The following is a 53,477-nucleotide window of genomic DNA, read 5'->3' as shown; positions in this document are numbered from 1 at the left end:
ACCAGCCGATCAACAGCAGCTACCCCGGCACGGCGCCGACCAGCTACATCGTCCACGCCAACGACACCTTGCCCGGTATCGCCCAGGCGATCTGGGGCGACTCCAGCCTGTGGTGGATGCTGGCCGACGCGAACAACCTGACCCTGGATACAGCGCTGGTACCGAACACGGTGCTGACGGTGCCCAACAAAGTCACCAACATCCACAACAACAGCAGCACGGTGCGGCCGTACGATCCGGGCCGTGCCATCGGTAATACGCAGCCGACGCTGCCCGATGCCCCGCCGCCGCCGGCGCCCAAGCACCAGGGCGGTGGCTGCGGTGGCATCCTGCAGATCGTGGCGATCGTGGTGGCCGTGGTGGCGACGATCTACACCGCAGGTGCTGCCGCAGGCTTGCTTAGCTTCGCGTCGGCCGGCACGGGTGCCTTCGCCGGAGGCTTGGCGGCGCTGGGCGGCGGGTACGGCGTCGGCGCGGCGGTCGGTTTTGGCGCCCTCGGTGGCGCGGTGGGCTCTATCGCGGCGCAGGGCGTGATGATCGCCGGCGGCGAGCAGAGCGGCATCAACTGGAAAGGCGTGGCCCTGGGCGCGGTGGGCGGCGCGGCGGCCGGCGGTGCGGGATTCATTCCGATCGGTGGCGGACAGACCCTCGGCGGCCTGGCGGCGGCCAACAGCGGCGTGACCAGCTTCGGCGCCGCGGTGGGCCAGGGCGCGGCGGCGGCGGCCGGTTCGTCGGTCGCCAGTTCGGTGCTGGGCCTGCAGGCCTTCAGCTGGCGTGATGTCGCGGCCGGCGCGGTGGCGTCCGGTGCAGGTTACGGCGCAGGTCGACTGACCACGGACTGGAGCGCATCGGCGCAGCGGATCGCCGGTGGCGTGGCCTCGGGCGCGGCCAGCGCGGCCGTCCACGGCAATCTGTCGCAAAGCTGGGGCCAGATCGCCACCAACGTGATCGGCAGCACGATCGGCAATACGATCGCCGACCGGCTGGCGGATCTGCCGGCCATCAAATACGACCGCGTCCAGGCCAATACGGTCCAGTTCTCGGCTGACGATCTGAGAATCACCAAGCTAGGTCCGATGGCGCCCCTGATCACACCGATCAGTTTGCAACGCGGCGCAGGCGTTACGTTCGGTGAGACCCAGTTCTGGCTGGCCAGCAACTATGCGCCCTCCGAACAGATCGCGTTTGCCTGGAATTCGGCGAATGAACAAGCGAATGGGCAGGCATCGTTGGAGCGAGATCGAGTCTATGCCGATCGTTTGTCGGCCTTCGAGCATGACAATGCGCAAAACAACGCATTAAGTAGCCTGTTCGACAGGGATGCGACAAAGCTGGCATCGCTTGGGAGTCCGTTGGGTCTTTGGGCGTTCAATACCGATGAGACGATAACGAGCACCCTCAACCCCAAGCTCGCGGGAGCGAAGGAGTCCGCTCAAATGTGGCTCAATGATCTGACGGACTCGGGTCGTGATGACCTGAAGAGCACATCCCTGCTGACGAATATCCGCGGCTATTACAAGCAGCAGGCAGGCTTCACCCTGGGGTTCCTTGATCAGGTCCTCCAGCCTGGCAGCATGGTCGAAGGCGAGCTATTGGCGGCGGGTCCGATCATCGGTAAGGGGGCCGGCCTTGTCCTGAACGCGGCAAGGAAGGTGCCGTACCTGGGTGACGTCCTGTATGCCGATGTGGGTGTCGCGCTCAATTGGGGGCGGCGCCAGGCGGGGGAGCTGATCGATGCCAGCAAGGGCTATGTAAGCAAGTGGCTTTCCCGAGAACCGACGACCGCACCCGGCGTTGGTACTGGTCAAGAGGTGAATATCGCAGGGGTATCTGATACGGTTCCAAAGGCGATAGCCGCGGATGTAGAAACCGTTCAAACTACCTCCGCATCTGGGAAATCAATACAAACTTACTGGCCACCAAACGGTGGTTTCTGGTCAGAGCCGATCGTTGAAACCTTGCAGCCGGGCTATCAATTCAGTCGCTACGGTGGCTTCTTTGATGAAGCTGGTACTTTCCACGATTTCGGTGCATATGGTGCTCCTGCGGATGTTCCTTACGGAATGCGCGCTTTGGCTCCTGGGTCAAATATGAGGCCGCTAAGTGTGTATGAAGTAGTCGAGCCAATGTCAGGGGTACAGAGTGGGAAAGCTTCGCCTTGGTTTGGAGAGTGGGGTCTTGGCCAGCAGCATCAGTTCCCCATGACGATCCAGGACTATTTGGATCAGGGATACATTAAATTGATTAGTCGTGACGTGCCGAAACCTCATTGAATGACGCCACGATGTAGAGGACGAAATGCACAGAAATTATTTGAATGTTGATTTTTCGAAAGGCTACCCGGCCGGAGCAGATATCCGTTATGAGTGTGGCGTTTGTGGCGAAACGCTTCCCTCGATGCCGGAACACTCAGTTGCTTGCAAGTGCAGAAATGTGATCGTTGATATTGATGCAGGACGTGTGGCCATCAAGGACAGCAGTAAGTTGAGAGCTTACGTGGTCGAGACGCAACGCATGCTGTAGTCGAAGAGCGTCCGTCTTGTGAGGGCGCTCCTCTTTGTTATGTTCTCGGATTTATCGACGTAGTAGCGGTGCGTCGATCATCGATGATCCGCTGGTGGAGCGTGCCCGGCAGGTTGCTGAAGTGATATCGGGCGTCAACGAACGAGTGGTTGCGTAGCTGCAGGAACCGTTCACCAAGTTCGTCAGAAGGGCTGAGAAACGAGCCAACGGCGACAGTATCTGCGGAAGAAATATTCAGGGTAAGCTTCCGCTTCAAACTGCCCCATTCCCATGAACGACATCACCCGCACCAGCCGCCTTATCGAACAGCTTCGCTCCCGGATCGGTAACGACCGCGCCGGGCAGGCGCCTGCGCGGGGTTCGGCGAATCCGCCGGCCCCGGCTAGCTTGGTAAGGCATGAAAGAGCCATCGATCGAAATGTGCGAGTTTTGCAAAATTGGGTATCACGCCCCCTTTGAACGTTTCGAGAAAATAGCGGTTACCCCGGACGGCCCCGCATTTTTGATGAGGTGCAACAATTGTGGGACTCTTTGGTATGAGACGCTTCATTCGGTGAGAAGAGTGGAGCACTCCGAAGCTCTCAAGATGTATCCCGAAATTGAGTTGTAGAGGTGCTACATGGAGCTATTAGGTTTTGATCCGAAAAACGAGCTTGAGCGTGATATTGCAAGAGCAAAAGAAGGGGCAATCTCGCTTGAAGATCTGCTGAAAAATATTGCTGAATCTGATGTCTATGTTTCTAGCAGAGAAGAGGTGCGGCAGGATGGCAGCGGCTTTGACCCATTGTTGGTAGGTGAGGTAGGAAGTCCATTGGTAGCTGCATTTTCTTCCTTGTCACGTCCCGGATTGCATAGACAGATGGCTGAGTACGTCCTCCAGATTAAGGGAAGGGACTTTTTTCGCCGCCTTCCACCGGGTTATGGCGTAGCTCTCAACCCTGGATATGTGGCGCAGCTCGTCATATCGGCCGATGTAATCACAGGTCTCAAGAAGGTTTGATGGACCTTGCCGATAACCCTCACGTGAAAGGTGTCGTGCAGGCTGTCGAGGCGATATCGGGCGATCGCGATAAAGCGGTTGCCTGGCTGCAGGAACCGATTGCAACGTTCGGCGGCAAGACTGCGCTAGAGCTTGTCGCCGAGTGCCGCACCGATGACCTGCTGGGCTATATCCAATCCTTCGAGTCTGGTTACGTCGGTTGAACCGATGGCCCACGACGAGCACGTGACATCGATAGCTCGATCATCCGCTACCGATGTCACGCACCGGAGAAAGATGGATGATCTACACCACCGACAATGCGAATATGTTTAGCGCCCGCGTATAACTATGCCGATCATATTGACAACGTCTGGGTGCAGCGGCGAGGCGGTCTCACCAAGGCCGGTCACCTATCGGTCCTGGTGGATCCGGTACGGAAACCCGCAACCGGTGGCGCTCGCCGACGACGATGATTCCGAATATGACATTGGGCCTATCTTGCTTTCATGTGGTAGACGAATCAGCGACGGGAATATCTGCGGAAGAAGTATTCAGAGTAAGCTCGCGTTTCAAAATGACCCTTGCCCATGACCGACATCACTCGCACCCAGCGTCTCATCGAACAGCTTCGCTCCCGGATCGGAACCGATCGCCCCGGGCAGGCGCCGGTGCGCGCTGCGGCCAGTCCGCCTGCGCCGGCGGGTGGCGCCGGTACGGGTACCCGGGCGCCGTCCACGTCCCCGGCGGCCATGGTCAAGCGCCTGCACGAGGCCGGGATCACCGACGAGCGCGTGCTGGTCGGGCGGCTGGTCGAGGGATTGCTGCTGGGTGAACTGGGGGACGGCGCGCAGGGGGCCAACTTCCAGTACGTACTGGGCCAGGTGGTGCAGACGCTGGAGCAGGATCCGGAATCCTGGGCGCTTTGCCAGGCCTGCGTGGCCGAAGCTATCGGCTGAGGGGCGTCATGCCGCCCGGGGGCCGGTCCAGGACACCCCAACTGGCGAGCACACGGCGGATGGCGGTGGCATAGGCCGCGCCCAGGGCGGGCGTTTCGGAATGGTAGGCGGCGACGGCGCGCCAGGTGTTGCCGTACTTGTCGATCTTCCGGCGCAGGTAGTAGGCACCGATGTAGGCGTTGGTGCAGCCATCGCGAAGATGGGCCGGCCGGATGCCATAGCCGGACAACTCCGGCAGGTGCACGGTGTTGATGCCCATGACCCCGATATCGAGCGTTCCATTGGTGTTGCGGCCCACGGTCGCCGGTTGCATGCGCGACTCATGGTAGGCGATGGCCCTGAGCACGAAGGGGTCGACATGCTGGTAGCGCGCGGCATCGTCGATGCAGTCGGCCCGGACCGGGCATGCATTCGCGACGCCCAGGCCGAGGGCCAGCGCGATGGCGCCATGGCGTCGATATCCCCTGTTCAATCCGTTCCCCTGGAGGTCTCCTTCGTCCGCCTATGTTAGCCCACGCCCGGTTCATCCGGTTTCTTCGTGACTTGCGTCACAGGGCAGGCATAGGAGTTGTCTGAAAAATCGGAAAGCGAGACGCATGAAGCGAACGTCGTCGTGTCTCCTACCGATAGTCGCTCGCTTTCAAGGCGAGTATCCGGATGTTCGGTACATCGGAAGACGACAAGGTGTTCCGGCACCTCGGGCAAGGGCATTACGTCAAGCTGTGGTGCGTGCGTGGCATGCATGTCATCGGCATGGTGGACCGCGTGGACTGGGCCTGTCGGCAGCTTGTATTCGACCATCCCCAGCCGTTGCCGTCGCGGGGTATGAACGACGGGACGACGACGTTGGTGCCGTTCGACCACGTCACCGCGATCCGGCATTACGTCAGTGCCAGCGTGGCGGCGCACGAGATCCACCTGGAGACATTGCGTGTCGGCCACCCTGTGGTGATCGGATTTCCGTATCGGGATGGCCGGCGACCCGGTAAGCAACCCGGTGTGCTCCATCACGTGGACTGGTCGCGCCGGGAGTTGGTGCTGCATGGAGGCGGGGAGTCCCGCATCATCGCTTTCGACAGTGTGGCGTCGATCGGCAGGCGATCGGGTCATGTTGTCAGTGGCGATGGTGCGCCGTTGGCGCGACAGACACCTGATTGGGTACGCCGCTACGGTGGTGGATGGTCAAGCGGATCCGCGTGATGCGGGGTTACATCGCACGCATGTTCAGCGATGCCTGTTCATTGCCTTCATGCCGAATATTCATCATCCGTTCCACTCATGATCTATTTCTCACGCATCACGGGTGGGCACATCGGCGCATGAGCGCGGCGACCGTTCCACACAGCATTTTTCAACAAGACGCCATGGCGTGGTGATGTGATTTAGTCTTCCCTTCACCCAGGGGAGGGCGATCAATGAAGGGTGACAATGGGCCGCGGCATGATCGGGGGCGCCGCATGTTAGCTTTTTCCCGCACTCCGGATGGACTGTGAGAGCAGTCACAGTCCATGCGTCGACCGAGCGGGTACGGTGGCGCGGAGGCTTGTGTATTTCGTTTGAAGCATCTGTCGTGTCCCATCGGGACGCGGCGCCTGGCAGCGCGAAAAGGGAGGCTTCCAGACATGATAAGGATCGTTCTACGACGGGCTCTGGCCACGTGCCTCGTATGGCTGGCGATGCCTGCGTATGCGCAGGACACCACGGAAGCAGAGTTGAAGAAGGAGAACGCGCAGCTGCGTGAGGAGGTCGATGCCCTGCGCGATGTCGTGAAACGCATGGGCGCGCGCCTTGATGCGGTCGAGAACGCGCAGGCCCAGTCCGCGAAACCAGCCGGACCTTTCACACCTGCCCTGGCATCGTCATCGGCTACACCCGGCCAGACGATCGTCGCCACGGCGGTGCCCGAAAAAGTATCCACCGCGACGGCCGTGGGCGTGCCGGCCTCGCGCCTTCCGGCGCAGAATTCCGTGGCCGACCAGGGCGCCGGCGCCTCGCGTATCGACAATGCCCCGCCACCGACCGATCCCGACCTGAAAGGGTTCTTCGATGTGCCGGGCACGGAAACGAAGATCCGCATCGGCGGTTACGCGAAGCTGGATGCCATCGCGGACAACCACGGTGCCGGCAACGACGAGCAATTCATTCCCGCGTCGTTTCCGGCCGGCGCCCCCTCGCGCGACCACGAGCATTTCAACATGCACGCGCGACAGACACGCTTCACCTTCGAGGCGCGCCGCCCGACCGACTACGGCAGCCTGCGTTTCTACCTGGAAAACGACTTCTACGGTGGCGACGCCAACAGCTACCAGTTCCACCTTCGCCATGCCTACGGGCAGATCGGCAACACGTATGCCGGCTATGGCTATTCGGCCTTCATGGATGCGGATGCGCTGCCGGACACGCTGGATTTCGCCGGGCCGGGTGGACAGATGTTCGTATTGCAGCCGGGTATCCACCAGGCCTTTCCCTTCGGGGACGGCAACAGCCTGACCCTCTCCGGTGAAAGGCCGCAGTCGGAAATCGCCAACACGGGGTCACGCCCCGAACTGAAGGGTGCCACGCGCGTTCCCGACCTCGTGCTCGCCCTGCGTCGCGAACGGGAGTGGGGGCATGTGCAGGCCGGCGTGGTGTTGCGCCGCCTGGGCTACACCGATGGCAAGGCCGACGGCTACACCACGGGTTGGGGCATGGCCTTGAGCGGCACGTTCGCGCTGCTCGGCAAGGACCTCCTGATGGTCAGTGGCGTCTACGGCAAGGGCATCGCCCGGTACCTGTCCGATACCAGTGGAAGCCGGCTCGATGCCACGGTGGATGACCAGGGGCGCCTGCGCGCCCGCAAGGCCTGGGGCTGGTATGGGGCCTACACGCATTACTGGTCGTCGCAGTGGCGTTCCAACCTGGTCTACGGCCAGGCACGGGTGCCGTCCAGCCATCTCGACGACGGCACGGCCTTCGTCATGACCGACTACGCGGCGGCCAACCTGATCTGGAGCCCGGCGCCCACCTGGACGATGGGCGTGGAGTTGCTTCACGGCAAGCTCGACCAGCGCGATGGCACCCGGGCCAACGACACCCGGGTGCAAGGATCGGTGCAGTACAGCTTCATCAAATGACCCGTGTCGCGGGCCCACGAACAGGAGCATCTCATGGCGGCTGAAGACAAGAAGATAGGTGTGGTCGCGGCCACCTTCCTGGTGGCGGGCAACATGATGGGATCGGGAGCCTTCCTGCTGCCCGGGAATCTCGCCAAGTTGGGATCGGTATCGATGTGGGGGTGGGTGGTTACCACGTTGGGCTCCTTGATGCTGGCCTTCGTGTTCGCCAAGCTCGGCAAGCTCGCGCCCAAGGAGGGCGGCCCTTATGCCTATGCGCGTGACGCCTTCGGTCCCTATATGGGTTTCCAGACGAACACGATCTACTGGTTCGCGAACTGGATCGGCAACGTGGCGCTGCCCATCGCGGCGGTGGGCTACTTCAGTTACTTCATTCCGCAGCTGGCCGAACCCTGGGTGCGTACCCTGGTGGTGGTGGGCCTGATCTGGCTGTTCACCTTCGCCAATATTGCGGGCGCCCACGTGGTGACGCGCATCCAGTCGATCACCACGTCGTTCGCGCTGATCCCGTTGTTCGGGGTGGCGTTGCTGGGCTGGTTTTGGTTCCGCTCCGACGTCTTCACGGCGGCATACAACGTCTCGGGCAAGAGCGATTTCCAGGCGATTTCCAGCTCGGCCTCGCTGACGCTCTGGGCCTTCATCGGCGTGGAATCCGCGTCCGTGTCCGCCGGTGTGGTGCGTAACCCTGAGAAGAACGTCGCCATCGCGACGCTGGCGGGCGTGGCGCTGGCCGCCGTTGTCTACATCGCCAGCTCAGCGGTGATCATGGGCATGGTGCCGAACGACAAGCTGCAGGTGGCCGATGCGCCCTTCACCCTTGCCGCGCAGGTCGCCATCGGCAACGTCGGCGGCGGTATCGTCAGCCTGTGCGCCACGCTGGGTGCGGCGGGTTCGCTGGGTGGCTGGATCCTGCTCACGGCGCTGTCCGCCAAGGCGGCCGGCGACGATGGCCTGTTTCCCGCCGTGTTCAGCTGAACGAACAAGGACGGCACGCCTGTCAAAGGCCTGATCATCGTTGGCGCGCTGATGTCGCTCGTGGTGCTGGCGACGGCCGCGTCGCCGTCGGCCTCCGAGCAGTTCGTCCTGGTGACATCGGCCGCGGTGGTGCTGACCCTGCTGCCATACATCTATTCCTGCGTGGCGTGCTACTTCGTGGTGGAACAAAGCCACAGCACGGCCCATGTGGGCCTGTACTGGGTACTGACCAGCGTGGTCGTCATCTACTGCCTCTGGGCCATCTTCGGCACCGAGGGCCAGTTGGTGACCTGGGCCTTCCTGTTCATGCTGTTCATCACCGTCTTCTACCCGTTCTTCAGCGAGGAGCGCCGCAAGAAGACGCTGTCCCAGAAGATCGCATCCCCGTCCCCCCGGAGCTGAGCCATGTACTTCAATTCGCTGGACTACCCGATCGTCATCATCGACAACGACTTCAATTCGCCGCGCATCAACGGCATCCTCATCCGCGCCCTGGCGGAAGAGATCGCCACACACAACCAGCGCGTGCTGAGCGGGTTGAACATGGCCGACGCCCATGCGGCCGGCCGGACCTACACGGCGGCCTCGGCGGTGCTGATCTCCATCGACGGCACGGAAGAGGGGCCGAGCCAGTTCGACGACCTGTACCAGTTCCTCGACGAGCAGGATGCACGGCGCGGCGACCTGCCCGTGTTCCTCTACGGTGAGCGTCGCACCATCGAACAGGTGCCGACGAAGCTGTTGGGTCGCGTTCATGGTTTCATCTACCTCTACGAAGACACCAAGGCATTCATCGCCCGGCAGGTGATGCGTGCCGCGGACGACTACATGGAGCGCCTGCTGCCGGCCTTCTTCAAGGGCTTGCTCATCCATTCCTCGCGCTCGAACTACAGCTGGCATACGCCGGGCCATGCGGGTGGCATCGCCTTCACCAAGTCGGCCGTGGGTCGCGCCCTTCACCAGTTCTTCGGCGAAAACACGCTGCGCAGCGACCTATCCATCTCCGTGCCCGAACTGGGTTCATTGCTGGACCATAGCGGGCCGATCAAGACGGCCGAGAACGAAGCGGCGAAGAACTTCGGCGCGGACCACACGTTCTTCGTCACCAACGGTACCTCCACGTCGAACAAGATCGTCTGGCATGGGGTCGTGGCACGCGGCGACGTGGTCTTCGTGGATCGCAATTGCCACAAGTCGCTGCTGCACTCGATCATCATGACCGGCGGCGTGCCGGTGTACTTCCGACCCAGCCGAAACGCCCACGGCATCATCGGGCCGATCAGCCTCGATCAGTTCGACCCCGCCGACATGGCCGCGCGCGTGCAGGCGCACCCGTTGGCGAGCAAGGCGCACCTCGATGGCGCCAAGGTACGCATCGCGACGGTCACGAATTCCACCTACGATGGCCTGTGCTACAACGCCGAATCGATCGCCAAGCGTATCGGGTCGGCGGTGGATTTCCTGCATTTCGACGAGGCCTGGTACGGCTATGCGGCCTTCCACGAGCTGTACGACAACCACTATGCGATGGGCAAGGGCAAGGAGCGAACGCAGGACGCAGTGATGTTCGCGACCCAGTCCACGCACAAGCTGCTGGCGGCCTTCTCGCAGGCCTCGATGATCCACGCCCGTGACGGACGCGAACGTGCCCTGGACGCCGAGCGCTTCAACGAGGCGTTCATGATGCATACGTCCACGTCGCCGCACTACGGCATCATCGCCTCCTGCGACGTCGCCTCGAAGATGATGGAAGGTGCCTCCGGTCGCTCGCTGGTGCAGGAGACACATGACGAGGCCATCGCCTTCCGCCGGGCGATGCTGCATATCGAGAGCGAGCTGTCGCGCGACGAATGGTGGTTTCAGGTCTGGCAACCGGATGCGCTGCGCAAGCAGCTGGAGAAGGACCTCGATACGATCGGTCCGGTCACCACCGCGCAGCGTGATTGGAGTCTGGGCTCGGGAGCCTCCTGGCATGGGTTCGGCAACCTACCCGACGACTACGTGATGATCGATCCGATCAAGGTCACGGTGCTGACGCCTGGCCTGGACATGCATGTCAAGTCCACGGAAAAAGGCGGCATCCCCGCCGCGGTCGTGACCAAGTTCCTCTGGGAGCGCGGCATCACGGTCGAGAAGACCAATCTGTATTCCTTCCTCTGCCTGTTCTCCATGGGCGTGACCAAAGGCAAGTGGAGCACGCTGGCGACGGAGCTGCTCGCCTTCAAGCGCCTCTACGATCGCAACGAGCCGTTGCGTAACGCCTTGCCGTCGCTGGTCGACGCCTATCCCGAGGTCTACGAGGACGTCGGCCTTGCCGACCTGTGCGATGCCTTGCATCGCTTCAATGTCACCCACGACGTAGCCCGCATCATGAGCGAGATGTACGTGGAACTGCCCGAGCCGGTGATGACCCCGGCGGAGGCCTACGACCGACTGGTGCAGGGCAAGGTCGAGCGCGTGGCCATCGATGCCCTCGACGGTCGCGTGGCCGCGACGATGATCGTGCCGTATCCGCCCGGCATCCCGACGATCATGCCGGGCGAACGCTATGGCGGCGCCAACCGGGCGATCCTGGATTCATTACGCCTGGCCCGTGACCAGAACGAGCAGTTTCCTGGCTTTGAATCCGACGTGCATGGCCTGATCGTGGAGATCGACGAGGACGGCAAGGATCACTACGTCGTCGAAGTGTTGATGCAAGATCACTAAACGCTGGAAGCCGACCCATCGGCGACGCGCAGCGAAGCGGACATCGTCCTGCTGCGCGTCGTCGATCGACAGGTGGGGCGCGAATCGCCATGCATTCGGCGATTAGCTGAACGGATAACGGCGTCGTATTAATAAAGCCGATATCGATTTTATCGACCTAATGGCATACGACTTTTCGTAGAGCAAAGGCCGTAGCCGTGCTATCGCGGTCATACGCGATGATACGGGATATACCGCAAAGCCTGATGCGCCAACATATTTCGCGAATACGTCCGAATGAAGCCACTTTCAAGATGATTGTCGCGATGTCGACGCTGCGTGATGACGACACTGAACGCATGCAGTCCGTCATGCCACCGTAAATGTGCATACTCCTACGGATTCGGCAACGCAATGGTAATATTGTGATGCGGGTCACAAATATCAGCTAAGAAAGCGCGTTTCGGCGTGCTTCGAGCCAACCCGCCTCCCCATCAACACAGCGAATCGTTGTCCGTGCCATGGCACGGGCACGGGCAGTTGCGCCTGTCCCCAAGGAGTCCATCATGTTGCTCAGCCAGTCGCCGCGCGATGCGCACGGCGCCATCACTACGTCCCTGCTCGTCGGTCTCATCGCGTTCGGCGTGCTTTACGCGCCACAGGGACATGCCACGTGCGTATCTTCAGGAACTGCCACCACGTGTGATACCGCCGCGCCAAACCCTCATGCGTCGCTCATTGGCAACGGCAGGAATACCGCGTCGGGTGCAAGTCTCGTGCTGGTGCCGAATGCGCAGGTCGCCGTGGGCAACAGCAATGCGGTCAGCCTGGGTGACAACGCCACGATCGACGTGGGCACGGGTGCAAGCATCCGGAACAACGCCAGCTCGGGCGCGGGCCTGTGGACCGCCGGCAACAACACGGTGGAGTTCGGTTCCAACGGCACGATCAACATCGCCAGCGGTGCCGAGGTACGCGCCATCGGTACGCAGGCGAATGCCGAGGCGATCAACGTGATGGGGGCGGGCAACCGTATCGAAAACCACGGCCTGATCTCGGCGGAAAAGGCAGCCGCGATCTGGTTCGAGGATCGCACGGTCGGCGCCTCCAACGTGGTGGACAACTACGGCACCATCCGCAGCAACGCATCGGCCAATGCCAACGTGATCGGCAACAGCGGTCGAGGCAACGTCACCTTCATCAATCGTAGCGGTGCTCGCGTAGAAGGCAGCCTGTCCTTCGCGGGCGGCAATGACAACCTCACCCTCGAGGCGAACTCCGTCATCACGGGCAGCTTCGACGGTGGCGGTGGCACCAACACGCTGACGCTCGCGGGCGCCTCGGGATCGAGCGATTCGCTGGCGGGAAACATCCGCAACTTCCAGAGCCTCACCAAGACGGGGCAGGGTACGTGGACGTTGTTCGGCTCCATCGGCAACAACGCCGGTGGCAGCCCGCTGGCGGTGGATGTGAAGGAGGGCACGCTGGCGCTGACAGGCAACAACACCAACTTCAACGGCAGCGTCAATGTCGATGCGGCGGGTATCCTCGAAGCCAGGGCTCAAAGCTTGCCCCAGGCGATCGCCAACGGTGGCCTGGTGCGCTTCGCGCAACCCGACGACGGTACCTACGCGGGTGCGATCGGCGGCGTGGGCGCCGTCGAGAAGACCCAGGGCGGTGTGCTCACGCTCACCGGGATCAACGGATACCGTGGTGGCACGACGATCAAGGCCGGCACGATCGCCATCGGCGCGGATAGCGCCATCGGTGCAAACGGTAGCGCCGTGACACTCGACGGCGGCTCCCTTGGTTTCAACCGAAGCTTTGGCCTGGGCGATACGCGCGCCATCTCGGTCACCGCCAACAACGGCGCCATCGATACATCTCCCGGCGTGAGCACCACGTTGTCGCAGGGCGTGACAGGTGTCGGTCGGTTGGGCAAGACCGGTGACGGCATGCTCGTGCTGACCGGAAGCAACACGTACACGGGCGGTACCTCGGTGACGGGCGGTGTTCTCCAGCTGGGTGCCGGCGGCACCACGGGCAGCGTGCAGGGCGCCATCGCCAACGACGCACAGGTCTGGTTCAACCGGGCCGACACGGTGATGCTGGGCAATGTCATATCGGGAAGCGGCGCGGTGCGCCAGGCCGGTAACGGCACCACGGTGCTGACGGGAAGCAATAGCTATGCCGGGAGCACGACCGTCGATCGTGGCGCGTTGTTCGTCAACGGCGATCAGACGGCGGCAACGGGAGATACGACGGTGGCGAGCGGCGCCACGCTCGGTGGCCGCGGTGTCATCGGCGGTTCGGTCACCGTCGCCGATGGTGCGACGCTGTCGCCTGGCGACAACAACATCACACCGGGAACGCTGACCATCGGACGGAACCTCCAGCTCAACCAGGGATCGTCGCTCGACTACAGCTTCGGTCAGGCCAACGTGGCAGGCGGTCCGTTCAACGACCTCACCCGGGTCGGTGGCGACCTCGTGCTCGATGGCACGCTCAACGTGAAGGTGTCGCCCGGTGGCAGCTTCGATACCGGCATCTATCGCGTTATCGGCTACAAGGGGGCGCTCACCGACAACGGTCTCGATATCGGCACGATTCCTTCGCCCGATTTCTTCGTGCAGACCTCGGTGGACAAGCAGGTCAATCTCGTCAACACCGACGGCCTGACCTTGAACTATTGGGACGGCGCAGCAGGTCCCAGGAACGATGGCCATGTGAACGGTAGCGACGGCATCTGGCAGAACTACAACGGCAACGATAGCTGGACCAATGCCACGGGCGGTATCAACGCTCCGTTTTCCGATCGCTCGTTCGCGGTGTTTTCCGCTGCACCAGGTACGGTGAGGGTCGATAACGGTCTGGGCCAGGTCAACGTAGCTGGCATGCAGTTCGCCAGCGATGGCTACCGGGTGAACGGCGACGCGATCACCCTGGTGGGCAGCAAGGCGAACCCGGGGCAGTCCACCATCCGCGTTGGCGACGGTAGTGAGGATGGCCGAGGCTATACCGCGACGATCGACAGCGTACTGACCGGACAATCGATGTTGCGCAAATCCGATCTCGGTACCCTCGTGCTCGGTGCCGACAACACGTACACGGGGGGAACCACGATCGATGGCGGTACGTTGCAGGTGTCCCGCGACGCCAACCTCGGTGTCGCAAGTGGTGGCGTCGGTTTCGACCAGGGCACGCTGCGTACGACGGCCGATATCCATACCGACAGGACCCTCACGCTGCGCGACGGTGGCGGCACGCTCGCCACCACCGCGGGGTCGACGTTCACCGTGGATGGCGCCATCGTAGGCAACGGAGCGTTGACGAAAAGCGACGACGGCACCGCCGTTCTGACGGCCGCGAACACCTATACGGGTGGCACCGTCATTGGCGGAGGTACCTTGCAGCTTGGTAATGGCGGCACGCGCGGTGGGATCGTGGGTGACATCGCGAACAATGCGATCCTCGCGGTAAATCGTAGCGACACCTACGTCATCGACGGCAACGTGTCGGGAACGGGCGCATTGCGCCAGATCGGTGGCGGAACGACGGTGCTCAACGGCTCGAATACCTATACGGGCCTGACGTCGGTCGAAAACGGTGCCCTGGTCGTGGGCGATGCGGCTCATCCCCTGGCGTCGGTGGCCGGCAACGGCGGCGTACGCATCGCGTCAAATACCACGCTCGGTGGCTATGGCAGCGTATCCGGAGCGGTGACCAACCTCGGCCAGGTCGCGGTGGCCGACGCCATGCCTGCGCTGGCAGGACAAGCGAAAGGCGGGTTCGTCGTGAATGGCACGCTGACCAACGCCGGTGCGGTGAACCTGGCGGGCACGGGTACGGGCAATACGTTGACCACGACGAGCTACGTCGGTCAGAACGGCAGCATCCACCTGAACACGGTGCTGGCCGGCGACAACGCGCCGACCGATCGCGTGGTGATCGATCGCGGCCAGGCGTCGGGTCGTTCCACCCTCAACGTGACCAACGTGGGTGGCCTGGGCCAGGCCACACCGGGCAACGGTATCCTGCTTGTCGACGCGCAGCGGGGTGCCACGACGGCGACCGATGCCTTCGTGCTCGGCGGACGGGCGGTTGCCGGTCCTTACGAGTACGCGCTCTATCGCGGCGGCCGCGATGGCTCGACACCCGATGCATGGTACCTGCGCTCGCAGTACAACGGTCCGGACACGACGCCGGATCCGCAGCCTGATCCCGATACCCATGGCAAGCCCGATCCGACACCGGACCCTCGCCCGGACTATCGCCGGGAAATTTCCGACTACACGGCATTGTCGTCGATGATGGTGAACTACGGTCGTGCCACCCTGGGCACGCTGCACGAGCGCATGGGCGAGCAGGCCGGCCTCATGGGCGATCAACCGAACGGTGTATGGGCCCGTGTGATCGGTCAGAACGGCAAGTGGAATGCCCGGCGTGGCGGCCTGTTCAACCAGGGCCCTTCGTTCGACGACAACTTCGTGGCGTTGCAGGCGGGCGGCGACCTTGTCAACGAACGTTTCGCGGACGGCTCGCGGAATCGCGCGGGTCTCTACGCCACAATCGGTCACAGCAACGGCAGCGTGACACATACCGACGGCAGTCGTGCGGGTACGAACAGGTTCAATGCCTATACCTTTGGCGGTTACTGGACCCATTACGGAGCGAACAACGGGTACATCGATGCCGTGATGCAGGGCACGTGGTACACCGCGCGTTCCGGTTCCGGCCAGATGGCGGACCTGAAGACCGATGCCTTCGGTTTCGCGGCCTCCGTCGAGGCGGGCTATCCGTTCCAGTTGCGCGATCGCTGGATCCTGGAGCCGCAGGCCCAGCTGGTCTACCAGGGTATCAGCGTGGACGCATCGTCCGATGCGGCGGCGGAGGTGCGTTTCGGTAACGTCAACTCGTTGGCCGGCCGCGCTGGTGCGCGTCTCGCGCGGACCTGGGCGCTGGACGAGGGCATGCATCCTCGCCTGCTTACGGCGTGGCTGAGGGGCAATGTGTGGCGGGAGTTCTCCGCGAATCCGCGTACACTGGTTTCGTCCCAGGAAGGATTCGTACCGTTCCACTCCAACCTGCGCGGTACCTGGTACGAAGTGACCGCGGGCGTAAGCGCGCAGGTCAGCCGGAAGACATCCATCTATGCCAACCTGGGCTACCAGAAAGCGTTCGGTAGCGGCATACAGGCCGTCAACGGCACGGTTGGCGTACGCGTCAACTGGTGAGGTGGCGAAGAGCCGGGCGAGCGCCCGGCCCTTCATGGATTCATAGATCCAGGGTCGAGCTGAACATCGCGGTGCGGCCAAGACCGACCGAGAGCTGGTTCGAACCGGCCGCGCTCCAGTACCGCTTGTTGGCAAGGTTTTCCAGGTTGATCTGGAACGTCACGTCCTTGCCCGAGATGCGCGTGCGATAGCGCGAGCCGGCGGTGAACAGCGTGTAGCCGCCGATCCATGCCTGGTTCTGGTCGTTGATGGGACGGCTCGCGGTATAGAAGGCGCCCGCGTTGATATCCAGCCCTGGGAGCGAGGCGATGTCGTAGGCGAGGAACAGGCTGGCGCTGGAGCGTGGCGTGTTCTCCGGCGTCTTGCCTTCGATGGTGGGATCGGTGGCGGCGACCTGACGGGCATGCAGCCAGAGCGCGGAGGCGGACAGCGACAGCTGGGACGTGACGTGGCCCTGTGCCGAGAATTCCATGCCGCGGTAACGGGCGCGTCCGTTCAATGCATACACGTTGTTCGCATCCAGGCCCGCCGACGGCTGGCGTATGTCGAATGCGGCGACCGACACCAGCATCTCGTTCTCGAAGCGGTGGCGGTAGCCGACTTCGCTTTGCCTGCTGACGGCGGCAGGTAGCACCTGGTAAGGGTTCGCCGCCGTGCCCGGGGCGCTGCCGGCCGACTCCAGTCCTTCGATATAGCTCGCGTAGAGGCTGCTTCGGCTGTCCAGCCGATAGACGACGCTGGCCGACGGCGTGTTCTTCGTTATGTCGCTCGATGGCGTGCCGGCCTGGTGGCTCTGGTAGGTGGAACGACGCAGGCCACCGGTGACTTCCCAGTTCTCGCCAAGAGAGACGCGATCGAACACGTAGGTACCTGTGTTCCATACGGTCTGCGCATAGAACGGCTTCGGTGCGCCGGAGGCCTTGAGCACCAGGTTCTGCGTGGGGTCGTAGAGGAACTGGTTGGCGACGAAGAAGTAGGTGGTGAAGTCGGGCTGGTACAGGCGGTTGCGCGAAAAGCCCAGCGTCACGTTATGGGTGACCGGACCGGTATCGAAGGCGCCGTTGATCTCGGCACGACCATTGGTGTTCTGGTAACGCTGGCCATTCTGCTCACTGGCCTGCAACTGGCCCTTGCCCGTGGCGAGGTTGTAGTTGCGGAAGATCCAGGCCCAGCGGTCGCGCTCCGTGGTGGAGCGACCGAACGACACCATGCCTGCCCAGTTCTCACCCAGGGCGAAGTCGGCACGCAGCAGATGGGTGTCCGCGCGGGCACGGGTGCCATGCTGGTCGGAGGCGAGCATGCGGTCCGGATCGGGGATCCGCGGCAGCGTCACATGGCCGTTCACAGCGGCAAGAGGCACGATGCCGGCCTGCTCGGGCAGGTTCTGCTCGACATGCTCATAGTCGTACTTCAGCGTCATCCCGTCGGACACTTTCCAATCCGCGGCGACACTGGCCATGTGGCGGTTGCCGTGGACATCGTCGATCGGCGCGTGGATGCTCTGGGTAGCGGCATTCACTCGCACGCCGAACTGCTGGTGGTCGCCGAAGCGACGACCGACATCGATGGTTCCCTTGACCGAGCCGTTGCTGTCCACCGACGTACCGATCTGCGTCACCGGCGTATCGCCAGCACGCTTGGTCGTCATGTTCACGATGCCGGCAGGTACGGCGAAGCCGTAGTAGAGCGCCGAAGCACCCTTGAGTACTTCGAAGCCTTCCTTGTCTTCCATCGGTATCGCGATGTTGTTGTCGAAGGGAAGCACGCCGTTGAAGTAGTAGCTGGACCGGTTGTCCAACGCGATGCCGCGCAGCGACAGGTTGTCGTAGGCCAGTCCATTGAGCTGGAGTCGTGTGACGCCGGCGACGTTGCGCAATGCATCGTAGAGGCCGGACGGCTGCTGGAGATCCAGCAGGTCGCGGGTCACCACATTGACCGTGGCGGGGATGTCGAGGATGTCCTGTCCCTGGTAGGGGCCCACCTCGACGCGCTTCGCCGCGAAGCCCTGGGTACGGGTCGCCGTGACGCTGATGTCCTTCAGCGTGGTGGGATGGGTGTCGGTGGCGGTGTCGTCGGCGAAAGCCAGCGGGATCGCCAGGCACGAAAGAGCCACGGCGAGGGGGCGCCGTGCGAAGGACAGGGACATGGGAGAACCGGGGAATGCGAAAAGTCTGGCAAATGATAACCGTTATCATTTGCCCGTCAATGCGCAGGTTTGTACGTATTCGCCAAGGCAAGCGGCTCCCGACGCGCTATCGTATCCCGGCTACGTCCAGCCATCGCCACGCGTGCACGAGACCGCTCCGACCCATGACCATCCATTTCTCCTGCACGATGTGCGGCCGCTGCTGCCACGACCTGCGCCTGCCCCTGAGCGTCGACGAGGCTATCGACTGGCTGGGTCGCAACGGTCGGATCCAGGTGTTCTGCGATGCCATTCCCTGGCCGGAGGATCCGCCGGCCAGCAATCTTCAGGCGGCTTACAAGCGGGATCGCTCCTTCCCCGCGATCAGTGGGGCGTTGCCGGTGCGGGTGACCGTGACCCTCGTCGCCGCGTTCCAGGGCGCCTGCCCGAATCTCCAGCCCGACCTGCGCTGCGGTATCTACGAGAGCCGGCCGCGCACCTGCCGGATCTATCCCGCGGAAATGAATCCCTTCGTGGCGCTGTCGCCCGAGGCGAAGCTGTGTCCGCCGGAAGCATGGGAAGCACGCTGGCCGGCATTCCAGAACGGCGATGGCAGCTGGACCGATCCCTCCCTGACGGCCACGATCGACCAGGCACGCGACGCGGCGGTGCATGACGCCCGGATGAAGGGCGCGCTATGCCGCCTTCTTGGCCTGGATACCGCCGCGCTGGCGAATGAAGGCCTCATGGTGCATACGCCTTCGCGTGAGGTCACGCGCGATGCGCTGCTGGAGGCGAAGGCCCTGGCAAGCCATGACGGTGACCATGTCCTCGCCGAATGGACACTGGTCTCCAACCGAAAGGCGACGGGCGATGCGCTTGCATCGATCGGCGCACGATGGGAGCGTCACGGCGCCGAAGAATGCGCTTCCGAGGAATACGTCGGATTCTTCCCGGCGGATCAGTAGGCCCGTTGTCGCGGCCGCGCGGCGATGCGTTCGTCGCGCAGGGCGATGCCACTACGGCGGTAGCGCTCCACGATATCGCGACAGAACGCCGCTTCGACCCCGAGGTTGCGCAGCGAAGGCAGAAGATGCCGTAAGTCGGGTTCGGCGGCCGCGCGCATGCTCCACTGGCGGCGACTCAACTCCAGGTCGAGGAAACACACGCGCGGTTCGGCATGGCGGTCGTCGATGAAGATCTCCTTCGGGTAGAGATGGCCGTGGCGCCGACGCGCGCGATGCAGGGTTTCCGTGGCATCCACCAGGGCACGCAGGATGCGCTCCTTGCGTTCGTGGCGCCATCGCGCGGCGAGCAAGCCATCCTGCAGACTGATGAAGCCATCGAGTGCGCGCGTGACGAGCACGGCTTCCCATGCGCCATCGCGATGACGCAGATCGAAGTGAACCAGTTCGGGCGTGGCGATGCCGATGCGCCGGAACGCGCGCATCGCGAACATTTCTCGCAGGGCGGTGGGGCGACCGAACGGATGGCGCAGGCTGCGATAGCTGTAGCCACGCTGGCGCTTGACGTAGAACGTGCCGACACCGTCGATGACGCGCCGCTTTACACAACTCATGCCGCCGCGGCCTTCATTGGCGGGCTCCACCAGGTCGCCCACGTCTTCCCACCAGGTCTCCCCTGGCACACCTTCGATCATCTTCCTGTCCTGCCAACGGCTGTCGTGCGCGTACCGCATGCGATGCACGCATCTCGACTCTCCGTACCGAAATGGGTGCCAACACAGCTGGATCAAGGGTGGAACGACGGGCGTATACTTCGACAAAGTCGCGCAGCGCATCCCCATGCCTGCGTCCACCGATAAAGAATGGGAGTTGCCATGACCGCCTGGCCGGACCGTCGCGTGCTCGACTTGCTTCATATCTCCCAGCCGATCCTGCTGGCACCCATGGCGGGATCGGGGCTCGCCAGCCTCGCGATCGCCGTCGCCCGGGCGGGTGGCCTGGGTTCGATTCCGTGTTCGTCCATCACAGTGGAAAAAGCCACGGCCGAGGTCGAGACCTTCCGTTCGGCGATCAATGCGCCCCTCAATCTCAACTTCTTCGCGCATACGCCCATCAAGGCGACCGATGAAGCGCTGAATCGATGGCTATCGCGACTGGCACCGTATTTCGACGAGTACGGCGTGGATCCTCATTCGTTGCCGGCGGCCGGTGGTCGCGCACCGTTCGACGACGCCATGTGCGCGATGGTGGAACGACTGCGTCCCGAGGTGGTGAGCTTCCACTTCGGCCTGCCCGACGAGACCTTGCTTCGACGCGTGAAGGCCACGGGCGCGAAGGTGCTCGGCTGCGCTACCACGGTAAAGGAAGGTCGCTATCTTCGGGAACATGGCTGCGATGCCGTGATCGCCCAGGGATACGAAGCCGGCGGTCATCGCGGCAACTTCCTCACCGACGACATGGCGACTCAGCCCACCACCATGGCCCTGGTGCCCCAGCTCGTCGACGCGCTGGATGTGCCGGTCATTGCCGCCGGCGGCATCGGTGACGGTCGCGGGATGGCCGCCGCGCTGTGTCTCGGCGCATCTGCCGTGCAAGTGGGGACCGCGTTCCTGCTCTGCGACGAGTCGCTGAGCGTGCCGGTGCATCGCGCCGCGCTGCGTAACGCACGCGACGACAATACGACGGTGACCAACGTGTTGACGGGACGCCCTGCTCGCGGGGTCATCAATCGCGTCATGCGCGAAGTGGGCCCGTTGTCATCGGATGCATTGCCGTTTCCCCTGGCCGGTGGTCCGCTGTCGCCGTTGCGCGCGGCGACCGAACCGCAGGGCAACGGCGATTTCCAGCCGCTGTGGTCGGGTCAGGCGGGGATCTACGCGAAAGAGGAGTCGGCGACCGCTACGGCGCGACGGATGATCGAGAGAACGGTGCAAGTCCTTGGTTTGTAATTAATTTTCCGATTTTGTGTAGGCCAATCACCACATGGAATGTCGGTTGAGATGTAAGGCAGGATCGTGGCAGTGTGCGGTGTCCGCCGATGCAAGGGGAGCGCGGACCACGGGGAAGCATGTCGTTGGACAGGCCAGGTGCGTCGCACCCGGTCACGCGTCCCTGTGCCCAAGTCGAAGCACTTTCACGCAACACCCAACCAAGGGAGTACGTCATGAAAGCATTCGTTTCCGCAGCGGCCGTCGCCGTGATCGGTGCCCTGTCCTCCGTCAGCTACGCGCCGCCGGCCCACGCCGCCCGCGCGTGCTATCTCATCCTGCAGAACTGCGCGCCTGGTCATCAGGACAAGTGTCAAGACGACTACGACAACTGCGTCGCCCACGGCGGCCAGCCGGTGGCGTCAGGCATGCCGTTGAAAAACAACGAAGACTGAGCCTCTGGAAGCCGCCGAAAGGCGGCTTTCTTCATGGCAAAGCCTCTGTAGGAGCGCGTTTGCGCGCGATCCGGGGTTGCCGAGACACCCATCGCGCGCAAGCGCGCTCCTACCAAGGCACTCGACATCCTGTTTATTTCACGGTGGATGATTGGATATTGAAATGACATACATAATGAGTAAAAGTATATACATCATTTAATCGATGGATCACGTCGTGTCCGCTACTTCCGAAGCCGTCGCCCCCGTCACCCCAGGCCGCCGGAAGCCGATCAGAATCGGCGTGATGTTCTTGCTGCTGTTGGCCGTACTGGGTTACGTGGCATGGTGGTGGAGTCACGGTCGGTTCGTCGAAGACACCGACGACGCCTATGTCGGCGGTGATATCACGGTCATCGGCTCCAAGGTGGCGGGCTACGTGCAGCAGCTCGCCGTCACCGATAACCAGCACGTGCATCGGGGCGACCTGCTGGTGAAGATCGATGATCGCGATTACCGTGCCGCGCTGGACAAGGCCGTGGCCGCCGTCGCCGCACAAGAGGCCTCGCTGGCCCACCTCGATGCCATGGAGCGCCTGCAGCAAAGCGTCATCGCGCAGGCGAGGGCCGGTGTCAGTGGCGCGCAGGCCGAAGCCTTGCGTTCGAAGCTGGACGACGAACGCTATCGCCAACTGGTGGGCCACGGTGCCGTGTCCCAGGAAAGCGCTCAGCGTGCCCGCGCCGATTTCCAGACGGCGCGCGCGGCGACCGATCGCGCGACCGCAGTCGTAAACGAAGCCGAGCGGCAGATCGATGTCATCGATTCGCAGCGTGCCCAGGTACGCGCCGCACTCGCGCAGGCCCATGCCGATGCAGAACAGGCAAGACTCAACCTGTCGTACACGGAGCTGCGCGCCCCGGTGGATGGCGTGATCGGCAACCGCCGGGCGCGGGTGGGCAGCTATGTGACGGCGGGTAGCCAGATGCTCGTGGTGGTGCCGGCACGTGGCCTTTGGGTAGATGCCAATTTCAAGGAAGACCAGTTGTCGCGGATGAAGGTGGGGCAGGCAGTCGACATCCGCGCGGATATCCTTCCCGGCCGGGTATTCCGGGGCCACCTGGCGAGCCTGGCGCCAGCGACCGGCGCGCAGTTCAGTGTGTTGCCACCCGAGAACGCGACGGGCAACTTCACGAAGATCGTCCAGCGTGTGCCGGTCAGGGTCACGCTCGATGGCGAAGACGGCGTGCTGGGTCTGCTGCGCCCCGGGTTGTCCGTCACGGCGCGGATCGATACGCGCTCATGACCACGTCCGTCGCGGATCTCTCGCCGGGACAAAAGATCTTCGCCTTTGCCACGATGTGCCTGGGCATGTTCATCGCATTGCTGGATATCCAGATCGTCTCGGCATCCCTGCGCGACATCGGCGGCGGCCTTTCGGCGGGAGCGGACGATACCGCCTGGGTGCAGACCAGTTACCTCATCGCCGAGATCGTGGTGATCCCGTTGTCCGGTTGGCTGAGCCGCGTGTTCTCGACACGTTGGCTGTTCGCCGCGTCGGCGGCGGGTTTCACGGTGACCAGCCTGCTGTGTGGCTTGGCCTGGGATATCCAGAGCATGATCTGGTTCCGCGCGGCACAGGGATTTCTCGGTGGCTCGATGATCCCGCTGGTCTTCACCACGGCCTTCGTGTTCTTCGAAGGGAAGAATCGCGTGGTGGCCGCGGCGACGATCGGTGCGCTGGCCTCGCTGGCGCCGACGTTCGGCCCGACGCTGGGTGGATGGATCACCGACAGCTATTCCTGGCACTGGCTGTTTCTCATCAACCTGCTACCCGGCACCTTCGTCGCGGTGGCGGTGCCGATGTTCGTGAAGATCGACGAACCCGATCTCTCGTTGCTGAAGGTCGGCGACTGGCTCGGCATCGCGCTGATCGCGGTTTTCCTGGCTTGTCTGGAATACACGCTGGAAGAAGGGCCTCGCTGGAACTGGATGGAGGATCCGACGATCCGCACGACGGCATGGACGAGCGCGATCGCGGGTGTCCTGTTCGTTTGGCGTGGACTGACGGCGGCCCATCCCGTGGTGGACCTGCGCGCGTTGCGCGATCGCAACTTCGCCCTGGGGTGCTTCTTTTCATTCATGACAGGCGTGGGGCTCTTCGCCACGATCTACCTGACACCCCTTTTCCTCGGTCGTGTCGAAGGCTATAGCGCCTTGCAGATCGGCAAGGCGGTGTTTTCCACCGGCGTGTTCCAGATCCTGACCATTCCCTTCTACGCCATGCTCGCCAATCGCGTGGACCTGCGCTGGCTATTGATGCTGGGGCTTGGCCTGTTCGCGCTTTCGATGTTCGAGTTCACGCCGATCACGCATGACTGGAGTTCGCGCGAGCTCATGTTCCCGCAGGCGTTGCGCGGCATCGCGCAGCAGCTGGCTGTCCCGCCGGTGGTGACCCTGACGCTCGGTGGCCTGCCGCCGGCGCGGCTACGCCAGGCCTCTGGTTTGTTCAACCTGATGCGCAACCTCGGCGGCGCGATTGGCATTGCCGCTTGCGCGACGATCCTCAATGATCGCACCAACCTGCATTTCCTGCGGATGGCCGAGCACCTGAATCCCGCGAATGAAGCCATGAACAACTTTCTCGCGCAGGTTCCCGATCCCCAGCAGGCCTTGCGTCTTCTCTGGCAGATCACATATCGCGAAGCACAGACGCTGACGTACGCCGACGCATTCCGTTGCATTGCGCTGTGCCTGCTCGTTGCGACGTTGATGGTGCCGTTGATGCGGAAGGTCCGACCACCGTTGGCGCCATCGGCCGACGCGCACTAGTCGTCCGACCGCGCAAAGCCGATGCCGCGCCCTCGCGATGCTGGCGAACCGGGGCGCTGGGTTCCTGTTTTCACAGGAACGACGAGGCGGGTAGTCCGTCGTTCCAGCGCACGCTGGAACCCAGCGCGAGGCAATCGGTTGTCGCGCCGTCATCAGTGGCGGCGGATAATGGGTGTCCTCGCTACCCAAGGATCCGCCCCATGGTCGTCGCCACCGCCGAGAACGTAGGCACCTCCTATTCGTATGACCGCATGCTTCAGGCGCGTGAGAAAGCCTGGGGCGCCTTGCGCGACATCGCCTCGCGCATCGAGCCGGGCATGGCCGAGGTCGATGCCGCCGCAATGGCGGGCGAACGGCTCCAGGCGGCAGGCATGCAGCGCATCTGGCATCCGAGCATCGTCCGCTTCGGTCCCAATACCCTGAAGACCTTCCGTCAGCGTTCCGAACCGGGCGCCGTCCTGGCGGAGAACGACATCTTCTTCATCGACCTGGGGCCGGTCTTCGACGGCCACGAAGGCGACGTCGGCGACACCTTCGTCGTGGGCGACGACAAGGACATGCACGACTGCGCGGCCGCGGCCCGCGAACTCTTCGAGCGATCCGCTGCCCGTTGGCGCGAAGGCATCGACGGCGTGGCCTTGTACGAGCACGCACGTCAGGAGGCCGAGGCGATGGGCTGGCGCCTCAACCACGAGATCAAGGGCCATCGCGTGGGTGACTTTCCCCATGCCGTGCACAAGGCGGGGTCGCTCGGCGACCACGATGCGGTGCCGGTGCCCGGGCTGTGGATCCTCGAGATTCAGATCGCTCATCCTCAGCGCCCCATCGGTGCGTTCTACGAGGACTTGCTCGTTCGCGACTGACGGCACTGGCGACCCCGCGAGGGCGCTGGCAGGATCGGCGCTCCCGTTCCGTCGGAAGCGATCCATGCGTAAGGGACTGTTGTGCCTGGGCATTATGTTCGGTCTGGTGTTTCCTGCCCTGCCGGCATGGGCGGTGGACGATCCGCTGCCCTGGAGCGTGCCCCATGGCACGGACAGCGGCGAAGCCCTGCGTAAGCTGGCCGGTGACCTTATCCCTCGATACCGTGACGCGGACCGGGCCACCTACCTGGACACGTTCGCCCAGTTGCAGATGGTGGCCGGCCGCTACGACGATGCCCTGAAGAGCCTCGCCGAACTGCTCCCGCTGCGTCAGCACGGACCGCGTCCGCTCGACGCGGCCGGGGTGGTCCGCTGGCAGCTTTATGTACGGGCACGCCAGCTCGCCGCCAAGGGAACCCTCTCTTTCGGCGACGCCTATGCGAAGGCCTTCCACGAGATTGTCCCGCCGCTCGATGACATCCTCTCGTCCCAGGTGATGGCCAGCTTCGGCACCGACAACGATCCCTACACCTGGCAGCCGGTCGCCCTGCGTCACGACTTCGGCGAAGCGCTCAAGGCCCAGGTCGGCAAGGACCGCATCGACACCGACAAGGCGATCGCGCTGGTGAAGGCCTACCTCATGGCCGAGGCATACACGGCGTTCCGCCCGTATACCGACAAGCTGGTGGCCGAAGACGACGCGCGTCGCTATGAGGTCCATGCGCCGATGCTGGTGCGGACGCCAGATGGCGCGCAGATCACGGTTCTGACGATGCTGCCGAAGAAGCACGACAAACCGTTGCCGACGCTGTTCGGTTTCACGATCTACGCCAACCCCGCCTGGTCCGAACTGGAGCTTCGCCTCACCGCCGCGCACGGCTATGCCGCCGTGGTGGGCTACACGCGCGGCAAGGGCCTCAGTCCCGATCAGCCGGTACCGTACGAGCACGACGGCGCCGATGCGGATGCGGTGATCGAGTGGATCGCGAAGCAACCCTGGAGCGACGGCCGCGTGGGCATGTATGGCGGCAGCTATAACGGATTCACCCAGTGGGCCGCCGCCAAGCATCGGCCGAAGGCGCTACGTGCGCTGATGCCGTCGGTGACGGCGGCACCGGGTGTCGACGTGCCGATGGAAGGAAACGTCTTCCTGAGCTTCGTCTATTCGTGGGTGCCGTACGTGACGGACTCGAAGTCGCTGGCGCAAACGGCCTACGACGACAGCGCCCATTGGCATGGCCTGTACCGGCGCTGGTACGAGAGCGGCAAGGCGTATCGCGACCTCGATGTGGTGGACGGTCGGCCGAACCCCGTGTTTCGGCGCTGGCTGGACCACCCCTCCTACGACGCCTATTGGCAGGCGATGATTCCGTACAAGGAGGACTTCGCCAACATCGACATCCCGGTACTCACCACGACTGGCTATTTCGATGGTGGCCAGATCGGTGCGCTGTACTACCTCACCCAGCACTATCGCTACGCACCTCGCGCGGAACACTACCTGCTGATCGGTCCTTGGGACCATATCGGCGCACAACGCAGCGCACGTCCCGTGGTGGATGGTTACCGCATCGACGAGGTCGCGAAGCAGGACATCGGGCGTGTCATTCGCTACCAGTGGTTCGATTACGTGTTCCGTGGCGCGCCGAAACCCGCGCTGCTCGTTGATCGGATCAACTACGAGGTGATGGGCGCGAACGCCTGGAAGCATGCCCCGACCCTGGCCGCGATGGCGCCAGGTCATCGTCGTCTCTATCTCTCGCACGGCACCGGTGGAAACACGCTGGCGCCGGTCAAGGGCGACGAGCCAAGCGTACTCACCGTGGATCTCGGCAAGCGCGACGATCTTCCTGCGCCGGACACGCCATCGCCTCCGTTCGATGACAGCAACGCGCTGGTCTTTACCAGCGAGCCGCTCGCCGACGGTAGTGAACTGAGCGGATTGTTCTCCGGCCACCTGGACGTGGTGACCAACAAGCGCGACTTCGACGTGATGATCACGTTGTACGAAAAGAAGGTCGACGGCAGTTACTTCCAACTGTCGTGGTACGAGGCCCGGGCCAGCTACATCGGCGATCGTTCGCAGCGGAAGCTGCTGACGCCAGGCAAACCGGTCTCGCTGGACTTCACCAACGGTCGCACCACGAGCCGTCGTTTCGAGCCCGGCAGCCGGCTCGTGATGACCGTGGCGGTGGTCAAGGGATCGGGCCAGCAGGTAAACATGGGCACCGGGGGCGACGTCAGCGGCGAGACTGTCGAAAACGCTGGAAATCCCTTGGAGATCAAATTCTTGCCTGGAAGCTTCCTGGATCTGCCTATCGGTTCCTACAGCCACTGAGCGTCGCCGTCGCTAGGATGCGGACACTGGGGACAAGGAGGCGAACGGTGATGGTCGACAGGGTATTGCGCACGTTGGTCGCCGATGTGCTTGGCGTGTCCGAATCGCGAGTGGTCGAGTACGCGTCGCTGACGTGCGACCTTGGTATGTATGCGCTGACGGAGGCCGAGCTCGGGTTCGCCATCGAATCGGCCTACAACCTCAGGAGTGGCTGGTGGCGTGACGATAGCGACACCTTCGGTGACCTGGTCCACGACGTGCAGCGTGCGCTGGCGGTCACACGGCTCCATCAGCTGGAAAGCACGTGGACGGGTAGGGAAACGGGCAGCCTACCTCAGCGCGACCTGTACGTGACGCCCAGCGCAACGATCGCCGCACACATCGTGTCGATACCGAAGGCATAGACCGCGCCCAACGCCGCACCCTCGGCACGCATCGCGCAGGCCGCTGATGCCACCAGCGCGACCCAGCCGATGACCCTGGCCGTTCGCGACACAGCCGGTGACAGAGTGCGGCCGAGCAGGTCGCGCTGATGCCGTGACATCGCCAGGCAAAGCGCCGCAAAACCCGCCAGCCCGAACAGGATGGACAACCCGATCATGCGGCGACCTCCCGGCTGGCGCGTGGCTTGCGCACGGGCACGGCAGGACGCCTGTGCACCTTCCAGGCGATGTAACCGAACGTCGCCGACAGAGCGAGCATCGCCAGGTCGAACCCGACGAAGACGAGATCGCCCTCGCGAAGGCTCGACCACAGTCCACGATCCGTGGTGATCGCATTGACGATGGGTACCGCAAGGAAGGCCGCGGCGGCGAGCGTCAGGGTCTCAACCCAGGCGCGCCGCACCCTGCGCAGGCAACCGTAGAGCAGCACGGCGCCCCAGGCGATGAACAGGCAGTGCACCTCCCAATCCGCGCGATCCGCCATGGTCGACGGCAGCAGCCGATTGGCGAGGAAATGCGTGGCGATACCCACGGGCAGGCCGGCGATCGTCGCGATGTTCAGGCGTTCGACCAGGCGGAATCCGATATGCGGGCGTTCGGGGTCGGGCAGTTGCAGGCGTCGTTTCGAGGTCCACAGCACCAGGCCCGTCGCCACCATCGCGGTGCCACCCAGTCCGCAGAGGAAGTAGAACCAGCGAAGCGCGATCGGTGCGTAGCGTCCCGCATGCAGGCCGACCATGACGCTCTCGGTCTCGAAGGCCGCACCCTTCTCGGCCGGCGGTGTATGCAGGTGACCGGTGGCGGCGTCGAAGATCAGCGTCTGCCCTCGGGCGCCCATGGCCTCCCCGCCGCCGCGCATCATGCGCACGGTCGCGTTCGCATCACCGGGGATGGAGATATCGATATAGCCCGGGTCCGCACCGTGCCATTGTTCGCGCGCCTTGCGGATCATCTCGCCGATGGGGGCCATCGACGCGGCGACGCCCGAACGTTCCGGCGTCGTCTCGATGCCGAACGCGTCGGCGAAGTATTCCGCGCGATCCTTGTACACCGCCGCCACACCCCAGGGCATGTACATCGATGCCAGGGTAACCAACCCCGTATAGGTGATCATGGCGTGGAACGGCAGGGCCAGCACGGCGGAGAGATTGTGCGCGTCGAGCCACGAGCGCTGCCCCTTGCCCAGACGCAGAGTGAAGAAGTCGGTGAAGATCTTCTTGTGCGTGATCACGCCGCTGATGATCGCCACCAGCATGAACATCGCGCAGAAGCCGACAATCCAGCGCGCCCACATCACGGGCAGGTAATGCAGGTCGAAATGCATGCGGTACAGGAAGAACCCGCCGAGCGTCCCGCGCGCTTCCACCCGATGTCCCGTGCCATCGACCGTGAAGCTGTTGTCGCGCCAGCTACCGCGTCCGCTGTCGGCGTCCTGCCAGTACGCGGTGGTGGCGATGGCGCGCTTGCCCGGCAGCATCATCGACCAGCTGGCGGCACCCGGTTCGTGTTCGCCCAGCCGGGCGACGATGCCCTCGGCCGCTGCGACCGGATCGCGTTCGCCATGGATCTCCGGCTGCATCCAGCGCGTGATCTCGTCCTGGAAGTAGGCGCTGGTGCCGGTCATGAAGATCGCCAACAGCAGCCAGCCGACCAGCAGGCCGGTCCAGGTATGCAGCCATGCCATCGATTGACGGAGTCCTCCCTTCACGACGCCACCCTCCGGCCGATGAAAGCCAGTGCCAGTCCCAGCGGCACGCCGACGATCGCCAGGTAAAGCCAGATCCGCCACCATCGCGATACCGCGAAGGCGACGATCGCCACCGTCGCGTAGATCGCGAACGAGGACAGCATCGCCGTCATCACCGCCTCGACGCGCGACAGGGGCAGCCAGCGGGCGAGTGCCGCCGTCGTCATCGCAGCCAACGCGTAGCCGCCGAAGATGGCAGCGGCGGCGCGGGCCGCGACCTGCATCGCGTACCGTGAGTCGAAAGAGGTGTCGCGCTTGCCCATGTCAGAAACGTCGCTCGAGGTTGAGCATCAGGCTGCGCGGCGTACCCCAGTTGGTACGGCTGCTCGATGTGGTGACGAAGTAACGCCGGTCGAAGGCGTTCTTGAGGTTGAGGCGAACGCTCCACGGACCGTCGTCGTAGTAAAGCGCGGCATCCACCAGCACATAGGCTTTCATGACGAAGGGACGACCGTAGACCGGATCGAGCGGCTCATAGTTCGAGGCAAGACGTTCGCTCTGGTAGTTCAGTCCCAGTCCCGCGCCAAAGCCCGCCAACACGCCGCCCTGAACGGTGTAGCGCCCCCATAGGTTGAGGTTGTGGCGGGGAATGCCGGCCAGCCGCGCACCTACGGGTAGCGTGTTGTCGTGGGTGATTTTTGCCTGGGTGTATGCGTAGGCGGCGGAGAAGGTGAAGGCCTCCACCGGCTGCCAGGCCAGTTCCGCCTCGACGCCGCGGCTGCGTTGTTCGCCGGTGACCACGTAGAAGTTCGGATGCAGGAAATCCTCGGTGGCCATGTTCTGGCGGGTGAGCTGGAACACGGTGAACATGCCGCGCAGGCTGCCATCCGGTCGCGCGAGCTTGATGCCCGCCTCGATGTCCTCGCCCCGTTCGGGCGGCAGGTTGCCGCCATCGAATCGCTGGTAGTTGCCTTGCGGATTGAACGACTTCGACCAGTTGGCATACAGCGCCGCGCCATCGGACAGCGCATAGGTAACGCCGGCCCTGGGGCTGAAGGCGCTGGTCTTTACCTGCGTCGCGCCATGTCCGTCGCGGGCGCGGTCGAAGCGTCCGCCCAGCGTCATCGTCCAGTGATCGCCCCATTGCAGGTGGTCCTGCAGGTAGAGGCCGCTCTGTCGTGAATCGGTGAGCGAGCGCGTGACCGCCAGGACGCGTGGCGCGGGTACGATGCCGTACTGTGGTGCGTAGATGTCGTAAGGATACGGACCGAAGTCGAAATTGTTGGTGTTGGTGGACTGGCGGTGACCGTAGTCGAGGCCGGCGAGCACCAGATGGCGCAACTCGCCCGTGGCGAAATCCGCCGACAGGCTCGTATCCACGCGCAGGTTGTGGCCATGTTCGTCGTACGGGCCGTAGTAGAAACGATCCACCGTGCGCATGTCGTCGCGAATGCCGCTGGCGAATAGCCAGTGGTCCCACGTATTGTGGAAATCCTCGTAGCGCACGCCCTGGTGGATGGCGAAGACATCGTTGAAGCGATGGTCGAACATCCATCCGCCCATGCGCAGGTCACGCATCTGGGTGGCGGGATAGTCGCGGTCGTTGATGGCCCGGTGTCGCGGTATGCGGCCGTTTGGGTTGTACAGGATCGAACCGTAGGCGACGGTGGGTGACCAGGGCCGCAGGCGGTCGTGTTGCCAGGTGCCGAGCAGGGTCAGCGTAGTGTCGGCGTCGGGCTTCCACGACAGTGACGGCGCCAGGTAGGTGCGGCGGGCACCGGAGCTGTCCACGAAGAAGTCCTGGTCGCGCCAGACCAGGTTCGCCCGGCCCAGCCAGTGGCCGGCGGCATCCAGCGGCGTATTGGCGTCCAGGCGCGCCTCGCGGTAGGCGTCCGTGCCGAGGCCGAGGTCCAGCGTGGCGAAGCGCTGGGCCGTCGGACGCTTGCTCACCATGTTGACCAGGCCGGACAACGGGCCCTGGCCATACAGCCCGGATGCTGGGCCCTTCACTACTTCCAGTCGCTCTAGCCCGGATAGCTCTGAGGTCGCCATGGTGTCCGAGGTGCGCAGGCCGTCGAGATAGGTGGCCCCGGAGGACGCATCGAAACCGCGGATATTGAAGCCGTCGAAGAACCCATAGACATCGCTGCGCGATACGCCGGCCACGTTGCGCAAGGCCTCGCCGATGCGTAGCGCGCCCTGTTCCTGGATCAGCTCGCGCGGCACCACGGAGATCGCCTGGGCGGTCTGCAACACGGGCAGCTCGATCTTGGTTCCCGTGGTGGCTTCGTCGAGCAGATGTGCCGTGACGGCCACCTTTTCCAGATCGGTGCGGTTCTTCTTCGTGGCGTCGCTGTCCTCGGCGCGGGTACCCAAGGGGAGGGCGGCCAGCAGGCAGGCGGCGAGTGGCGCGACGCGTCGGACCCGCGGTCGCGGGGTGGTGGGATGGATCGACATGGGTAGGCCCTGAGCGTGAGGCGCGGCTGGCTACCCGTAAGGGGCGGGATGGCGAAAGCGCGAAAGTTGAAAGCGCAAGGAGTGTACGCAAATGCGATTCGTTCGCAATATTGCACGAAACGGGCGAATTAGGCATCATGTAATGCGATTCATTCGCAATTGTAGCCGGCCACGGGTAGAAGGGTTTCGTGGCCCGCCCCGGGAAAGTCCATGATTCTGCGTAAAAATTCGCTGGCCCTGCTGATCGCGGGGGCCCTGGTTCCGTTTGCCTTGCAGGCACAGACCGTCCCGGACGGCGAGACAAAGAAACACGAGGACAAGCTGGTTCAGCTGGCCCCGGTGGCCGTGAGCAGCACCCGCCTGGACGACGGCTATGCCAGCTCCAACGCCGCCAGCGCGACCAAGACCGACACCCCGCTGATCGAGACGCCGCAGGCCATCTCGGTGGTTTCCGCCGCGCAGATGCTCGACCAGGGCGTGCTCACCGTGCAGGACGCGTTGCGCTATTCGGCCGGTGTTCGCTCCGACTCCTACGGCGTGGACAGCCGTGGCGACGATGCGATGCTGCGTGGCACGTCCTTCGTGCAATACCTCGATGGCCTGCGCCAGTCGTTCGGCGGCACCTACGCCCGCACCGAGCCGTACTTCATCGATCACCTGGAGATCGTGCGCGGTCCGTCGTCGGTGCTGTACGGGCAGGGCACCACGGGTGGCCTGATTGCGCTGGCCTCCAAGCGTCCGCAGTTCACCGCATCGCACGAAGTGGTGGCGCAGCTGGGCAACAACGCGCGCAAGCAGCTCGCGTTCGATTTCACCGGTCCGCTGGATACGGCCGGGCATTGGGCGTATCGCCTCATCGGCGTCTATCGCGATTCGGATTCGCAAATCGACTATGTGCCGGACGACCGCAAGGCGATCTCGCCGTCGATCACCTGGATGCCGGACGACAGCACGCGCTGGACGTTGCTGGCCAATCTCCAGTTCGACCGCAACGGCAGCACGCTGAACTTCGTACCGCACGCGGGAACGATCTACCCCAACCCGAACGGTCGCATCCGCACCAACCGCTTCACCAGCGAGCCGGATTTCGACCGCTACGATACGAACCAGCGCTCGATCTCGTCGTTCTTCGAGCATCGCTTCAACGACACCTGGAAGATCGTGCAGAACACGCGGTTCTCGCACGATGACGTGGATTACCGTTCGATCTACCCGAACGTGTACGGCAATCCGGCCTATCCGTTCCTGGACGCGAACGAGCGCACCGTGGGCCGCAATGTCTGGGCCACCAGGAGCAACTACCGCCGATTGACCTCGGACACGCACGCCGAGGCGGATTTCGACGCGGGCCCGACGCATCATCGCGTGATCGTCGGTCTCGACCTGGGCTATTCGCGCACCAACACGAAGCAGATCGACAGCTCGCAGTCCGGTCTGCTGATCGACGTGCCGTTCGACCTGTTCACGCCGACCTACGGTCGTTTCTCGCTCGATCCCACCTTGAATGCCTTGCCGGCTTCACGCACGCGCCAGACCGGTGCCTACGTGCAGGACCAGGTCAACTGGGGCGAGCACCTGATCGGCACCGTGGGTTTCCGCCATGATCGCGCCACGCAGACGACGGCCGACCAGCGCCTGGTGAACAACGCGACGACCGCACGCTATGGCCTCATGTACCGTTTCGACAACGGCATCGTCCCGTATGTCAGCTACAGCGAATCGTTCCAGCCGCTGGACCAGCCGGACCGCAACAACTGGCCGTTCGCACCGCAACGCGGCAAGCAGTACGAAGCCGGCGTGAAGTACCAGCCGGTCGGTAGCGCCACGCTGGTGACCGCGACGTACTTCGATCTTCGCGAGGCGAACAGGCTCGCGCCCGATCCCGAGCAGCCGCAGTTCCAGATCCAGTCGGGTCGCTACCGTGTGCGTGGCGTCGAACTGGAAGCGTCGACGCGCGTGGCTAGCCATGTCGACCTGATCGGCACCTATACCTGGACCAAGGCGCGTCCCAGCGACGGCACGACGGTAGCCGGCCTTCCGGAAAACCAGGCCTCGGCCTGGGCCGTGTACCACGTCAACGATGCCGACAGCGACGGCCTCAGCTTTGGTGCCGGTGCCCGCTACATCGGGGTGAACTACGACGAGACCCATACTATTCGCGTGCCGAAGAAGGTGCTGTTCGATGCGATGGTGGCGTACACCCAGGGACCGTGGCGCTTCTCGGTCAACGCCGCGAATCTCACCAACCAGATCTACACCGCCACCTGCCTGCAACGCGGCGATTGCTTCTACGGCCCGCGTCGCAGTGTGATGGGTATGGCACGGTATCGGTTCTGATGCCATCGCGGACACGGTCCGCTCCCACACCTTCGGTAGTGACGTCGCTACCAGCGGCGTGGGAGCGGACCGTGTCCGCGATTGGGCACACCGCCATATTCGGTTTACGATCCTTGCTTTCATGGGGAGGATCGCAATGCTTCGAAAGCTCTTCCTGGCGACAGCGCTCACGCTGACCGCCGCTGGCGCCCATGCCGGCAATCCGGTGTTCCCGGGCTGGTACGCCGATCCCGAGGCGGCGGTCTTCGCTGGTCGCTACTGGATCTATCCCACCACCTCCGAACGCTACGAGGAGCAGACCCGCTTCGATGCGTTCTCGTCGAACGATCTTGTCCACTGGACCAAGCACGCCGACGTGCTCGATGCGAAGGATGTCCCCTGGGCCAAGAAAGCCATGTGGGCACCCGCGCTGGTGGAGAAGGGTGGGCGCTATTACTTCTTCTTCGCCGCCAACGATATCCAGAGCGACAAGGAACTGGGTGGCATCGGCGTGGCGGTGGCGGACCATCCGGAAGGCCCGTTCCGCGACCTCATCGGCAAGCCCTTGATCGGCAGCTTCCAGAACGGCGCGCAGCCGATCGACCAGTTCGTGTTCCACGACGATGACGGCAGCTGGTACATGATCTACGGCGGGTGGAAGCACGCCAACATCGTGAAGCTCAAGGATGATTTCACGGCGCTGCAGCCCTTCGCGGACGGCAGCACCTACAAAGAGATCACGCCGGAGAAATACGTCGAAGGCCCGCTGATGTTCAAGCGTGGCGGTCGTTACTACCTGATGTGGTCAGAGGGTGGCTGGACTGGTCCCGATTACTCCGTGGCCTACGCCATCGCGGACAAACCCACCAGTCCGTTCCATCGCCTGGGCAAGATACTGCAGCAGGACCCGGCGATCGCCACTGGCGCAGGTCATCATTCGCTGTTCCATGTCGCCAAGGATGACAGCTGGTACATCGTCTATCACCGACATCCGCTCGGCGATACGAACGGCAATCATCGCCAGGTGGCGATCGACCGCATGGTCTTCGACAAGGAGGGACACATTCTCCCGGTGAAGATCACCAACGAAGGCGTGAAGCCCCAGCCGCTGTGAACGCGTGAAAAGCGTTGTCTCGTGATCGTCATGTCGCCCATGACGATCACGACATTGCACCGCATCATTGTGTGATCATTATCATAATGTCATCGCGACGTGTGTTTGAAAGCACAAAAACATCACGCTGCGCAAGGGTCATGCTGCCCAACATTTCAATGCGCAAGGAGGCGCTACAATGGAGAAAGGGCCGGGGAACGAACCCTAGGAGTAGCAGCATGCGTTATGAGAAAGGCCACAAGGAGCAAACCCGCCAGAAGATCATCGAGGCGGCCTCCGAACGGTTCCGCGCCGACGGCATCGATGCGGTCGGTGTCGTCAGCCTGATGAACGACGTGGGCCTGACGCAGGGCGGCTTCTACAACCACTTCGGTTCGAAGGAAGACCTGGTCCGCGAATGCGTCACCAACGGCGCCAATGCCGCCGCCGAACGTCTCGCGGCGAAAGTCGCGGCCTCGCGTGGCGAGGGTTACCGCACGCTGGTCAACAACTATCTCTCCGTCGACCATCGCGACCACCCCGAGACGGGCTGCGTGGCGGCGACGCTGTCGTCGGAAGTGTCGCGTCGTCCCGATGAGACGCGCGCCGCCTTCACCGAAGGCTACGGCGGCATGGTGGAGCTGATCGTCTCGACGTTGCCTGATACGGTGCGCGGCAAGCGTCGTCGCACGTTGGCGATGTCGGTGTTCGCATCGCTCGTCGGCACGCTGTCGCTGTCGCGTGCGGTCGACGACACGGATCTCTCCGACGAGATCCTCTCGCTGGGCCGGCAGTCGGCCCTGGAACTGATCGAAGCCGCCTGATCAGTGCGCCGGGACGGGCGGCTTGCCCATGGCGGCCGTCTTCTCGGCGATTTTCGCCTTGATGGCGGGTATCGCGGCCAGCGCGGCGCGTTCGCCTTCCAGGATCGCGACGTTCTTCTGGTCGAAATCCGTAGGACCGATCTGACCGACCTTCGGGCGGATCACGATGTCGGCGCGGGCCAGTTCCTGGTCCGCCAGCTTGCGACCCATGATGGTGATCGACTGGCCGACGATGCCGACCATGTTGCCGGGGTTGCTGCCATCGGGGCGCGCGGAGATGTCCACCGCGATGACGATGTCGGCGCCAAGCTGGCGCGCGGCGTCCACGGGCACGGGGCTGACGACGCCTCCGTCAACGAAATGCTTGCCGTTGATCTCCACGGGCTCGAACACGCCCGGGATACTGCTCGACGCGCGTACCGCCTGGCCGGCGTTGCCCTTGATGAAGATGGCGCGTTCGCCGGTCTCCAATTGGGTGGCCACTGCGGCGAACGGCATGCGCAGCTTCTCGATCGGCTGCTGCTTGATCAGCTCGTTCACGTAATCCTGCAGCTTCTGGCCCTGCACCATACCGCCGGAGAAAAAGCGCACGTCGCGGATCTTGCCCTCGTCCAGCGAAAAGGCGGTCTGCTGTAGCGCGAACCCGTCCATGCCGCTGGCGTAAAGCACGCCCACGACGCTGCCGGCGCTGGTGCCGGAGACCACGTCCGGATGGATGCCGCTGGCTTCCAGCATCTTGATCACGCCGATATGCGCGAAGCCCTTGGCCGCGCCGCCGCCCAGCGCTAGGCCGATGCGCGGCTTGGCCGCGAGCACGGGCACGGCCGTGTCCAGGCGGGTGTCGGCCTTGTGGCCGCCGCAACCGGCAAGCAGGGACGTCAGGAGCAGCGGAAGCCAGGTGCGGGCGCGGCGCAGGGACATGGACGGTGACCGTGGAAGGGGCAGGCGGATGATCGGGCCACGCGGCGACAGGCCGGTGGCGGAAGGATGGCGCGTTCCGGGCGGCGTGGGCCGCCCGGAACGGTCGTGGCTCAGACGCGGGTCTGGTCGGCCTCGAGGTGGTAGCGGGTGGCCACTTCCACTTCGTTCTTCGAGCCCAGGAACACCGGCACGCGCTGGTGCAGCCCGCTGGGCTGGATGTCCATGATGCGCGTGCGGCCTGTGGTGGCGGCGCCGCCGGCCTGTTCGACGATGAAGGCCATCGGGTTGGCCTCGTACATCAGGCGCAGCTTGCCGGTGCCGCCCTTGCCGGTGATCTTCGCGTCCAGCGGATAGAAGAACACGCCACCGCGGGTGATGATGCGATGCACGTCGGCCACCATGGAAGCGACCCAGCGCATGTTGAAATCGCGACCGCGCGGACCGGTGGTGCCGGCCAGCAGTTCGCCGATGTAGCGCTGCATCGGGGCTTCCCAGTGACGCTGGTTCGACATGTTGATGGCGAACTCGGCGGTCTCGGCGGGGATCGTGATGTCGCGCTTGGTCAGCACGAAGCTGCCGTGCTCGCGATCCAGGGTGAACTCGTGCACGCCGTGGCCGAAGGTCAGCACCAGCAGGGTGCTCGGGCCGTAGACCACGTAGCCGGCGGCGACCTGCTCGGTGCCCGGCTGGAGGAAGTCCTCCGTGGTGGGCTCGGTGACACCGTCCGGGCAGCGCAGCACCGAGAAGATGGTGCCCACCGAAACGTTCACGTCGATGTTCGAGGAGCCATCGAGCGGATCGAACAGGAGCAGGTGGTGGCCCTTCGGGTAGGCGTCGGGAATGGGCTGCGGATCTTCCATTTCCTCCGACGCGCAGGCCGCTAGGTGACCGCCCCAGGCGTTCGCTTCCAGCAGGATCTCGTTGGAGATCACGTCGAGCTTCTTCTGGGCCTCGCCCTGCACGTTGTCCGAGCCGGCGTTGCCCAGCACGCCGCCCAGGGCGCCCTTGCCGGTGGCGACAGAGATGCGCTTGCAGGCGCGGGCCACCACCTCGATCAGCAGGCTCAGCTCGCTGTAGACATGGCCGGCGCGCTTCTCTTCGATCAGGAACTGGATCAGTGAAATCGGTTTCGACATCGGGACGGACTCTGGCGCGAAAGCCCGCATTGTCCGGGTGCGGCGTGAACGGCGCCAGAGGCTGCTGACAGAACGTTGTCAGTAGCCCCCGCGCAGACTTCTCCCATCGAGCCACCGGGAGGGGACCCAGATGAACCGTTTTCTCGAGCGTCTTGCCGCCGCCTATGCGCCTTTGGGCCATCGCGGCCGGCTCATGGACGGCCGTTTCCGCTTCGCACCCGACCGTCCCGTCGGTCGCCGGGTTGTCCTGCCCCGGCCGGCCGCACCGATCACGAACCACCGCTTGAGGGAGATACAGGCATGAACTCGCATCGCATCCTTTTCCACCACGCCCCCCACAGCCGCTCGACCAGCACGCTGATGCTGCTCGAAGAGCTGGGCGCGCAATACGACATGCACGTGATGAACCTTGCCGCGGGGGAAAACCGGCAGCCGGCCTATCTGAAGGTCAATCCGATGGGCAAGGTGCCGGCGATCGAGCACCGGGGTGGACTGGTCACCGAGCGTCCGGCGATCTTCGCCTACCTCGCTGACCTCTTTCCCGAGGCGGGTCTCGCGCCGGGGCTCGGCGACCCGCTACGTGGTCCGTACCTGCGTTGGCTGGCCTTCTGCGGCACCTGCTTCGAACCCGCGCTACTCGATCATCTCGCCAAGCGTCCGGGCATGCCGGTGGGCCAGTGTCCCTACGGCGACTTCGACATGACCATGGCGACGGTGATCAAGCAACTCTCGGAAGGCCCGTGGCTGCTGGGTGACCGGTTCAGTGCCCTCGATATCCTCTGGGGCAACGCGCTGGCATGGGCGATGAGCCTGGGCATCGTGCCTCGCCACGACGTGTTCGAGGCCTATGTCGCCCGTCTGATGGCCCGCCCGGCGATCCAGCGCGCGGCGGACCAGGACGCCGCCCTGTCACGCGCCCAGATGCTGGCCGCCGCGTGAGGCCGGGACGATGCGCGGCCGTGACCTTCATCGCTTCCCGCACCCCACGCGTCGGGCGATGATGTGTCGATGCGCCGCGCCGATCGTTTTTTCCTCATCATCAACGCCCTGCGCGGGCGTCGCACGGCACTGCCCGCGCGACAGCTCGCCGACATGCTCGAGGTCTCGCCGCGCACGGTCTATCGCGACGTGGCGGACCTCCAGCTTTCCGGTGTGCCCATCGAGGGCGAGGCCGGTGTCGGCTATGTCCTGCGCAAGGGCTCGGACATCCCTCCGCTGATGTTCTCCGCCGACGAACTCGAAGCCCTGGTCGCCGGCACGCGCTTTGTCCGCGCGTTTGCCGGCGAGCGACTGGCGCGCGAGGCGCAGTCGGCGCTGATCAAGATCGAGGCGGTGTTGCCGCCCGACCTGCGCGAGCGGTCGGCGCAGGCGAAGATCTTCGCGCCGATCTGGCGCGATCCCGAGCAGAACCATATCGCCCGGATGCTGGATCGCCTGCACGAGGCCGTGCTGCATCGGCAGGTGCTGTGCCTGGAGTACCGCGACGTGGAAGGCCGGGCGAGCACGCGCGAGGTGCAGCCGTTGTGCCTGTCGTTCTGGGGTGGCTCGTGGACCCTGGGCACCTGGTGCCGGCACCGCCAGGCGTTCCGTAATTTCCGCCCGGATCGCATCGAGGGCTGCCGCGACTCGGGCGAAGTGTTCGATGACCTGCCCGGGCGCGACCTCCAGGCGTATCTGGACACGATGCGCGGCTACTACGCCGGCCTCGAATGACGTCATCCTTGTAGGAGCGCGCTTGCGCGCGATCGCGCGCAAGCGCGCTCCTACAACCCAGGCGGTCGAACGATCGCCAGGCAAGCCATGACCCCTGGCGGTGGAGCTGACCGGTGGCCGGTGCCATGATCGGGGTTTCCCTCGCCATCCCCGGAACCCGCATGTCCCCCTGGATCCGCGCCATCGCCTTCGCCGGCCTCTTCGCCGGTGCCGTCCACGCCGCCACGCCCGACGACGCCTTCCGTTCCATCTATGAAAAGGAATGGACCTGGCGCAATGGCCAGGCGGGCATCCTCACTTCGGGTGAAGCGCAGCCGGGCGACGGGCGACTGGACAGCGTCGACGCGGCCAGCCAGGACAAGCGCCTGGCCTACTGGAACGACGTGCTGGCGCAGCTCGATCGCATCGATCCGAAGACATTGAGCGACGTCGAGCGGGTGAATTACGAGGTGTACCACGAGCAGATCTACAACCTCGCCGCCGCGCAGCGGTTCCGTCAGTGGGAGATGCCGTTTAACAGCGACTCGGCGTTCTGGTCCGATGTCGTCTACGTGATGCACGGCAACGACCTGCGCACGCGCGACGACTACCGCAACTACATCGCGCGCATGAAGCAGATCCCAGCCTGGATGGACCAGGAAATCGCCAACATGAAGCTCGGCCTCGCCCGGGGCTTCACCGTGCCGCGCGAAGTGCTCAACGGTCGCGACGTCTCCATCGCCGCCGTGGCCGATCTGAAAAAGCCGGAGGACAGCGACCTCTACAAGCCCTTCCTTACCATGCCCAAGACGATGCCCGCCGCCGATGCGGAGGCGCTGCGCACGGAAGCACGCAAGGTGATCGCCCAGGGCGTGATTCCGGCCTACGGCAAGCTGCTGCGGTTCTTCCGCGACGATTACGTGCCCAAGGCGCGCCCGACGCTGGCCGCCGAATCGCTGCCCGACGGCAAGGACTATTACCGCCAGCAGATCCGCGAATACACCACGCTGGACCTCTCGCCGGACCAGATCCACGCCATCGGCCTGCGCGAGGTGGCGCGGATCCATGCCGACATGCTGGAGACGATGAAGCAGACCGGCTTCAAGGGCGATTTCCCGGCCTTCCTGCAATTCCTGCGCACCGATCCGCAGTTCTACGCGAAGACGCCCGACGAGCTGCTGATGCGCACCGCGTGGGTCGCCAAGCAGGTCGACGCCAAGCTCGACAAATACTTCGGCCTGCTGCCGCGCCAGCGCTTCGCCATCAAGCCGGTGCCGGCCGATATCGCGCCGTACTACACCTCGGGTCGCGGCGGTCCGGACACGTACCTGGTGAACACCTACGACTTGCCGTCGCGTCCGCTGTTCAACATGCCGGCGCTGACATTGCACGAATCGATGCCGGGCCACGCGCTGCAGCTGGCGCTGTCGGACGAGCAGCAGGGCCTGCCGCCGTTCCGTCGTGACGGCTACATCTCGGCCTATGGCGAGGGCTGGGCGCTGTACTCGGAGTACCTGGGCGAAGAGATGGGCATCTATCACACGCCCTACGAGCACTTCGGCTACCTCACCTACCAGATGTGGCGCGCATGCCGCCTCGTGGTCGACACCGGCATCCACCACCTCGGCTGGACCCGCCAGCAGGCGATCGACTACCTCACCCAGAACACCGCGCTCAGCCAGCGCGAGATCGCCAACGAGGTGGATCGCTACATCAGCTGGCCGGGCCAGGCGCTGTCCTACGAGCTGGGTTATCTCAAGATCCGCGAGCTGCGCGAGCGTGCCGAGAAGCAGCTGGGCGAGAAGTTCGACCTGCGCGCCTTCCACGACACCATCCTGGCCCAGGGCTCGGTGCCGCTGCCGGTGCTGGAAGAGCGCATCGACGCCTGGATCAAGGCCCGCAAGGGGTAACACAAAAACTTCACCTGTGGTGTATAGTGCATCATAACTCCACAGGTGAAGTCATGATGCAGCCCGCACACCATGCCGAACCGATCCAGGCCGGGGAACTCGGCGGCCCCGCGCTCCGGGCCTTCTTCGCCCTGGCGGATCACTGGAAGCTCAAGGCCGCCGAGCAGCGCACCCTGCTCGGCGATCCGCCGGAGTCCACGTACTTCAAGTGGAAGAAACAGCAGGACGGCGCCCCCTCGCGCGACGTGATCGAGCGCATCAGCTACCTGCTGGGCATCTGGAAGGACCTGCAGATCCTCTTTCCCGACATCGCCCAGGCCGACGCCTGGGTTCGCAAGCCGAACACCGCGCCCCTGTTCGGCGGCCGCTCGGCGCTGGAGCGCATGCTCTCCGGCAACGTCGCCGACCTCTACGTCGTCCGCCAGTACCTGGACGCCCAGCGCGGCTGGAACGGATGAGCGCCGCCGCGCCGCCGGTCCGGCGCATCCGCTGGAGCCAGGCCTACCGCATCGTGCCGAGCCGGTTTCCCCCCGTGGGCCTGTTCGACCGCATCGCCGACCCGAAGGACATTGACGCCGTGATGGCGATCGAGTCGTTGACCAACCCGCGCCTGCGCGACAAGATCGGTGCGCTGAGCCTGGTGCCGCCCGACCGGCGTGTGTCCGGGCCGGGCACCACGCCGATCATGGCCGCGTTCGCGCACATCCCGCCCGAGGGCAGCCGTTTCTCGGATGGCCACTGGGGCGTGTTCTACGCCGCGCACAGCATTCCCACGGCCATCGAGGAAACGGTGTTCCACCGCGAGGCCTTCCTCGCCGCCACCCAGGAGCCTCCGTGCGACGTGCAGGTGCGCTGCTACAAGACGAGCATCGCCGGCAACTTCCACGATATCCGCGGCGGCTGGGCCAACGAGCACGATCCGGACTCCTACGCGGCCAGCGTGGTCCTGGCGCGCCAGCTGCGCGACGCGGGTTCCAACGGCATCGTCTACGACAGCGCCCGGCACGCCGGGGGCGAGTGCGTGGCGACGTTCTATCCCGACCTCGTGGCGCCCTGCGTGCAGGCGGGGCACTTCATCTATCGCTGGAACGGCAAGCGTATCGAAGCGGTGCTCAAGGTCACCGCGGTGGAGCGCGGCCATTTGCCTTGAGAGGCCGTAAACGTTTACGGTCGTCCGGATGAAACGCCTGACGATCCTCCTCACCCTGCTGTTCCTGTCCTTCGGCGCGATCGCGAAGGATGCCGACCACGCCAAGTGGGAAACCGATATCCAGGCCTTCGAGGCCTCGGACAAGGCCAACCCGCCGCCGGCCCACGCGGTGCTCTTCATTGGCAGTTCGTCGATCCGCATGTGGACGAGCCTGGCGTCGGACTTCCCGAACTACCGCGTCATCAACCGCGGCTTCGGCGGCTCGGACCTGGACGACTCCACCGCGTTCGCCGACCGCATCGTGAAGCCCTATCGCCCGGTGGCGATCGTGCTGTACGCCGGCGACAACGATCTTCAGGGCGGCGATACGCCCGAGCAGGTACGCGACGACTTCGCCGCTTTCGTGGCGAAGGTGCGCCAGGACCAGCCGGCGGTGCCCATCGCCTTCATTTCCATCAAGCCCAGCGTGGCCCGTGAGAACTTGCTGCCGAAGATCGAAGAGGCCAACAAGCTCATCCGCGACTGGTCGATGCAGCAGAAGGGCGTGGCGTTTCTCGATGTCGCGCCCGCGATGCTCGATAAAAACGGTCAACCCAAGCGTGAATTGTTCATCGAAGACGGCCTGCACATGAACCCGAGCGGCTATGCGCTGTGGATCGCGCAAGTACGTCCGTGGCTGGCCGATCATGCGACGGCGGCCGAAGTTAAACAGAACCCGAACACGACCTCGAAGTGATACGGGAACTTCACGGCTTCGGCCCTATCTAAGTATTCGATCGCCGAGAGGCGACCCGTTGGCAACCGAACGGAATATTCGACGGTTGTCCCGGGTCCCGCTATTTCCCCTGATAGCCTGGACCCGACGCGACCCCGGTAGCTCCTCCCCTGGCTACCGGGGTTTTATTTTGCCCGGATTCCGGAAAGCTCGTCGTTCCTGTGAAAACAGGAGCCCAGCGCCCCGGTTCGCCAGCATGGCGAGGGCGTCGCATCGGCTTTTGCGTAGGAAGCCGCGACGCGCCAACCGGCCGCCCCGCGCTGGGTTCCAGCGTTCGCTAGAACGACGGATCGCCAGCTCGTCGTTCCTGTGAAAACAGGAACCCAGCGCCCCGGTTCACCAGCATGGCGAGGGCGCTGCATCGGCTTTTGCGTAGGAAGCCGCGACGCGCCAACCGGCCGCCTCGCGCTGGGTTCCAGCGTTCGCTGGAACGACGGATCGCCAGCTCGTCGTTCCTGTGAAAACAGGAACCCAGCGCCCCGGTTCACCAGCATGGCGAGGGCGCTGCATCGGCTTTTGCGTAGGAGGCCGCGACGCGACAACCGATCGCCCCGCGCTGGGTTCCAGCGTTCGCTGGAACGACGATTAGCTCGCGAACGGCTTGATCGACGTATCGAACGCCCGCCAGTGGCCGTCGTTGCCCTCGATGTTCAACACCACCCGCGACTGGCAGCGACCGGCCTCGATGCGGCGGCCCTCGGCGAGGGCGTGGGCGAGCGCGTCGTCGCGCGAGCAGAACTCGGCGTATTCGGTCTCGTTCTTCTGAAGGAGCCAAAGCCCCGGCGCGACGGAATCGTATGGGATATCGAAAACGACCACGATGGATCCACCCTGTTTGGTACAACGTGGATCCATCGTAGGGGGCCGTTCGTTAGGCCGCCGTTGAGTTTCAGTTGTCTCCGCCGATAGCGAAGCCTTCACGCGTGCCGCGCTGGAACACCTTGTCGGTGTCCAGCACCTCCGCGGCAGGCGTGGCGACGCCGTTGGCCAGTTTCGCGTAGATCGGCGTGAAGTCCGGACGCGTCGCGTCGAACAGCTGCTCGAAATCGTCGATCACGAAGTACGTCTGCTGGAAGGTGTCGATACGGTATTTCGTGTTCATCACCCGCTCCAGGTCGAAACCGATGCGATTGGGCGCTTCGGAATCGATGGAGTAGATCGACTCGCCCTTCGAGCTGACGATGCCGGCGCCGTAGATGCGCAGGCCTTCGTCCGTGCGAATGAGACCGAATTCCACCGTGTACCAGTACAGGCGCGTCAGGTTCATCAGCGCGTCCGGACCGATCGCGTGCGCCTTCATGCCGCCCTTGCCGTAGGCCTGCATGTAGTCGGCGAACACCGGGTTCAGCAGCAGCGGCACGTGGCCGAACAGGTCATGGAACAGATCCGGCTCGGACAGGTAGTCCAACTGGTCCGGCTTGCGGATCCACCAGCTGACCGGGAAGCGGCGATTGGCCAGGTGGTCGAAGAACACCTCGTCGGGCAGCAGGCCTTCCACGGCCACGATCTGCCAGCCGGTGGCCTTGCCCAGCACGGCGTTCAGGTCGTCGAAGCGCGGAATGCCGCCCTCGCCGAAGCCAAAACGCTCCACGCCTTCCAGGAACTCCTTGCAGGCGTAGGCCGGCAGTAGCTCCTTCTGGCGGCGGTACAGGGTGTCCCAGACCTCATGATCGGTCTTCGAATAGCTCGCCCACGGCTGCTCCACGGTGCCGGTCGCGTAGACGGGCACGTATCCGCGGTCGGTCTGCTGATGCTCGACGCGGCGGGGGGTGTCCATGGCGGGCCTCCTTCGGGGCTGTGGGGTGATGGAACAACAGCTTAGCGACGAAGGCACGCAATAGGGTTGTTTTGTTGCGCACTATGACTTTCTATATGCAATGATCCACCCATCTGAATCGATATGAAGAAATAATCGTGCAGACGACGCTCGATCGCACCGACCTCCGCATCCTCGCTACCCTCCAAGCCAATGGCCGGATCACCAACGCGGAACTGGCCACCGAGGTGAACCTCTCGCCCTCGGCCTGCCTGCGCCGCGTGCAGCGGCTGGAAGCCGATGGCGTCATCGCAAGCTATGGCGCCCGGCTGGAGCCCCGCGCACTGGGCCTGGGCCTGCAAGCCTTCGTCCGCGTGCAACTGCGCCAGCACGAGTCCGAGGCCATCGACACCTTCACCGAGCGGGTCTCGGCTTGGGAGGAGGTGGTGGCCTGCTATGCCCTCACGGGCGACATGGACTACCTGCTCCAGGTCTACGTGGCCGATCTGGACGATTTTTCCCGCTTCCTGCTCGACCGGCTGCTCAACGCGGCGGGCGTGGCGGACGTCAACACCAGCTTCGTCCTGCGCACCGTGAAGGCCTCGGCGGCCCTGCCACTGGGGAACGTTGCCGGGTAGGCGCACGCAACTGCCTTATAGATAAAGACAATAGGTGTTTCCCCTAGCGGGCGAGGCCGCCCATCGCTAATCTTGTGTGCTCGATGGAAGCCGCCACCGCCAACCCGACCCCACGTGACCGTCTGCGTCCGCTGCGCTATGTGTGGCGGGTGCCGCTGTTGCTGCTCCACGTCCTGTTCGGGATCGTGGTCTGCACGTTCATCCTGAGCTGGGCCGGCGGGGTGATGAAGAACGGTCGCGAGCCGCTCGCCCACCGCACCATCCGCCTGTGGTCGACCATGCTCCTGCGCGTGTTCGGCTTCCGCAGCCGTCGCTTCGGCACGCCGCTGCCCGATCCCGTGCTCTTCGTCGCCAACCACACCTCGTGGCTGGACATCGAGCTGCTGCATTCCCAGCGCGCCGCCTGTTTCGTCGCCAAGGCCGAGATCGCCCGCTGGCCGCTGGTCGGCTGGATGGCCGCGCGCGGCGGCACGATCTTCCACCGTCGCGGCAATAACCATTCGCTGGCCTCGGTCATGGCCGTGATGGTGGAGCGCCTGCGCGAAGGCCGCTCGGTGGCCGTGTTCCCCGAGGGCGGCACCGGCCACAACGGCGTGCTGCGCGTCTTCCACGCCCGTATCTTCCAGGCCGCGCTCGACGCGGAGGTGCCGGTGCAGCCGGTGGCCCTGCGCTTCACCCGCAACGGCGAGCGCTTGATCGATGCGGGCTTCCGCGACGGCGAGAGCTTCCTCGGCAATTTCCTGCGCCTGCTGGGCGAGGCGCCGCTCGACGTCGAAGTGCACTTCCTCGAACCCGTGCCGGTGTCGCCCGATGGCCGTCGCCGCATGGCCGAGGCCTCGCGTGAGCGCATCGCCGCCGCGTTGGAACACGGCACGCGCGCATGAGCCTGCCCAAGGGCTCGGACTTCATGCCGCCCTGGCCGCTGCGTAGCGGCCACATTCAGACCATGCTCTCCTCCAGCGGCATCCGCCGCCGCCTGCTGCCGCGTCGCGCGCAAAAGGTGCAGGAGGAAGCCCGCGAGGTGCTGATCGACGTCGGCCACGGCGACCGCCTCAGTGGCCGCTTCACCCCGCAGACCACCGGCAACGCATCCCGCGGCCTGGCGATCCTGTTCCACGGCTGGGAAGGCAGCGTCGATTCCACCTATGTCCTGCAGACCGGCAGCCGCCTGCTGGAAGACGGCTGGGACATCTTCCGCCTGAACTTCCGCGACCACGGTGACAGCCACGGCCTCAACGAGGCGCTGTTCCATTCCTGCCGCATCGACGAGGTGGTGGTCGCGCTGGGCGAGATCGTGAAGATGTTCCCCTCGCAGGCCGTCGGCGTCGCCGGCTTCTCGCTCGGTGGCAACTTCGCGCTGCGCGCCGGCATGCTGGCGCCGTCGCTGGGCGTGCCGATCGACTACGTGCTCGCGGTCTGCCCCATCATCGATCCGTCGGAAGGCCTGTTCTCGCTGGAGAAGGACGCGCCCTGGTTCTACCAGGCCTACTTCATGCAGAAGTGGCGCCGTTCGCTGCGCCTGAAGCAGGAGGCCTTCCCGCAGCAGACGTACTTCGAACTGGCCGAACTCAAGCAGAACATGCGCGACCTCACGCGCTCACTGGTCCTGCGCCATACCGATTTCGATTCGCTCGAGGCCTACCTCGACGGCTACTCGGTGGCGGGCAATCGCCTGAAGGGCCTGCACCTGCCGGCCACCATCCTCACCGCGTGCGACGATCCCGTCATTCCCGTCGGCGCGTTCGACCAGCTCGACCTGCCGCCGAACATCGAGTTGGATATCGCGCCGCATGGCGGCCATTGCGGGTTCATCCGCGACTTCGGCATGACCAGCTTCACCGACGACTACATCGCTGCCCGATTCGACGCGATCCGGCGCTGACGCCGCTTTCGCGCGATAGGGTCCATCGTGATCCATCCATCCGGGAGTTCGTCACATGCGCAGTGCCCTCGTCCTCGGTCTATCCCTGCTCTTCACCGGTTCGGCGCTCGCCGCACCCCCGCCCATGGATGCGCTGAAGCTTCCACCCGGGTTCTCCATTTCCGTATGGACCGACAAGGTACCCGATGCGCGCGAGATGGCGCTCGGCACGAAAGACATCGTCTTCGTCGGCTCGCGCGATTCGGGCAAGGTCTACGCCGTCAGCTACGAAGGCGACAAAGTGACCAAGGTGCGCACCATTGCCACCGGCCTGGAAATGCCCGTGGGCGTCGCCTTCCGCAAGGGTGATCTCTACGTATCGGCCGTGAGCCGCATCGTGGTGTTGCGCGATATCGAGAACCACCTGGACGATCCGCCGAAACCGGAAGTGGTGAACGACAAGCTGCATCCGGAAACACACCATGGCTGGAAGTTCATCGCCTTTGGTCCCGACGACAAGCTGTACGTACCTACCGGCGCACCGTGCAACATCTGCGATCGCAACACCGAAGGCTTCGCGCAGATCGTCCGCATGAATCCGGATGGCACCGGCTCGCAGGTGGTGGCGCGTGGCGTGCGTAACACGGTGGGCTTCGACTGGCGTCCCACCGACAAGACGATGTGGTTCACCGAGAACGGCCGCGACATGATGGGCGACGACATGCCCAGCGATGAGCTTAACCATGTCACGAAGCCGAACGAACACTTCGGCTACCCCTATTGCCACCAGGGCGACACGCTCGACCCCGAGTTCGGCAAGGGCAAGAGCTGCAAGGACTACACGCCGCCGGTACTCAAGCTAGGCGCACACGTCGCATCGCTCGGCATGCGTTTCTACCAGGGCAAGCAGTTCCCGGCGCCTTACCAGGGCGCGATCATCATCGCCGAACACGGTTCGTGGAACCGCACGAAGAAATCCGGCTACCGCGTGATGACCGTACGCCTCAACGGCAACAAGGTCGCCAGCTACGAGCCGCTGGTGGACGGCTTCGTCGCCGACGAGAAAGCGCTGGGCCGCCCGGCCGACGTGCAGGCGCTGCCCGATGGCAGCCTGCTGGTCAGCGACGATCTGAACGGCGTCATCTACCGCGTGACCTACAAAAAATAAGAAGGAGACAAGCATGCGTCTTAAGAGCGACAACTTCGAACACGGCAAGCCGATTCCGGCGGATAACGCCTTCATGGAACTCGGCGAGCCGGCCAAGATGGCGGCCAACAAGACGCCGCACCTGGCCTGGACCGAAGTACCCGCCACCGCGAAGTCGTTCGCCATTGCCGTGATCGACACTGACGTGCCCTCCAAGCCCGACGACGTGAACGTCGAAGGCCGCGAAGTGCGCTACGACCTGCCGCGCGTGGAATTCGTGCACTGGCTCATGGCCAACATTCCGGTCGAGTGCCGCGAGCTGGGCGAAGGCGCCTGCGGCGAAGGCATCGTGCCGCGCGGCAAGGGCAACGGAAAGCTCAAGGACGATCTTCACGGCCCGGGCGAGGCGGTGCAGGGCCTGAACGACTACACGGGCTGGTTCAAGGGCGACAAGGATATGGACGGCCATTACCACGGCTACGATGGCCCGTGCCCGCCGTGGAACGACACCCGCATCCACCACTACCACTTCCACGTGTACGCGCTGGACGTGGAGAAAGTGGAACTGGAAAACGGCTTCACCCTCGCCGAGCTGCGGGACGTGATCAAGGGGCACGTGGTGGACGAAGCAACGCTCACCGGTACCTACACGCTCAACCCGAAGGCGAGGGTGTGACGGCGTCGTGAACGCCCAGCCTGAACGCCGCGCGAGCGGCGTCGGGCAGATTCACATGGCATGCGCGGGGCGCGGGACTAAATGGTCCCGCGCCAACTACAGGAGAGCCGCCATGCTTCACTACGCCCTAGTCTTTCTGGTCATCGCGATCATCGCCGCGATCTTCGGCTTCGCCGGTATCGCCGGCACGGCGGCAGGCATCGCGAAAGTCCTGTTCGTGATCTTCCTGATCCTGGCCATCATCTCGTTCTTCCGCGGCCGCAGCGTGTAGGCTGCGTTCACGACGATGACCTTCGCGTCACTTATGCTCATCTAACCTGATTTGCCCAGCCTTCGACGGAGATACCTGTCATGACTAAGTCCGCCGACCATGTCGCCAACGCAGCCACCGCCGCCGCGAATACCGTCTCGGCCGCCGAGCGCATCGAGGAGCGCGCCGAAAAGGTGAAGCAGGCGACCTCCGACGCCGTGGACCGCACCCGCGAAGCGGTCGACCGCGCCGCCGACAAGGTGGAAAGCAGCCTGCATTCGGCCACCGACAAGGCCGCCCATGGCGCCACCCGCGCGGCGGAAAAGGCGGAAGAAGCCAAGCTCCGCAGCAAGGAGGCCTATGACGACGCGCTCGACAAGGCCAACGACTGGCTCGACGTCGCCCGCGATTACGTGCGCGAAAAGCCGGTACAGTCGATCGCGCTGGCCGTCGCCGCCGGCTGGCTGGCGGGCCGTATCCTCCGCCGTTGATTCCATCCACCCGGGGGTGAGGCATGCTGGAAAACGATCCCTCGGGGCGTAGCGAAGGCGAGGAAAACGTAGGCGGAGGCGCGGATCGCGCCGCCCGTCCGAAGTTGGCGATGCCGGACTGGATCGACGATGTCCGTCGCCTGGGCGTCGGGTTGAAGAACCTGTTCGGTGCCCAGCTGAAGCTGGCGCTGGCCGAGATCGGCCTGGCGCGCAGCGGCATCGTCATGATGCTGTTCATGGGTCTGGCCGCCATCGTGTTCGCCGTGGCCCTGGGTTTCACGTTGCTGGCGCTGGCCGGCTGGGGCCTGGCGCAGTGGTTCGGTTCCTGGGCCTGGGCGCTCACTGCCCTGGCCGGTATCCAGTTGCTGTTGTTGGTGCTGTCGATCCTGGTATTCCGCCGTGGCATGCATTGGCTGACCCTTCCCGCCACCCGGGCCGAGCTGGCCACGCTGGCGAAGGAAGCGGCGAAACGGGGCAAGGCGGAAGGCGAACGCGCCGAAGGCGAGGGGTAAGCACGATGGGCATCTTCAGCAGCATGGCGAAAGTCACCGAGGCACGCGCCCGCGTCGTCGCCGCGCGCGAGGAAACCGTGGCACCTGCCGCGGCCTTGATCGCAAGAGGCTACGAGCACCCGCTTACCGTGCTCGGGCTGGCCGCCGGTTCCGGCTTCCTGCTGAGCAACGTCAACATCAATCCGCTGGCGGTACCGGGCGTGAGCGGCCTGGTCGCGGGCGGTGGCGCGGACCTCGTCGGTAAGGTTATTTCCATCGCGGCCAGCAGTATCCTTGGCGACTTCGCCGGCGACGGCGCCGACGCCGCCCCCGACTCGCCGTGAACGACCCGCTCAGTACCCACTCGCCGCTCGCGTCCGCGGCGGCCCCCGGCGTCGCCGTCTCGACGTTGACCGTGCGTCCCCGGCGCAAATCCGGTGCCAGCAGAAGCACGCGGCGTGTTTCGCGCCACCTGAAGTCCATCCGCATTTCCCTCACCGGCATCATCCTGCTGGCGACGATCTACACCGTCGCCATTGCCAAGTCGTTGCTGGTGCCCCTGGTGCTCGCAGGCTTCATCGGCCTGGCGCTGAATCCCATCGTCGCCTCCGCTGCGCGCTGGCGCATTCCGCGCTGGCTGGCCGCGGTCACGGTGATGTTGCTGTTGGGCACTGGCGTGGTGACGGCGTCGGCGACGCTATCCGGTCCCGCACTCAACTGGTTGCACCAAGCGCCGACTGCGATGCGTTCGATCGCACCGCGCATCAAGCCGATGACGCAACAGATCGAGGCGGCCAGCCGCGCGACGCAGACCCTGGTCGGTGGTACGGTGGCGCGCAATTTGCCGCAGGCGAACAACGACTTCGCGTTTACCGCGTGGGACATCGTGGCGGGCACGCCGAAGGTCGTGGCGAGCGTGCTGACGGTGGCCCTGCTCGTGTTCTTCTTTCTCGTGTACGGCGACGAGATCCTGCGACGTGCCGTGGAGATATCGCCGACATTCGCCTACAAGCGACATACCGTCAGCATCGTGCGCAGCATCCAGGTCGAGGTGTCGAGCTACCTGCTGCTCACGGTGGCGATCAACGTCACGCTGGGTCTCGTGACCGCCGGCATGCTGTATCTCTACAACGTGCCCGATCCGTTGCTGTGGGGCTCGTTCGCGGCAATCGCGAATTTCATTCCATACGTCGGCGCGATCACCACCACGACGGTGCTGGCCGTGGTGGGTGCGTTGCACTTCCAGGACTTGGGCACGGCCTTGTTGCCGGCCGTGACCTTCGCCTGCATCACCGCCGTCGAAGGCAACATGCTCACGCCGCTGTTGCAGGGCCGCCGCTCGCGACTGAGCCCTGTCGCCATCCTGCTATGGCTGCTGGTGTGGGGATGGCTATGGGGTATCCCCGGCGCGATCATGGCTGTGCCGATGCTGACCTGCGTGAAGCTGATCACCGCGAAGCTGCGTGGGTGGCAGTGGTTCGCGCATATGATTTCTCGCTGAGGTTGGTTGCTTCGCAACCCATGTTTTGAACGGCTTGCGCCGTAACGCTGCTTCGTAGGTTGGGCTCGCCTGCGGCATTGCTCGCGGCGCTCGGGCGTGGCGGGCGGAGCCGTCGGGCCGCCGCCGGGGCGCGCCGGCTCCGCCGTCCCTCGGGAAAGGAGGGCCGCTGCGCGGCCGGTGTCTTATGGCTTCGCCCCTTCGGGCTCGGGCAGGTGGTCGAGGTTCCTCGACTCGGCATCCTGCCTCGGCGAGGAATGGCGGTCTTCCTGACCGCCACCGCTGCGCGGCCTTCTTCGACCACCTACCCTC

The 53,477-nt window shown here is 64.3% G+C and carries 46 protein-coding genes and 1 pseudogene; 37 read left to right on the top strand and 10 right to left on the bottom strand.

Annotated elements, in window-relative coordinates:
• The 4 genes from GAK28_RS22830 to GAK28_RS22815 all read left to right on the top strand — a co-directional run.
• Positions 1-2,273, top strand: a 2,273-nt coding sequence (locus GAK28_RS22830; RefSeq protein WP_291784763.1) for a glycohydrolase toxin TNT-related protein, incomplete at its 5' end; no start/stop codon positions are given.
• An 869-nt stretch (positions 2,274-3,142) separates the two neighbouring features.
• The gene (locus tag GAK28_RS22825; RefSeq protein WP_291784761.1) at positions 3,143-3,523 is read left to right on the top strand and encodes a hypothetical protein; all 381 of its coding nucleotides are present in this window, start codon (positions 3,143-3,145) and stop codon (positions 3,521-3,523) included.
• Positions 3,523-3,726, top strand: coding sequence for an MbcA/ParS/Xre antitoxin family protein (locus GAK28_RS22820; protein WP_291784759.1), 204 nt, complete (start codon positions 3,523-3,525; stop codon positions 3,724-3,726). The genes GAK28_RS22825 and GAK28_RS22820 overlap by 1 nt, the downstream gene beginning before the upstream one ends.
• A gap of 366 nt (positions 3,727-4,092) precedes the next feature.
• The gene (locus GAK28_RS22815; RefSeq protein WP_291784757.1) at positions 4,093-4,461 is read left to right on the top strand and encodes a hypothetical protein; all 369 of its coding nucleotides are present in this window, start codon (positions 4,093-4,095) and stop codon (positions 4,459-4,461) included.
• Here GAK28_RS22815 and GAK28_RS22810 read toward each other — a convergent pair.
• Positions 4,451-4,933 carry a lytic transglycosylase domain-containing protein gene (locus GAK28_RS22810; protein WP_291784755.1) on the bottom strand — a complete coding sequence of 161 codons (483 nt, stop codon included), beginning with the start codon at positions 4,931-4,933 and terminating at the stop codon, positions 4,451-4,453. The two genes, GAK28_RS22815 and GAK28_RS22810, sit on opposite strands and share 11 nt — an antisense overlap.
• 185 nt (positions 4,934-5,118) lie before the next feature.
• Between GAK28_RS22810 and GAK28_RS22805 the strand changes: the two genes are divergently transcribed.
• From GAK28_RS22805 to GAK28_RS22785, 5 genes and pseudogenes are all read left to right on the top strand, one after another.
• Complete coding sequence (locus GAK28_RS22805; protein ID WP_291784753.1) at positions 5,119-5,661, top strand: hypothetical protein; 543 nt, start codon at positions 5,119-5,121, stop codon at positions 5,659-5,661.
• Between the two features lie 422 nt (positions 5,662-6,083).
• On the top strand, positions 6,084-7,574 hold the full coding sequence (locus GAK28_RS22800) for a DcaP family trimeric outer membrane transporter (protein ID WP_291784751.1): 1,491 nt from the start codon (positions 6,084-6,086) through the stop codon (positions 7,572-7,574).
• 33 nt (positions 7,575-7,607) lie between these two features.
• A pseudogene (adiC, locus tag GAK28_RS22795) lies at positions 7,608-8,951 on the top strand (arginine/agmatine antiporter).
• 3 nt (positions 8,952-8,954) lie between these two features.
• The gene (locus GAK28_RS22790) at positions 8,955-11,258 is read left to right on the top strand and encodes an Orn/Lys/Arg decarboxylase N-terminal domain-containing protein (RefSeq protein ID WP_291784749.1); all 2,304 of its coding nucleotides are present in this window, start codon (positions 8,955-8,957) and stop codon (positions 11,256-11,258) included.
• Between the two features lie 545 nt (positions 11,259-11,803).
• Positions 11,804-16,471, top strand: a complete 4,668-nt coding sequence (locus GAK28_RS22785) for an autotransporter outer membrane beta-barrel domain-containing protein (RefSeq protein WP_291784747.1) — start codon at positions 11,804-11,806, stop codon at positions 16,469-16,471.
• A gap of 40 nt (positions 16,472-16,511) precedes the next feature.
• Here GAK28_RS22785 and GAK28_RS22780 read toward each other — a convergent pair whose 3' ends face one another.
• Positions 16,512-18,617: a TonB-dependent siderophore receptor gene (locus GAK28_RS22780; RefSeq protein WP_291784745.1), complete on the bottom strand. Its 2,106-nt coding sequence runs from the start codon at positions 18,615-18,617 to the stop codon at positions 16,512-16,514.
• A gap of 164 nt (positions 18,618-18,781) precedes the next feature.
• Between GAK28_RS22780 and GAK28_RS22775 the strand changes: the two genes are divergently transcribed.
• The gene (locus tag GAK28_RS22775; RefSeq protein WP_291784743.1) at positions 18,782-19,564 is read left to right on the top strand and encodes a YkgJ family cysteine cluster protein; all 783 of its coding nucleotides are present in this window, start codon (positions 18,782-18,784) and stop codon (positions 19,562-19,564) included.
• On the opposite strand, the gene GAK28_RS22770 is transcribed toward GAK28_RS22775, so the two are convergent.
• A complete protein-coding gene (locus tag GAK28_RS22770) occupies positions 19,558-20,295 on the bottom strand; it encodes a lipopolysaccharide kinase InaA family protein (protein ID WP_291784768.1) in 738 nt (245 codons plus the stop codon). The two genes, GAK28_RS22775 and GAK28_RS22770, sit on opposite strands and share 7 nt — an antisense overlap.
• 141 nt (positions 20,296-20,436) lie before the next feature.
• On the opposite strand from GAK28_RS22770, the gene GAK28_RS22765 reads away from it, so the two are divergent.
• The 7 genes from GAK28_RS22765 to GAK28_RS22735 all read left to right on the top strand — a co-directional run bounded on the left by GAK28_RS22765 (position 20,437) and on the right by GAK28_RS22735 (position 28,357).
• Positions 20,437-21,510, top strand: coding sequence for a nitronate monooxygenase family protein (locus tag GAK28_RS22765; protein WP_291784741.1), 1,074 nt, complete (start codon positions 20,437-20,439; stop codon positions 21,508-21,510).
• A 215-nt stretch (positions 21,511-21,725) separates the two neighbouring features.
• Entirely contained in the window at positions 21,726-21,944 is a 219-nt protein-coding gene (locus tag GAK28_RS22760; RefSeq protein WP_291784739.1) for a hypothetical protein, read from the top strand.
• 217 nt (positions 21,945-22,161) lie between these two features.
• Positions 22,162-23,226, top strand: coding sequence for an HlyD family secretion protein (locus tag GAK28_RS22755; RefSeq protein ID WP_291784737.1), 1,065 nt, complete (start codon positions 22,162-22,164; stop codon positions 23,224-23,226).
• Complete coding sequence (locus GAK28_RS22750; protein WP_291784735.1) at positions 23,223-24,752, top strand: DHA2 family efflux MFS transporter permease subunit; 1,530 nt, start codon at positions 23,223-23,225, stop codon at positions 24,750-24,752. Before GAK28_RS22755 ends, GAK28_RS22750 begins: the two co-directional genes overlap by 4 nt.
• A 200-nt stretch (positions 24,753-24,952) precedes the next feature.
• Positions 24,953-25,615, top strand: a complete 663-nt coding sequence (locus tag GAK28_RS22745; protein WP_291784733.1) for a M24 family metallopeptidase — start codon at positions 24,953-24,955, stop codon at positions 25,613-25,615.
• A gap of 64 nt (positions 25,616-25,679) precedes the next feature.
• Positions 25,680-27,953, top strand: a complete 2,274-nt coding sequence (locus GAK28_RS22740) for a CocE/NonD family hydrolase (RefSeq protein ID WP_291784731.1) — start codon at positions 25,680-25,682, stop codon at positions 27,951-27,953.
• A 47-nt stretch (positions 27,954-28,000) separates the two neighbouring features.
• Positions 28,001-28,357 (top strand): hypothetical protein, encoded by a 357-nt coding sequence (locus GAK28_RS22735; protein WP_291784729.1) that lies wholly within the window; start codon positions 28,001-28,003, stop codon positions 28,355-28,357.
• A gap of 193 nt (positions 28,358-28,550) precedes the next feature.
• On the opposite strand, the gene GAK28_RS22730 is transcribed toward GAK28_RS22735, so the two are convergent.
• From GAK28_RS22730 to GAK28_RS22720, 3 genes are read right to left on the bottom strand one after another with little or no spacing between them, the layout of a single operon-like run.
• Positions 28,551-30,104 (bottom strand): PepSY-associated TM helix domain-containing protein, encoded by a 1,554-nt coding sequence (locus GAK28_RS22730; RefSeq protein WP_291784727.1) that lies wholly within the window; start codon positions 30,102-30,104, stop codon positions 28,551-28,553.
• A complete protein-coding gene (locus GAK28_RS22725) occupies positions 30,101-30,406 on the bottom strand; it encodes a DUF3649 domain-containing protein (protein WP_291784725.1) in 306 nt (101 codons plus the stop codon). The genes GAK28_RS22730 and GAK28_RS22725 overlap by 4 nt, the downstream gene beginning before the upstream one ends.
• 1 nt (position 30,407) lies before the next feature.
• Positions 30,408-32,540: a TonB-dependent siderophore receptor gene (locus tag GAK28_RS22720; RefSeq protein ID WP_291784723.1), complete on the bottom strand. Its 2,133-nt coding sequence runs from the start codon at positions 32,538-32,540 to the stop codon at positions 30,408-30,410.
• A 210-nt stretch (positions 32,541-32,750) separates the two neighbouring features.
• Here GAK28_RS22720 and GAK28_RS22715 point away from each other — a divergent pair, with 210 nt between their 5' ends.
• From GAK28_RS22715 to GAK28_RS22705, 3 genes are all read left to right on the top strand, one after another.
• Positions 32,751-34,877: a TonB-dependent siderophore receptor gene (locus GAK28_RS22715; RefSeq protein ID WP_291784721.1), complete on the top strand. Its 2,127-nt coding sequence runs from the start codon at positions 32,751-32,753 to the stop codon at positions 34,875-34,877.
• 136 nt (positions 34,878-35,013) lie between these two features.
• Positions 35,014-35,970: a glycoside hydrolase family 43 protein gene (locus tag GAK28_RS22710; RefSeq protein WP_291784719.1), complete on the top strand. Its 957-nt coding sequence runs from the start codon at positions 35,014-35,016 to the stop codon at positions 35,968-35,970.
• 218 nt (positions 35,971-36,188) lie between these two features.
• A complete protein-coding gene (locus tag GAK28_RS22705) occupies positions 36,189-36,773 on the top strand; it encodes a TetR/AcrR family transcriptional regulator (RefSeq protein WP_291784717.1) in 585 nt (194 codons plus the stop codon).
• Here GAK28_RS22705 and GAK28_RS22700 read toward each other — a convergent pair whose 3' ends face one another.
• Together GAK28_RS22700 and GAK28_RS22695 are read right to left on the bottom strand one after the other, a co-directional pair.
• Positions 36,774-37,694, bottom strand: a complete 921-nt coding sequence (locus GAK28_RS22700; protein WP_291784715.1) for a patatin-like phospholipase family protein — start codon at positions 37,692-37,694, stop codon at positions 36,774-36,776.
• A gap of 110 nt (positions 37,695-37,804) precedes the next feature.
• Entirely contained in the window at positions 37,805-38,830 is a 1,026-nt protein-coding gene (locus GAK28_RS22695; protein ID WP_291784713.1) for a class 1 fructose-bisphosphatase, read from the bottom strand.
• Positions 38,831-38,960: 130 nt separating this feature from the next.
• On the opposite strand from GAK28_RS22695, the gene GAK28_RS22690 reads away from it, so the two are divergent.
• From GAK28_RS22690 to GAK28_RS22660, 7 genes are all read left to right on the top strand, one after another.
• A complete protein-coding gene (locus GAK28_RS22690; RefSeq protein ID WP_291784711.1) occupies positions 38,961-39,134 on the top strand; it encodes a hypothetical protein in 174 nt (57 codons plus the stop codon).
• Complete coding sequence (locus GAK28_RS22685) at positions 39,131-39,769, top strand: glutathione S-transferase family protein (protein ID WP_291784709.1); 639 nt, start codon at positions 39,131-39,133, stop codon at positions 39,767-39,769. Before GAK28_RS22690 ends, GAK28_RS22685 begins: the two co-directional genes overlap by 4 nt.
• A 69-nt stretch (positions 39,770-39,838) precedes the next feature.
• The gene (locus GAK28_RS22680; protein ID WP_291784707.1) at positions 39,839-40,543 is read left to right on the top strand and encodes a YafY family protein; all 705 of its coding nucleotides are present in this window, start codon (positions 39,839-39,841) and stop codon (positions 40,541-40,543) included.
• 161 nt (positions 40,544-40,704) lie between these two features.
• Positions 40,705-42,432, top strand: a complete 1,728-nt coding sequence (locus GAK28_RS22675; protein WP_291784706.1) for a DUF885 family protein — start codon at positions 40,705-40,707, stop codon at positions 42,430-42,432.
• 56 nt (positions 42,433-42,488) lie between these two features.
• Positions 42,489-42,890 carry an MbcA/ParS/Xre antitoxin family protein gene (locus tag GAK28_RS22670; RefSeq protein ID WP_291784766.1) on the top strand — a complete coding sequence of 134 codons (402 nt, stop codon included), beginning with the start codon at positions 42,489-42,491 and terminating at the stop codon, positions 42,888-42,890.
• A complete protein-coding gene (locus tag GAK28_RS22665; RefSeq protein WP_291784703.1) occupies positions 42,887-43,582 on the top strand; it encodes an RES family NAD+ phosphorylase in 696 nt (231 codons plus the stop codon). The genes GAK28_RS22670 and GAK28_RS22665 overlap by 4 nt, the downstream gene beginning before the upstream one ends.
• A gap of 28 nt (positions 43,583-43,610) precedes the next feature.
• The gene (locus GAK28_RS22660) at positions 43,611-44,318 is read left to right on the top strand and encodes an SGNH/GDSL hydrolase family protein (protein WP_291784701.1); all 708 of its coding nucleotides are present in this window, start codon (positions 43,611-43,613) and stop codon (positions 44,316-44,318) included.
• A gap of 624 nt (positions 44,319-44,942) precedes the next feature.
• On the opposite strand, the gene GAK28_RS22655 is transcribed toward GAK28_RS22660, so the two are convergent.
• Together GAK28_RS22655 and phhA are read right to left on the bottom strand one after the other, a co-directional pair.
• Positions 44,943-45,176, bottom strand: coding sequence for a hypothetical protein (locus GAK28_RS22655; protein WP_291784700.1), 234 nt, complete (start codon positions 45,174-45,176; stop codon positions 44,943-44,945).
• Positions 45,177-45,246: 70 nt separating this feature from the next.
• Positions 45,247-46,134: a phenylalanine 4-monooxygenase gene (gene phhA, locus GAK28_RS22650; RefSeq protein ID WP_291784697.1), complete on the bottom strand. Its 888-nt coding sequence runs from the start codon at positions 46,132-46,134 to the stop codon at positions 45,247-45,249.
• Between the two features lie 137 nt (positions 46,135-46,271).
• On the opposite strand from phhA, the gene GAK28_RS22645 reads away from it, so the two are divergent.
• From GAK28_RS22645 to GAK28_RS22600, 10 genes are all read left to right on the top strand, one after another.
• The gene (locus tag GAK28_RS22645) at positions 46,272-46,751 is read left to right on the top strand and encodes an Lrp/AsnC family transcriptional regulator (protein ID WP_291784695.1); all 480 of its coding nucleotides are present in this window, start codon (positions 46,272-46,274) and stop codon (positions 46,749-46,751) included.
• 83 nt (positions 46,752-46,834) lie between these two features.
• The gene (locus tag GAK28_RS22640; protein ID WP_291784693.1) at positions 46,835-47,635 is read left to right on the top strand and encodes a lysophospholipid acyltransferase family protein; all 801 of its coding nucleotides are present in this window, start codon (positions 46,835-46,837) and stop codon (positions 47,633-47,635) included.
• Entirely contained in the window at positions 47,632-48,633 is a 1,002-nt protein-coding gene (locus tag GAK28_RS22635; protein WP_291784691.1) for an alpha/beta fold hydrolase, read from the top strand. Before GAK28_RS22640 ends, GAK28_RS22635 begins: the two co-directional genes overlap by 4 nt.
• Before the next feature lie 55 nt (positions 48,634-48,688).
• Entirely contained in the window at positions 48,689-49,780 is a 1,092-nt protein-coding gene (locus GAK28_RS22630) for a PQQ-dependent sugar dehydrogenase (protein WP_291784689.1), read from the top strand.
• 13 nt (positions 49,781-49,793) lie between these two features.
• Positions 49,794-50,435, top strand: coding sequence for a YbhB/YbcL family Raf kinase inhibitor-like protein (locus GAK28_RS22625; RefSeq protein ID WP_291784687.1), 642 nt, complete (start codon positions 49,794-49,796; stop codon positions 50,433-50,435).
• A gap of 112 nt (positions 50,436-50,547) precedes the next feature.
• Positions 50,548-50,706, top strand: coding sequence for a DUF1328 domain-containing protein (locus GAK28_RS22620; RefSeq protein ID WP_166945530.1), 159 nt, complete (start codon positions 50,548-50,550; stop codon positions 50,704-50,706).
• An 80-nt stretch (positions 50,707-50,786) separates the two neighbouring features.
• Complete coding sequence (locus tag GAK28_RS22615) at positions 50,787-51,176, top strand: hypothetical protein (RefSeq protein WP_291784683.1); 390 nt, start codon at positions 50,787-50,789, stop codon at positions 51,174-51,176.
• A gap of 23 nt (positions 51,177-51,199) precedes the next feature.
• Entirely contained in the window at positions 51,200-51,688 is a 489-nt protein-coding gene (locus GAK28_RS22610; RefSeq protein WP_291784681.1) for an ABC transporter ATP-binding protein, read from the top strand.
• A 5-nt stretch (positions 51,689-51,693) separates the two neighbouring features.
• Entirely contained in the window at positions 51,694-52,011 is a 318-nt protein-coding gene (locus tag GAK28_RS22605; protein ID WP_291784679.1) for a hypothetical protein, read from the top strand.
• Positions 52,008-53,168 (top strand): AI-2E family transporter, encoded by a 1,161-nt coding sequence (locus GAK28_RS22600; protein WP_291784676.1) that lies wholly within the window; start codon positions 52,008-52,010, stop codon positions 53,166-53,168. The genes GAK28_RS22605 and GAK28_RS22600 overlap by 4 nt, the downstream gene beginning before the upstream one ends.
• The last annotated feature ends 309 nt before the right edge of the window (positions 53,169-53,477 follow it).

Source organism: Luteibacter sp. (genome assembly GCF_009912395.1).
GTDB lineage: Bacteria > Pseudomonadota > Gammaproteobacteria > Xanthomonadales > Rhodanobacteraceae > Luteibacter.
The sequence above is the reverse complement of the archived record's forward strand: the minus strand, read 5'-3'. Positions and strand labels throughout refer to the sequence as shown.

What these genes read in the sequence shown, in the direction of transcription:
- GAK28_RS22825 (WP_291784761.1), top strand. Translation starts at nt 3,143, where the DNA reads ATGGAGCTATTAGGTTTTGATCCGAAAAACGAGCTTGAGCGTGATATT.
- GAK28_RS22820 (WP_291784759.1), top strand. Translation starts at nt 3,523, where the DNA reads ATGGACCTTGCCGATAACCCTCACGTGAAAGGTGTCGTGCAGGCTGTC.
- GAK28_RS22815 (WP_291784757.1), top strand. Translation starts at nt 4,093, where the DNA reads ATGACCGACATCACTCGCACCCAGCGTCTCATCGAACAGCTTCGCTCC.
- GAK28_RS22805 (WP_291784753.1), top strand. Translation starts at nt 5,119, where the DNA reads ATGTTCGGTACATCGGAAGACGACAAGGTGTTCCGGCACCTCGGGCAA.
- GAK28_RS22800 (WP_291784751.1), top strand. Translation starts at nt 6,084, where the DNA reads ATGATAAGGATCGTTCTACGACGGGCTCTGGCCACGTGCCTCGTATGG.
- GAK28_RS22790 (WP_291784749.1), top strand. Translation starts at nt 8,955, where the DNA reads ATGTACTTCAATTCGCTGGACTACCCGATCGTCATCATCGACAACGAC.
- GAK28_RS22785 (WP_291784747.1), top strand. Translation starts at nt 11,804, where the DNA reads ATGTTGCTCAGCCAGTCGCCGCGCGATGCGCACGGCGCCATCACTACG.
- GAK28_RS22780 (WP_291784745.1), bottom strand. Translation starts at nt 18,617, where the DNA reads ATGTCCCTGTCCTTCGCACGGCGCCCCCTCGCCGTGGCTCTTTCGTGC.
- GAK28_RS22775 (WP_291784743.1), top strand. Translation starts at nt 18,782, where the DNA reads ATGACCATCCATTTCTCCTGCACGATGTGCGGCCGCTGCTGCCACGAC.
- GAK28_RS22770 (WP_291784768.1), bottom strand. Translation starts at nt 20,295, where the DNA reads ATGCGGTACGCGCACGACAGCCGTTGGCAGGACAGGAAGATGATCGAA.
- GAK28_RS22765 (WP_291784741.1), top strand. Translation starts at nt 20,437, where the DNA reads ATGACCGCCTGGCCGGACCGTCGCGTGCTCGACTTGCTTCATATCTCC.
- GAK28_RS22760 (WP_291784739.1), top strand. Translation starts at nt 21,726, where the DNA reads ATGAAAGCATTCGTTTCCGCAGCGGCCGTCGCCGTGATCGGTGCCCTG.
- GAK28_RS22750 (WP_291784735.1), top strand. Translation starts at nt 23,223, where the DNA reads ATGACCACGTCCGTCGCGGATCTCTCGCCGGGACAAAAGATCTTCGCC.
- GAK28_RS22745 (WP_291784733.1), top strand. Translation starts at nt 24,953, where the DNA reads ATGGTCGTCGCCACCGCCGAGAACGTAGGCACCTCCTATTCGTATGAC.
- GAK28_RS22740 (WP_291784731.1), top strand. Translation starts at nt 25,680, where the DNA reads ATGCGTAAGGGACTGTTGTGCCTGGGCATTATGTTCGGTCTGGTGTTT.
- GAK28_RS22725 (WP_291784725.1), bottom strand. Translation starts at nt 30,406, where the DNA reads ATGGGCAAGCGCGACACCTCTTTCGACTCACGGTACGCGATGCAGGTC.
- GAK28_RS22720 (WP_291784723.1), bottom strand. Translation starts at nt 32,540, where the DNA reads ATGTCGATCCATCCCACCACCCCGCGACCGCGGGTCCGACGCGTCGCG.
- GAK28_RS22715 (WP_291784721.1), top strand. Translation starts at nt 32,751, where the DNA reads ATGATTCTGCGTAAAAATTCGCTGGCCCTGCTGATCGCGGGGGCCCTG.
- GAK28_RS22710 (WP_291784719.1), top strand. Translation starts at nt 35,014, where the DNA reads ATGCTTCGAAAGCTCTTCCTGGCGACAGCGCTCACGCTGACCGCCGCT.
- GAK28_RS22705 (WP_291784717.1), top strand. Translation starts at nt 36,189, where the DNA reads ATGCGTTATGAGAAAGGCCACAAGGAGCAAACCCGCCAGAAGATCATC.
- GAK28_RS22700 (WP_291784715.1), bottom strand. Translation starts at nt 37,694, where the DNA reads ATGTCCCTGCGCCGCGCCCGCACCTGGCTTCCGCTGCTCCTGACGTCC.
- GAK28_RS22695 (WP_291784713.1), bottom strand. Translation starts at nt 38,830, where the DNA reads ATGTCGAAACCGATTTCACTGATCCAGTTCCTGATCGAAGAGAAGCGC.
- GAK28_RS22690 (WP_291784711.1), top strand. Translation starts at nt 38,961, where the DNA reads ATGAACCGTTTTCTCGAGCGTCTTGCCGCCGCCTATGCGCCTTTGGGC.
- GAK28_RS22685 (WP_291784709.1), top strand. Translation starts at nt 39,131, where the DNA reads ATGAACTCGCATCGCATCCTTTTCCACCACGCCCCCCACAGCCGCTCG.
- GAK28_RS22680 (WP_291784707.1), top strand. Translation starts at nt 39,839, where the DNA reads ATGCGCCGCGCCGATCGTTTTTTCCTCATCATCAACGCCCTGCGCGGG.
- GAK28_RS22675 (WP_291784706.1), top strand. Translation starts at nt 40,705, where the DNA reads ATGTCCCCCTGGATCCGCGCCATCGCCTTCGCCGGCCTCTTCGCCGGT.
- GAK28_RS22670 (WP_291784766.1), top strand. Translation starts at nt 42,489, where the DNA reads ATGCAGCCCGCACACCATGCCGAACCGATCCAGGCCGGGGAACTCGGC.
- GAK28_RS22665 (WP_291784703.1), top strand. Translation starts at nt 42,887, where the DNA reads ATGAGCGCCGCCGCGCCGCCGGTCCGGCGCATCCGCTGGAGCCAGGCC.
- GAK28_RS22660 (WP_291784701.1), top strand. Translation starts at nt 43,611, where the DNA reads ATGAAACGCCTGACGATCCTCCTCACCCTGCTGTTCCTGTCCTTCGGC.
- phhA (WP_291784697.1), bottom strand. Translation starts at nt 46,134, where the DNA reads ATGGACACCCCCCGCCGCGTCGAGCATCAGCAGACCGACCGCGGATAC.
- GAK28_RS22640 (WP_291784693.1), top strand. Translation starts at nt 46,835, where the DNA reads ATGGAAGCCGCCACCGCCAACCCGACCCCACGTGACCGTCTGCGTCCG.
- GAK28_RS22635 (WP_291784691.1), top strand. Translation starts at nt 47,632, where the DNA reads ATGAGCCTGCCCAAGGGCTCGGACTTCATGCCGCCCTGGCCGCTGCGT.
- GAK28_RS22630 (WP_291784689.1), top strand. Translation starts at nt 48,689, where the DNA reads ATGCGCAGTGCCCTCGTCCTCGGTCTATCCCTGCTCTTCACCGGTTCG.
- GAK28_RS22625 (WP_291784687.1), top strand. Translation starts at nt 49,794, where the DNA reads ATGCGTCTTAAGAGCGACAACTTCGAACACGGCAAGCCGATTCCGGCG.
- GAK28_RS22620 (WP_166945530.1), top strand. Translation starts at nt 50,548, where the DNA reads ATGCTTCACTACGCCCTAGTCTTTCTGGTCATCGCGATCATCGCCGCG.
- GAK28_RS22615 (WP_291784683.1), top strand. Translation starts at nt 50,787, where the DNA reads ATGACTAAGTCCGCCGACCATGTCGCCAACGCAGCCACCGCCGCCGCG.
- GAK28_RS22610 (WP_291784681.1), top strand. Translation starts at nt 51,200, where the DNA reads ATGCTGGAAAACGATCCCTCGGGGCGTAGCGAAGGCGAGGAAAACGTA.
- GAK28_RS22605 (WP_291784679.1), top strand. Translation starts at nt 51,694, where the DNA reads ATGGGCATCTTCAGCAGCATGGCGAAAGTCACCGAGGCACGCGCCCGC.